The sequence below is a fragment of the Exiguobacterium sp. s39 genome (assembly GCF_018618925.1).
GTDB classification, from domain to species: domain Bacteria; phylum Bacillota; class Bacilli; order Exiguobacteriales; family Exiguobacteriaceae; genus Exiguobacterium_A; species Exiguobacterium_A abrahamii.
Window position 1 is genome coordinate 1,318,775 of the sequence record NZ_JACSNA010000001.1, and the last position, 57,671, is coordinate 1,376,445.

At 49.5% G+C, this 57,671-nt stretch carries 55 protein-coding genes, 1 pseudogene, 1 riboswitch and 1 other annotated feature (2 of these 58 running past the window's edge); of the genes and pseudogenes, 6 read left to right on the top strand and 50 right to left on the bottom strand.

What is annotated here, in order from left to right:
- From ffh to smc, 4 genes are all read right to left on the bottom strand, one after another.
- Positions 1-1,277, bottom strand: the 5' portion of a protein-coding gene (ffh, locus tag KNQ11_RS07050) for a signal recognition particle protein (RefSeq protein ID WP_023468742.1). 73 nt of this gene lie to the left of the window's left edge; only the first 1,277 of its 1,350 coding nucleotides appear in the window; the start codon lies at positions 1,275-1,277; its stop codon lies off the left edge, out of view.
- A gap of 12 nt (positions 1,278-1,289) precedes the next feature.
- A complete protein-coding gene (locus KNQ11_RS07055; protein WP_023468743.1) occupies positions 1,290-1,610 on the bottom strand; it encodes a putative DNA-binding protein in 321 nt (106 codons plus the stop codon).
- Between the two features lie 99 nt (positions 1,611-1,709).
- Positions 1,710-2,714 (bottom strand): signal recognition particle-docking protein FtsY, encoded by a 1,005-nt coding sequence (ftsY, locus tag KNQ11_RS07060; protein ID WP_023468744.1) that lies wholly within the window; start codon positions 2,712-2,714, stop codon positions 1,710-1,712.
- Complete coding sequence (gene smc / locus KNQ11_RS07065) at positions 2,711-6,274, bottom strand: chromosome segregation protein SMC (protein WP_214770755.1); 3,564 nt, start codon at positions 6,272-6,274, stop codon at positions 2,711-2,713. The genes ftsY and smc overlap by 4 nt, the downstream gene beginning before the upstream one ends.
- Before the next feature lie 126 nt (positions 6,275-6,400).
- On the opposite strand from smc, the gene KNQ11_RS07070 reads away from it, so the two are divergent.
- Entirely contained in the window at positions 6,401-6,601 is a 201-nt protein-coding gene (locus KNQ11_RS07070; protein WP_023468746.1) for a DUF1128 family protein, read from the top strand.
- Positions 6,602-6,671: 70 nt separating this feature from the next.
- On the opposite strand, the gene rnc is transcribed toward KNQ11_RS07070, so the two are convergent.
- The 11 genes from rnc to KNQ11_RS07125 all read right to left on the bottom strand — a co-directional run bounded on the left by rnc (position 6,672) and on the right by KNQ11_RS07125 (position 16,860).
- Positions 6,672-7,442, bottom strand: a complete 771-nt coding sequence (gene rnc / locus KNQ11_RS07075) for a ribonuclease III (protein WP_023468747.1) — start codon at positions 7,440-7,442, stop codon at positions 6,672-6,674.
- A gap of 56 nt (positions 7,443-7,498) precedes the next feature.
- Positions 7,499-7,738, bottom strand: coding sequence for an acyl carrier protein (acpP, locus tag KNQ11_RS07080; protein ID WP_029342095.1), 240 nt, complete (start codon positions 7,736-7,738; stop codon positions 7,499-7,501).
- 70 nt (positions 7,739-7,808) lie between these two features.
- A complete protein-coding gene (gene fabG, locus KNQ11_RS07085; RefSeq protein ID WP_035396763.1) occupies positions 7,809-8,540 on the bottom strand; it encodes a 3-oxoacyl-[acyl-carrier-protein] reductase in 732 nt (243 codons plus the stop codon).
- Positions 8,537-9,457, bottom strand: coding sequence for an ACP S-malonyltransferase (fabD, locus tag KNQ11_RS07090; RefSeq protein WP_035396761.1), 921 nt, complete (start codon positions 9,455-9,457; stop codon positions 8,537-8,539). Before fabD ends, fabG begins: the two co-directional genes overlap by 4 nt.
- Positions 9,458-9,473: 16 nt before the next feature.
- Positions 9,474-10,469, bottom strand: coding sequence for a phosphate acyltransferase PlsX (gene plsX, locus KNQ11_RS07095; RefSeq protein WP_050677493.1), 996 nt, complete (start codon positions 10,467-10,469; stop codon positions 9,474-9,476).
- Entirely contained in the window at positions 10,466-11,035 is a 570-nt protein-coding gene (gene fapR / locus KNQ11_RS07100; protein ID WP_023468752.1) for a transcription factor FapR, read from the bottom strand. Before fapR ends, plsX begins: the two co-directional genes overlap by 4 nt.
- Before the next feature lie 85 nt (positions 11,036-11,120).
- The gene (recG, locus tag KNQ11_RS07105) at positions 11,121-13,151 is read right to left on the bottom strand and encodes an ATP-dependent DNA helicase RecG (protein ID WP_050677494.1); all 2,031 of its coding nucleotides are present in this window, start codon (positions 13,149-13,151) and stop codon (positions 11,121-11,123) included.
- Positions 13,135-14,031, bottom strand: a complete 897-nt coding sequence (sdaAA, locus tag KNQ11_RS07110; RefSeq protein WP_214770770.1) for an L-serine ammonia-lyase, iron-sulfur-dependent, subunit alpha — start codon at positions 14,029-14,031, stop codon at positions 13,135-13,137. The genes recG and sdaAA overlap by 17 nt, the downstream gene beginning before the upstream one ends.
- 4 nt (positions 14,032-14,035) lie before the next feature.
- A complete protein-coding gene (sdaAB, locus tag KNQ11_RS07115; protein WP_214770784.1) occupies positions 14,036-14,698 on the bottom strand; it encodes an L-serine ammonia-lyase, iron-sulfur-dependent subunit beta in 663 nt (220 codons plus the stop codon).
- Between the two features lie 100 nt (positions 14,699-14,798).
- Positions 14,799-16,472, bottom strand: a complete 1,674-nt coding sequence (locus KNQ11_RS07120; protein ID WP_370567758.1) for a DAK2 domain-containing protein — start codon at positions 16,470-16,472, stop codon at positions 14,799-14,801.
- 25 nt (positions 16,473-16,497) lie between these two features.
- Positions 16,498-16,860, bottom strand: a complete 363-nt coding sequence (locus tag KNQ11_RS07125) for an Asp23/Gls24 family envelope stress response protein (RefSeq protein ID WP_023468757.1) — start codon at positions 16,858-16,860, stop codon at positions 16,498-16,500.
- Positions 16,861-17,143: 283 nt separating this feature from the next.
- On the opposite strand from KNQ11_RS07125, the gene rpmB reads away from it, so the two are divergent.
- Together rpmB and KNQ11_RS07135 are read left to right on the top strand one after the other, a co-directional pair.
- Positions 17,144-17,332: a 50S ribosomal protein L28 gene (gene rpmB / locus KNQ11_RS07130; RefSeq protein ID WP_023468758.1), complete on the top strand. Its 189-nt coding sequence runs from the start codon at positions 17,144-17,146 to the stop codon at positions 17,330-17,332.
- 140 nt (positions 17,333-17,472) lie between these two features.
- Positions 17,473-18,876 carry an amino acid permease gene (locus tag KNQ11_RS07135; RefSeq protein WP_064299638.1) on the top strand — a complete coding sequence of 468 codons (1,404 nt, stop codon included), beginning with the start codon at positions 17,473-17,475 and terminating at the stop codon, positions 18,874-18,876.
- A gap of 54 nt (positions 18,877-18,930) precedes the next feature.
- Here KNQ11_RS07135 and KNQ11_RS07140 read toward each other — a convergent pair whose 3' ends face one another.
- The 12 genes from KNQ11_RS07140 to gmk form a co-directional block, all read right to left on the bottom strand.
- Entirely contained in the window at positions 18,931-19,533 is a 603-nt protein-coding gene (locus KNQ11_RS07140; RefSeq protein WP_029342104.1) for a thiamine diphosphokinase, read from the bottom strand.
- 1 nt (position 19,534) lies between these two features.
- Positions 19,535-20,095: an energy-coupled thiamine transporter ThiT gene (gene thiT / locus KNQ11_RS07145; RefSeq protein WP_023468761.1), complete on the bottom strand. Its 561-nt coding sequence runs from the start codon at positions 20,093-20,095 to the stop codon at positions 19,535-19,537.
- Positions 20,096-20,155: 60 nt separating this feature from the next.
- Positions 20,156-20,265: riboswitch (TPP riboswitch) on the bottom strand.
- Between the two features lie 22 nt (positions 20,266-20,287).
- Positions 20,288-20,944 carry a ribulose-phosphate 3-epimerase gene (gene rpe, locus KNQ11_RS07150; protein ID WP_029342106.1) on the bottom strand — a complete coding sequence of 219 codons (657 nt, stop codon included), beginning with the start codon at positions 20,942-20,944 and terminating at the stop codon, positions 20,288-20,290.
- 2 nt (positions 20,945-20,946) lie between these two features.
- Entirely contained in the window at positions 20,947-21,852 is a 906-nt protein-coding gene (gene rsgA / locus KNQ11_RS07155; protein ID WP_214770798.1) for a ribosome small subunit-dependent GTPase A, read from the bottom strand.
- Between the two features lie 25 nt (positions 21,853-21,877).
- Positions 21,878-23,812: a Stk1 family PASTA domain-containing Ser/Thr kinase gene (pknB, locus tag KNQ11_RS07160; protein ID WP_214770801.1), complete on the bottom strand. Its 1,935-nt coding sequence runs from the start codon at positions 23,810-23,812 to the stop codon at positions 21,878-21,880.
- A 2-nt stretch (positions 23,813-23,814) separates the two neighbouring features.
- A complete protein-coding gene (locus tag KNQ11_RS07165) occupies positions 23,815-24,549 on the bottom strand; it encodes a Stp1/IreP family PP2C-type Ser/Thr phosphatase (RefSeq protein ID WP_029342109.1) in 735 nt (244 codons plus the stop codon).
- A gap of 18 nt (positions 24,550-24,567) precedes the next feature.
- A complete protein-coding gene (gene rsmB / locus KNQ11_RS07170; RefSeq protein WP_214770804.1) occupies positions 24,568-25,899 on the bottom strand; it encodes a 16S rRNA (cytosine(967)-C(5))-methyltransferase RsmB in 1,332 nt (443 codons plus the stop codon).
- A complete protein-coding gene (gene fmt, locus KNQ11_RS07175) occupies positions 25,896-27,278 on the bottom strand; it encodes a methionyl-tRNA formyltransferase (protein WP_214770807.1) in 1,383 nt (460 codons plus the stop codon). Before fmt ends, rsmB begins: the two co-directional genes overlap by 4 nt.
- Positions 27,279-27,287: 9 nt before the next feature.
- Positions 27,288-29,612, bottom strand: a complete 2,325-nt coding sequence (priA, locus tag KNQ11_RS07180; RefSeq protein WP_214770810.1) for a primosomal protein N' — start codon at positions 29,610-29,612, stop codon at positions 27,288-27,290.
- Complete coding sequence (gene coaBC / locus KNQ11_RS07185) at positions 29,609-30,799, bottom strand: bifunctional phosphopantothenoylcysteine decarboxylase/phosphopantothenate--cysteine ligase CoaBC (RefSeq protein WP_214770827.1); 1,191 nt, start codon at positions 30,797-30,799, stop codon at positions 29,609-29,611. The genes priA and coaBC overlap by 4 nt, the downstream gene beginning before the upstream one ends.
- Positions 30,800-30,855: 56 nt before the next feature.
- Complete coding sequence (gene rpoZ / locus KNQ11_RS07190) at positions 30,856-31,059, bottom strand: DNA-directed RNA polymerase subunit omega (protein WP_023468770.1); 204 nt, start codon at positions 31,057-31,059, stop codon at positions 30,856-30,858.
- Position 31,060: 1 nt separating this feature from the next.
- Positions 31,061-31,678 (bottom strand): guanylate kinase, encoded by a 618-nt coding sequence (gmk, locus tag KNQ11_RS07195; protein WP_174316772.1) that lies wholly within the window; start codon positions 31,676-31,678, stop codon positions 31,061-31,063.
- 168 nt (positions 31,679-31,846) lie between these two features.
- Between gmk and KNQ11_RS07200 the strand changes: the two genes are divergently transcribed.
- The gene (locus KNQ11_RS07200) at positions 31,847-33,538 is read left to right on the top strand and encodes an Rqc2 family fibronectin-binding protein (RefSeq protein WP_050677513.1); all 1,692 of its coding nucleotides are present in this window, start codon (positions 31,847-31,849) and stop codon (positions 33,536-33,538) included.
- A gap of 63 nt (positions 33,539-33,601) precedes the next feature.
- On the opposite strand, the gene KNQ11_RS07205 is transcribed toward KNQ11_RS07200, so the two are convergent.
- The 4 genes and pseudogenes from KNQ11_RS07205 to KNQ11_RS16980 all read right to left on the bottom strand — a co-directional run bounded on the left by KNQ11_RS07205 (position 33,602) and on the right by KNQ11_RS16980 (position 36,640).
- Positions 33,602-34,513 carry an FUSC family protein gene (locus KNQ11_RS07205; RefSeq protein WP_050677514.1) on the bottom strand — a complete coding sequence of 304 codons (912 nt, stop codon included), beginning with the start codon at positions 34,511-34,513 and terminating at the stop codon, positions 33,602-33,604.
- Positions 34,510-35,388 carry a DUF4097 family beta strand repeat-containing protein gene (locus tag KNQ11_RS07210; protein WP_353049816.1) on the bottom strand — a complete coding sequence of 293 codons (879 nt, stop codon included), beginning with the start codon at positions 35,386-35,388 and terminating at the stop codon, positions 34,510-34,512. Before KNQ11_RS07210 ends, KNQ11_RS07205 begins: the two co-directional genes overlap by 4 nt.
- A gap of 229 nt (positions 35,389-35,617) precedes the next feature.
- Entirely contained in the window at positions 35,618-36,307 is a 690-nt protein-coding gene (locus tag KNQ11_RS07215; RefSeq protein WP_023468776.1) for a metal-dependent hydrolase, read from the bottom strand.
- 19 nt (positions 36,308-36,326) lie between these two features.
- Positions 36,327-36,640: pseudogene (locus KNQ11_RS16980) on the bottom strand (winged helix-turn-helix transcriptional regulator).
- A 104-nt stretch (positions 36,641-36,744) separates the two neighbouring features.
- Here KNQ11_RS16980 and KNQ11_RS07225 point away from each other — a divergent pair.
- Both KNQ11_RS07225 and KNQ11_RS07230 read left to right on the top strand, forming a co-directional pair.
- Positions 36,745-37,236 (top strand): lactoylglutathione lyase family protein, encoded by a 492-nt coding sequence (locus KNQ11_RS07225; RefSeq protein WP_023468778.1) that lies wholly within the window; start codon positions 36,745-36,747, stop codon positions 37,234-37,236.
- Between the two features lie 2 nt (positions 37,237-37,238).
- On the top strand, positions 37,239-38,210 hold the full coding sequence (locus KNQ11_RS07230) for a zinc-binding dehydrogenase (RefSeq protein WP_214770830.1): 972 nt from the start codon (positions 37,239-37,241) through the stop codon (positions 38,208-38,210).
- A gap of 108 nt (positions 38,211-38,318) precedes the next feature.
- On the opposite strand, the gene KNQ11_RS07235 is transcribed toward KNQ11_RS07230, so the two are convergent.
- The 19 genes from KNQ11_RS07235 to KNQ11_RS07325 all read right to left on the bottom strand — a co-directional run.
- On the bottom strand, positions 38,319-39,128 hold the full coding sequence (locus KNQ11_RS07235) for a GNAT family N-acetyltransferase (protein WP_214770832.1): 810 nt from the start codon (positions 39,126-39,128) through the stop codon (positions 38,319-38,321).
- 80 nt (positions 39,129-39,208) lie between these two features.
- Positions 39,209-39,844, bottom strand: a complete 636-nt coding sequence (pyrE, locus tag KNQ11_RS07240) for an orotate phosphoribosyltransferase (RefSeq protein WP_214770835.1) — start codon at positions 39,842-39,844, stop codon at positions 39,209-39,211.
- The gene (gene pyrF / locus KNQ11_RS07245; protein WP_214770838.1) at positions 39,838-40,539 is read right to left on the bottom strand and encodes an orotidine-5'-phosphate decarboxylase; all 702 of its coding nucleotides are present in this window, start codon (positions 40,537-40,539) and stop codon (positions 39,838-39,840) included. Before pyrF ends, pyrE begins: the two co-directional genes overlap by 7 nt.
- Positions 40,514-41,446 (bottom strand): dihydroorotate dehydrogenase, encoded by a 933-nt coding sequence (locus KNQ11_RS07250; RefSeq protein WP_214770853.1) that lies wholly within the window; start codon positions 41,444-41,446, stop codon positions 40,514-40,516. The genes pyrF and KNQ11_RS07250 overlap by 26 nt, the downstream gene beginning before the upstream one ends.
- On the bottom strand, positions 41,443-42,174 hold the full coding sequence (locus KNQ11_RS07255) for an iron-sulfur cluster-binding protein (protein WP_214770856.1): 732 nt from the start codon (positions 42,172-42,174) through the stop codon (positions 41,443-41,445). The genes KNQ11_RS07250 and KNQ11_RS07255 overlap by 4 nt, the downstream gene beginning before the upstream one ends.
- Positions 42,171-45,380, bottom strand: a complete 3,210-nt coding sequence (gene carB / locus KNQ11_RS07260) for a carbamoyl-phosphate synthase large subunit (protein ID WP_214770872.1) — start codon at positions 45,378-45,380, stop codon at positions 42,171-42,173. The genes KNQ11_RS07255 and carB overlap by 4 nt, the downstream gene beginning before the upstream one ends.
- A complete protein-coding gene (locus tag KNQ11_RS07265; protein WP_023468786.1) occupies positions 45,373-46,461 on the bottom strand; it encodes a carbamoyl phosphate synthase small subunit in 1,089 nt (362 codons plus the stop codon). Before KNQ11_RS07265 ends, carB begins: the two co-directional genes overlap by 8 nt.
- Complete coding sequence (locus tag KNQ11_RS07270) at positions 46,454-47,725, bottom strand: dihydroorotase (protein ID WP_214723649.1); 1,272 nt, start codon at positions 47,723-47,725, stop codon at positions 46,454-46,456. The genes KNQ11_RS07265 and KNQ11_RS07270 overlap by 8 nt, the downstream gene beginning before the upstream one ends.
- A complete protein-coding gene (locus KNQ11_RS07275; protein ID WP_050677525.1) occupies positions 47,709-48,644 on the bottom strand; it encodes an aspartate carbamoyltransferase catalytic subunit in 936 nt (311 codons plus the stop codon). The genes KNQ11_RS07270 and KNQ11_RS07275 overlap by 17 nt, the downstream gene beginning before the upstream one ends.
- A 123-nt stretch (positions 48,645-48,767) precedes the next feature.
- A complete protein-coding gene (locus KNQ11_RS07280) occupies positions 48,768-50,081 on the bottom strand; it encodes a uracil-xanthine permease family protein (RefSeq protein ID WP_214770875.1) in 1,314 nt (437 codons plus the stop codon).
- Between the two features lie 51 nt (positions 50,082-50,132).
- The gene (pyrR, locus tag KNQ11_RS07285) at positions 50,133-50,663 is read right to left on the bottom strand and encodes a bifunctional pyr operon transcriptional regulator/uracil phosphoribosyltransferase PyrR (RefSeq protein WP_035396895.1); all 531 of its coding nucleotides are present in this window, start codon (positions 50,661-50,663) and stop codon (positions 50,133-50,135) included.
- A 248-nt stretch (positions 50,664-50,911) separates the two neighbouring features.
- Complete coding sequence (locus KNQ11_RS07290; RefSeq protein ID WP_035396726.1) at positions 50,912-51,835, bottom strand: RluA family pseudouridine synthase; 924 nt, start codon at positions 51,833-51,835, stop codon at positions 50,912-50,914.
- Positions 51,832-52,308 carry a signal peptidase II gene (gene lspA, locus KNQ11_RS07295; RefSeq protein ID WP_023468792.1) on the bottom strand — a complete coding sequence of 159 codons (477 nt, stop codon included), beginning with the start codon at positions 52,306-52,308 and terminating at the stop codon, positions 51,832-51,834. Before lspA ends, KNQ11_RS07290 begins: the two co-directional genes overlap by 4 nt.
- Before the next feature lie 72 nt (positions 52,309-52,380).
- On the bottom strand, positions 52,381-55,116 hold the full coding sequence (gene ileS, locus KNQ11_RS07300) for an isoleucine--tRNA ligase (protein WP_214770889.1): 2,736 nt from the start codon (positions 55,114-55,116) through the stop codon (positions 52,381-52,383).
- A gap of 57 nt (positions 55,117-55,173) precedes the next feature.
- Positions 55,174-55,414: a binding site (T-box leader), on the bottom strand.
- Complete coding sequence (locus tag KNQ11_RS07305; RefSeq protein WP_023468794.1) at positions 55,415-55,936, bottom strand: DivIVA domain-containing protein; 522 nt, start codon at positions 55,934-55,936, stop codon at positions 55,415-55,417.
- A 25-nt stretch (positions 55,937-55,961) separates the two neighbouring features.
- The gene (locus KNQ11_RS07310; protein WP_029342133.1) at positions 55,962-56,732 is read right to left on the bottom strand and encodes a YlmH family RNA-binding protein; all 771 of its coding nucleotides are present in this window, start codon (positions 56,730-56,732) and stop codon (positions 55,962-55,964) included.
- Positions 56,729-57,004: a YggT family protein gene (locus KNQ11_RS07315; RefSeq protein WP_023468796.1), complete on the bottom strand. Its 276-nt coding sequence runs from the start codon at positions 57,002-57,004 to the stop codon at positions 56,729-56,731. Before KNQ11_RS07315 ends, KNQ11_RS07310 begins: the two co-directional genes overlap by 4 nt.
- A 2-nt stretch (positions 57,005-57,006) precedes the next feature.
- Positions 57,007-57,333: a cell division protein SepF gene (locus KNQ11_RS07320; RefSeq protein ID WP_231496839.1), complete on the bottom strand. Its 327-nt coding sequence runs from the start codon at positions 57,331-57,333 to the stop codon at positions 57,007-57,009.
- Positions 57,334-57,526: 193 nt separating this feature from the next.
- Positions 57,527-57,671, bottom strand: partial view of a YggS family pyridoxal phosphate-dependent enzyme gene (locus tag KNQ11_RS07325; protein WP_050677528.1) — the 3' end only. Its footprint extends 527 nt past the window's final position; the window shows 145 of its 672 coding nt (coding positions 528-672); its start codon lies off the right edge, out of view; it ends in the stop codon at positions 57,527-57,529.

The following is a 57,671-nucleotide window of genomic DNA, read 5'->3' on the forward strand; positions in this document are numbered from 1 at the left end:
CGCATGTCTTCGAACTGTTTAATGAGGCGGTTGACTTCTTGGATACTGCGTCCGCTACCACGGGCAATCCGCTTCCGACGGCTCGCATTCAAGATTTCAGGTTCAGTCCGCTCTCGTTTCGTCATCGATTGGATGATCGCTTCGACATACACGAGTTGCTTCTCATCGATTTGGGCGTTTTTCAACCCCTTCATCTTCCCTTTACCTGCCCCAGGGATCATTCCCAACAGTTCGTCGAGTGGACCCATCTGTTTCACTTGCTGCAACTGCTCGATGAAATCATCGAATGTAAACGATGCATCGCGCATTTTGCTTTCTAACTCTTTGGCACGCGTAGCGTCCATTTGTGACTCTGCTTTTTCAATCAGTGTCAGCATGTCTCCCATGCCTAGAATCCGAGACGCCATCCGCTCGGGATAGAATGGTTCGATGGCATCGAGCTTCTCTCCAAGACCGACGAACTTAATCGGTGCTCCGGTGACTGCCTTGATGGAGAGTGCTGCACCACCTCGCGTATCTCCGTCGAGCTTCGTCAGAACGACTCCCGTTACGCCAAGCTTCTCGTTGAAGCTCTCTGCGACGTTGACGGCATCCTGACCCGTCATCGAATCGACGACAAGGAAGATTTCATGCGGTTTGGCGATCTCCTTAACATCAACGAGTTCCTGCATCAGTTCCTCATCGACGTGTAAGCGACCTGCCGTATCGATCAACACGATATCGTGATGATGCTCTTTTGCATAATCGAGTGCACCGGTAACGATTTCTTGTGGACTAACCTGATCTCCCATCGAGAAGACCGGTAACTCCAATTGTTTTCCGAGTGTCTCTAATTGTTTGATTGCTGCCGGACGATAAATATCCGCCGCAACAAGCAAAGGACTACGATTATGTTTTTTACGTAAATGATTGGCAAGTTTACCCGTTGTCGTTGTTTTACCTGCCCCTTGCAGACCCGTCATCATGATGACGGTCGGAGGACGGTTCGCAAGCGTCAATGGTGACACTTCTGCACCCATCAGATTCGTCAATTCATCGTGGACGATTTTGACGACTTGTTGTCCTGGCGTCAAAGACGTCATGACATCCTGTCCGACGGCGCGTTCCTTTACATCATTTACGAATTGTTTGACGACCTTGAAGTTGACGTCGGCTTCGAGTAGCGCTAAGCGAACTTCGCGCATCATCTCTTTGACGTCTGCTTCAGAAATCTTACCTTTACCTCGCATTTTAGCGAGACTGGCTTGAAGCCGTTCCGATAATCCTTCGAATGCCATTAAGAATGCCTCCTACTCTAATTGCTCCAATGTCTCAATGATCACTAGGGCTTCACCCGGAAGGTCGCATTGCTTCAGCTGATCGAGTAACTGCTTTCGCCGTTCGTGTTTCTTGAACAGCGATAGTCGTTCTTCATACTGCTCGAGCATGGCTTCCGTGCGTTTTATGTTGTCGTAGACTGCTTGTCGGCTGACTTCAAACTCATCGGCGATCTCACCTAAGGAAAAGTCATCTAAGTAATAGAGTGACATGTAATTCCGTTGTTTTGGCGTCAAAAGCTCCTGATAAAAGTCAATCAGATAATTCATCCGGTTCGTTTTATCAAGTGTCATTCGAGCACCTCCGCAATGTTAAGTGAAATTCCTTTACAGATAGTATAGTACAGCCCTCACAGTGTGTTGTCAAGTTTTTTTCTTTACATGAAACGTCGCTTATTCCGCGCTTTCTTCCGTGTCGACGTTTTCTTTTTCTTCAAAGACATCGCCGAACAGTCCATATACGAATTGTTCTGCGTCAAATGGTTGTAAATCATCGATTTTTTCACCGAGACCCACGAACTTCACCGGTAGATTCAGCTCGTTCTTGATCGCAAGAACAATCCCACCTTTTGCTGTGCCGTCAAGTTTCGTTAAAACGATTCCGCTAACGTTCGTCGCTTGTTTGAAGGCTTTTGCCTGCACCATCGCGTTTTGCCCTGTTGTTGCGTCAAGTGCTAGTAACACTTCATGGGGTGCGCCTGGAATCTCACGTTCAATGACGCGTTTGACCTTTTCGAGCTCGTTCATCAAATTGACCTTGTTTTGTAGGCGTCCTGCCGTATCACAAATCAGGACGTCGACCTTACGTGCTTTCGCTGCTTGGACGGCGTCATAAACGACAGCAGCCGGATCGGAGCCTTCGCCTTGACGAATGACCGGTACACCGGAGCGTTCGCCCCAGACTTGCAGTTGATCGATCGCACCAGCCCGGAACGTATCTCCCGCTGCTAACATGACGCTCTTACCTTCTTGTTTTAATCGGTTCGCAAGTTTCCCGATCGTTGTCGTCTTACCGACCCCGTTGACACCAACGAAGAGGATGACATTCAGCTCATGATCAAGATCAAGGGCTGTCTCTTCTTCTTCGACTAACATGTTCGCGACGACTTCAACGAGGACATCCCGGACTTGTTTTGGATCCTTGACGTTACGTCGTTTGACTTCTGTCTTTAATTCTTCGACCAAATCCATCGTCGTCGTCACACCGACGTCTGCTTGGATCAACACTTCTTCTAACTCTTCGAAAAAGTCTTCATCGACTTCACGGAAGCGGTAGACGAGATCATTGACGGCACTCGCTAATCCGTCGCGTGTCTTCGTCAAGCCTTCCGTAAATTTAGTCGTGACTTCTTGTGTCGAAGTCGTCAAGCGGTCTTTCAGTTTTTTAAAGAAACTCATCGTTTAATCTCCTTTGGTTCTTCACTTAATGTACGTCGTGCCTCTTCTAGTTTAACGGATAACACTTCAGATATCCCGTTTTGCTGCATCGTGACGCCGTAAAGGACATCTGCCGCCTCCATCGTTCCTTTCCGATGGGTGATGATGACGAACTGTGTCTCGCGTGCTAGCTGATGAACGAACTCGCCGAATCGCGCGACGTTCGCTTCGTCAAGCGCCGCCTCGACCTCATCGAGGACACAGAACGGGACAGGACGTGTCTTTAGAATCGCAAATAATAAGGCGATGGCTGTCAAAGCACGCTCTCCACCGGACAAGAGCGACAAATTCTGCAGCTTCTTACCAGGCGGTTTGGCAACGATATCAATTCCACTCGTCAACAGATCACTCGGGTCAACGAGGACTAGATCGGCTTCACCGCCCCCGAATAACTCGCGGAATGTTTCCCGGAAGTGTTCTCGGACAGCATCATACGTTTGACGGAACAACCGAATGACTTCTCGGTCCATCTCTTCGATGACGCCATAGAGATCGGTTTTAGCAGCGACGAGATCATCCCGTTGCGCGGATAGGAACGTAAACCGTTCATCGACCTCTGCGAATTCCTCAATCGCACCGATGTTGACGATGCCGATTTCTTCGAGTTGGCGTTTGAGCAGATGAATTTCCTCTTTTGCCTCTTCATACGATAGATCAAGTGGTGCAATCAGTTCGAGCAGTAATCCCATCTCTTCCAGCATTTCTTGTCTTGTCTCAAGACGCGTGCTCGTTTTCCCTTGCGAGAGTCGTAGCTGCTCGAGTGCCTGTTTCGTCGTTTGTTGATCGTCCTTCGTCTTCGCTTCGCGGATCCGGATCAAGCGCAGGGATTCTGCTTGTACTTGAATCCGTTGCCCGATCGCGACGAGTTCGGTCTCGACCCGTTGTTGTTCCTGTTCCTGTTCGCGCTGTTCCGCGTGCAAGGCATCGATTTTCGCTTCGTCGAATCCTTCGAGGACATGACGCAAGTCACGGCGTTTATGACCACGTTCAAGCTTCGCGTGACTGACCTGTTCCGTCAGGCGTTCGATCTCTTGCGAAAGCTGCGTTTGTTTCATTTGAATCGTCCGCTCTTCGAGAACTGCTTCTGCTTGTTCCTTCTTCAGTTCGTCCATCGTGACGGCACCACGGGCTTGCGCATCCTTAAGACGATCTAAGGCTTGTCTGAGCTCTGTTTGACGCTCCGTCCATTTTGCGATCTCGACTTCCGACGTCTCGATGATCTGACGTGCTTCCTGTTCTTGTTCGAGTACACGTGCCATCTGTCGATCTTCAACCGACAATTCAGACGTCATGACAGCGAGATGACGGTTCGCATCTGCTAACGTATCGCGCGATTGTTCGAGTTGCCCTTGTAATGTTTGAATCGTTTCTGTCCGTGTCCGAGCCGTAGCATCAAGAGTCTGGATCGCCGCTCTCAGATCTTCCAAGCGGCGCATCTGCTCCCGAATGACCGCTTGTCCGCGCGTCAGTCCCTCTTTTAACTCGTCAAGTTCGCGCGATTGACTGAACAGTGGTGTACCTTTTTTCCGACTTCCGCCGGTCATCGTACCGCCGACGTTGACGACATCTCCTTCGAGCGTGACGAGACGATAGCGATGTCCTGTCGAACGGGCGATTTGGTTCGCCTGTTCAAGTGACTCGACGACGAGTGTCGTACCGAGCAAGTTCATCTTTAATTTCGTCAACGTCTCGTCTGTCGTCACGAGATCACTTGCGATCCCGACGAACCCAGACATTCCACCGACTTGTTCTCGTACTGAACGATTGACTTCGCGTGCTTGGAGTGAGGCGAGCGGCATGAACGTCGCTCGACCGGCATTTAACCGCCGAAGCTCCTGGATCAGACGACGTCCTGTCGCATCGGTATCAACGACGATGTTTTGCATTGCCCCACCAAGCGCTGTCTCGATTGCCGCTTCAAACCGCGCCGGAACCGAAATCAACTCCGCGACCGCTCCGTAAATACCTGGGTGCTGATCTCGTTGTTTTAAAATCGTCTTCACGGCACCGAAATAACCGCTATAGTCGGCTTTGACGGATTCAAGGAATTCAATCCGGTCTTCCGTCTTATGCCGACGTCGCTCTAAATCCGCAACGGACTGTTCGACTTGTCGTAACGCATGTTGTTGTTCATTTCGTGCTGCAAGTGCCGTCGTCTCTTCTTCCGTTGCTTGGTCCAACTTCGTCCGGATCGAAGCGACATCCGCCTCTAGTCGAGCGACGTCTTCCTCGAGTTGACGACGCGTCGATTGTTTCGTACCGCTGTCCGCCGTAAATGAACGTTGTTGTTCTTCTGCCTGCATGAGATCTTGCTTCGCCCGATTATAGGCATTATTCGTCGCAGCTAATCGACTCGCCACTTCAAAGGCTTCCGAACGTAATACTTCGGCTTCCTTATCGAAATCACGATCGGTTTGTGTCAGCGCTTGATCGGCTCGTACCCGTTCAGCTGTTATCCGCTTTGCTTCCTGATCGACTTCTGCTTGGCGTTCCTGTAAAGCGGTCAGTTCGAGTTCCAGTTCCTTGACGCGTTCTTCGACGACGGCAACCTCTTGTTCGAGTCGCTCTTTCGTCTCGGTCCCGTGTTTTTCACGCTCTTTCGCTAGGTTAAGGGCACCTTGGATCTCAACAAGTCGCGTCGAGACATGTCGAAGTTGCTCCTGCAACGCGTTTTCTTGTTGTCGTTCTTCTTCGAGCGTCGATTCTTGATTTTCTCGGGACAAGACGGTCTCTTCGTAAGTCGTCTTTTGAGACGCAAGGCGTTCTTCACATTGTGCGATGTCACGCGCTAGTGTTTCGAGCTCCGTCTGATACGTCGTGATTTCATGCGCCAAGATACCACGCTCGAGGACATCATGCCGTTCTCGAGCGACGAGATACTCTTTCGCGAGCGCCGCTTGTTCACGTAACGGCTCGATTCGTCCGCCAAGTTCATATAAAATATCATCGACACGCGATAGATTCGCTTCCGTATCACTTAATTTCCGCTCGGCTTGCTTCTTGCGATGACGATACTTCAAGACACCCGCTGCTTCCTCGATGACAGCACGGCGTTCTTCCGGTTTACCGGAGATGACTTGTTCAACTCGCCCTTGTCCGATGATTGCAAAAGCATCACGCGACAAGCCTGTGTCCATGAACAGATCAAGGACATCCTTCAGGCGACATGGTTTTTTATTTAAAAAATAATCGCTGTCTCCGTTGCGGCTGACACGCCGCGTGACACTGATTTCCTGATACGGCAACGCAACCGTTCCCGACTCGTTGTCTAAGACGAGCGTCACCTCGGCAAATTGTTTCCGGTGTTCAGACAGACTGCCGGCAAAAATGACGTCTTCCATCTTCGCCCCGCGCAGTGACTTCGCAGATTGTTCTCCGAGCACCCAACGGACAGCGTCCGATATATTTGATTTCCCACTTCCGTTCGGTCCGACGACTGCCGTGACACCCGGAAGGAATTCTAATTCAGTTCGACTGGCAAATGATTTGAAGCCATTGATTTCAATTCGTTTTAAGTACATCTTGATCACCCGTATGTTTAAATTTCTTTTGAATTTCTTTCAGTTTACCATAGCCGAAACGCTAGCAACATGATAGGTTTTAAGGTAGTATCACGCGAAACAAGAAGAAGAGGAGCGAATAACACGATGACGATTGAACAAATGATTGAAGCAATCTTAGATAAATTGAACATCATCAACAAAGGGGTCATTAAAGCAGAACAGTTCGACGGCTCAAAAAACGAGGACTTAAAAGAGATTTATGAGTTCGTCATGATGCGCGACTCGTTATCACTGGCAGAGGTCGATGCGATCGTCGACGAACTGAAATCCCTCAAAACTGTCTAATCAAGCGAACTTCACACGATAAAGGCCGATCATCTCTCACGCATTCGAGAGATGGTCGGCCTTTTGTTGCTTAAAACTGTTTCTTTAATTCAAGTAAGGCTTGTTTTGCCGCTTGTTGTTCTGCCTCTTTTTTCGAACGCCCCGTTCCAATCCCTTCGAGCTCATCCGCGACTTGGACACGCGAGATGAATTCCCGACTATGCGCCGGACCGCGCTCCTCGATGATTTCATACTCGATGACACCTAAGCCGACACGTTGAATCGCTTCCTGTAATTGACTCTTGAAATCTGTCTGTTCTTCAAAAAAGCCTGTCGCCACTTTCGGAAAAACCGCTTCGGCGAGGAATCGTTCGGCTGCTTCGATGCCTTGGTCAAGATACAAGGCGCCAATGAAGGATTCGAAGACATCCGCAAGTAAGGCTGGACGATTCCGACCACCGGTCAGTTCTTCCCCCTTACCTAACAGAATCATATCGGAAAACTGATAGTGATTCGCAAATTGGACGAGTGACGGTTCACAGACGATTGCCGCTCGCAATTTCGTTAATTCCCCCTCGGAACGTTCCGGGTAGTGTTCGAATAGATAGCGTGACACCGTCAACTCTAAGACCGCGTCCCCTAAAAATTCTAGGCGTTCGTTATCCCCTTCAGACTCGCGTTGTTCATTGACGAACGAAGAATGCGTGAAGGCTTGTTTTAATAGCTCGACATTAGAAAACGTGATATTCAGGCGCTCTTGTAACGCTTCGAATTTCTGCTCGATTTGAGCGAGCGTCCGAGCATCCTTGCGTCGTTTTACATAGGGTCCTTTTCGGACACGACGTCCTTTTTGATTCGTCATAGTTCCTCCTAAACAGCTAAAGCCCACCGCAAATTGCGGTGGGTCAGCTTCAATGATCAGACTTGTGTTTCGATGTAGTTGACGACATCGCCGACAGTCTTCAAGTTTTCTGCTTGCTCATCTTCGATCGTGATTTCGAACTTGTCTTCTAAGTCCATGACGAGTTCCATGACTTCGAGAGAGTCAGCACCGAGGTCGTCTTTGAACGATTTATCAAGTGTGATTTCACTTTGTTCTTTTCCTAATTTTTCTGCGATTGCTTCTTGTACGTCTACTAAGATTTGTTCTTTTGTCATTTTAAAATCCCTCCATGAGTTGAGTATATAAGATGATTGCCGATTTGGCAAAGTACTACCGTTAGTTATGTTACATCGTCATGCCGCCATCGACGGCAAGAGTTTGTCCTGTGATGTATCGTGCTTCATCTGAAGCGATGAAACTGACGAGTGAAGCGATATCGTCGGTTTGACCGAAGCGTTTCAACGGAATTTGCCCAAGTGACAGGTTCCGCTGTTCTTCCGTCAATTCGTCCGTCATGTCCGTTTCGATGAAGCCTGGACAGATGGCATTGACTGTGACGCCTTTACTAGCGAGTTCACGTGCGACAGATTTCGTCAGCCCGATCAGACCCGCTTTCGCTGCGACATAGTTCGCTTGCCCTGGATTTCCGGAAATACCGACGACTGATGCGATGTTGATGATACGACCGCTTGTTTTTAACAACGGACGTGTCGCGGCTTGCGTGACGAGAAACGCCCCTTTCAGGTTCGTATCGATGACAGCATCGAAATCTGCTTCCTTCATGCGCATCAGCAAACCATCACGCGTGATGCCGGCATTATTGACGACACAATCCAGTTGACCGAATGTGTCGATCGTCTGTTTGATCATCTGTTTGACAGCATCTGCTTCAGCGACATTCGCTTGAATCGCGAGTGCCTCTCCGCCAGCTTCCTTGATTTCACGGACGACAGCTTCCGCCTTGTCCGTGCTTCCTGCATAGTTGACGACGACACGGAAACCATCTGTTGCCAATCGCTTCGCGATGGCAGCTCCGATGCCGCGTGACGCGCCAGTAACGAGTGCTACTTTACTCAACGAATTCCCTCCGCTTCCAATTGCTCAAGTGTCGTGATGCTGATGATCTTTGCATCTTTTTTGATTCGTTTCACGAGACCGCTCAACGGAGATGATGGACCGAACTCGATGAATGTATCCGCACCTTCTTCGATCAGACGCTCGACGCATGATTCGAATCGAACCGGTGAGTAGAGCTGCTGAACGAGCAAACGAATCAATTCGTCTGGTTGATCGTGGAACGCACTGTCGACGTTCGAGATGAATTTCGTCTTCGCCGCTTCAAACGGTGACGAAACGAGAATGTCTTCGAATCGTGGTGCGAATGGTGTCATGAGTGACGAATGGAACGCACCTGAGACATCAAGCGGTAAGACACGTTTTGCTCCGAGCTCTTTTAACTTCGCTGTAGCGGATTCGACCGCTGCGATTTGTCCAGAGATGACGAATTGCCCGGGACAGTTGTAGTTGGCGATCTGGACGATCTCTCCCGTTGCCGCAATCGATTCGACCGCGTGATGGGCTGCCTCGACATCATTCATGCCGATGACCGCCGCCATCGTTCCACCCGTGACTTGATTCATGAGTTTTCCGCGTTCTCGGACGAGATAGACGGCTTCAGACGGTGTGATGACAGAAGCTGCGACGAGCGCACTATATTCTCCAACACTGTGTCCGAGTACGAAATCAGGTGTATGTCCTTGTGCTGCGTACTGCTGTGCGAGTAATGCACTGTGTGCGACGATGGCTGGTTGAGCGATGTCCGTCGCTTTCAATTCATCCTTCGTCCCTGTCGTCATCAGCGTCGTCAGATCCAGACCAATTCGCGTTCCGAGGTCAGCGAGTGCTTGGCGTGTCTCGTCTTGCGTGATGAGCGTCTGTCCCATTCCAGGGGTTTGTGACCCTTGTCCCGGAAACATCCAAACTGTTTTCCCCATCTCGTCTCACTCCTTCTTAACGTGCTTCTGTTGCCTTCGCTTGAACGATTTTGGCAACGACTTCTTGTTCGACCATCTTTTCAGCTTGAACGAGCGCTCGGCTGAAGGCGTAGGCATTACTTGAACCATGCGCCTTAATGACCGGAGCCGCTATGCCGAATAGTCCGGCACCGCCATATTCTTCATAAGCGAGCAACTGCTTCATTTTTTTCAACTTCGGTTTTAGTACGAGAGCGGCGAGCTTTGATGTCCAAGAGCTCATGAATTGTTCTTTCATGACACCCATGATCATACTGGCAGCCCCTTCTGTACTCTTAAGTAACGTATTGCCGGCAAAACCTTCCGTGACGATGACATCGACGTCACCGCTCATCGCTTCTCTCGCCTCGACGTTCCCAACGAAATGAATCGGTGCTGTCTCAAGTAGCGGATACGTTTCCTTCGTCAGTGCATTCCCTTTACCGGCTTCTGATCCGATATTCAGGAGTCCGACTTTTGGACGTGTGATGCCGCGAACTTGTTCTGCGTAGACAGACCCCATGATGGCATAATCGAGCAAATGCTCTGCCTTCGCATCCGGGTTGGCGCCAACATCTAAGATGACGACACCTTTCCCATTACGTGTCGGGAAAGTCGGGGCCAGTGCAGGACGGTCAACTCCTTCGATTCGACCGATAACGAACAATCCGGCAGTCATGAGCGCTCCCGTGTTGCCTGCTGAAATCAAGGCATCTGCCTCTCCTGATTTCACCAGGTTTGCAGCCACAACGAGTGAGCTATCTTTCTTGCGGCGAATCGCACGTACCGGTTCATCTTCTCCGGTGATGACGGATGCCGCGTGGACGATCGTCACGCGCGGATCCTCGATTGTGTATGAGCGTAATTTCAACTCATCTCCGACTAGTCGGATATCGATGTTTTCGTTTGGACGTTCTGCCAGATAGGCAACGACCCCTTCTACGATGGCACGGGGTGCGTGGTCGCCCCCCATAGCGTCAACTGCTAAAATCATTTCGATTCCTCCTTACTACTTCGATACACCGTGAACTCACCGATAAAGACACATTCTTCACCGACATAACTCTCCACCGTGATGTCAGAACGACCATCTTGACGATGGGAACTGACGAATGCCTTCGCAACGACGCGTTCTCCGACGTGAACGGAGCGTGTGAACTGAACGTTCGCACGTGTCGTCAACGCGAGTTCATCGTCGATGAGCGCAATCGCAAGCGAGTTTGCCTGCGCGAACAAAATATGTCCGCGGGCGATCGCATTCCGACTAAACGCATGTTCCGGCAAAATCTCAAGGATCGAGATCGCAGATGTATCGAGTTTCAGGTCAATCATATCACCAATGACTTCATTTTCAGTCAACGTACGCACATCATCCAGCCGTTCGGTCGCGACGTGTTTAATTCGCTCCCGTAATTCCGGAATCTTTAATTCCATCCGGTCGAGACGAATCGTCTGGATACTGACACGGAATCGTGTCGCCAGCGCTTCATCCGTGATGAACGGATTTTGCTCGATCGTCTGTAATAATTCTTGTTGTCTCTCTTTTTTAGGTACCCGCATGTATGTTCCTCCCACAAGAAGGATGACCACTATTATTACCTGGTACTAACAGTAGTATATATCCCTTGTTGTTCACTTTCAAGTATTATTCGATTCTTTCTCCTTCAAGTAGCCCTTGTCGTTCGATATAGTCACGCAAGACATCGTATTCCGGCGCTTGCCAAAAGGCGTCCGATCGCAGTAAGCGGACTGCATCTTGTCGCGCAGTTTCCATGACTTGTATATCGAGCGCAGGATCAGTCAAGACGAAGCGCGGTAATCCACTTTGTTCGGTACCGAAGAAATTTCCGGCTCCGCGCAGTTTTAAATCCTTTTCCGCTAGCTTGAAGCCATCGTTCGTCTCCGTCATCGTCTTGATCCGTTCTTTTCCCGTATCGGAAGAGGGATCGGCGATTAGAATACAGTAAGACTGGGCATCGCCTCGACCGACGCGCCCTCTTAATTGGTGTAACTGCGCAAGACCAAAGCGTTCTGCATCATGAATGACGATGATCGACGCGTTCGGAACGTTCACGCCGACCTCGACGACCGTCGTTGAAACAAGGATTTGAACAGTATTCTCCTTAAACGCCTGCATGACCTCGTCTTTTTCAGAAGAAGTCAAGCGCCCATGCATCAAACCGACATGATAGGGCTTGAACCGCTCGGTCAATGTCGCATGTAATTCGATCGCATTTTGAACTTCGAGTGATTCGGATTCCTCGATCAATGGCGTGATGACGTAGGCTTGTCGACCTTGCGACAATTCTTTCTCGACGAACCCGAAAACGCGTTCCATCTGTTGCGGTTTCGCCCAGTAGGTCTCGATTTCCTTTCGTCCCGCCGGCATCTCATCGATGATCGAAACATCCATATCTCCAAAGACCGATATCGCAAGCGTACGCGGAATCGGTGTCGCTGTCATATATAATACATCTGCCTGTTCAGCTTTCGCGCGCAACCGCTTCCGTTGTTCGACACCGAAGCGATGTTGTTCATCGGTGATGACGAGGTGTAATGCCTTGAACTGGACGGTGTCTTGAATCAGCGCATGTGTTCCGACCAAGACGTCGATCTCTCCTGTTGCGAGGGCTTCGAGCAAGTGCGCGCGCGCTTTTCCTTTAACTGAACTCGTCAGTAGACCGACCCGAATCCCAAGTGGTTCAAGCAATGGGGCGAGCGACGCTGCATGCTGTTCCGCTAAAATTTCGGTCGGCACCATTAAGGCGCCTTGTCTTCCGGCACGAACCGTCGCGAACAAGGCGATGGCTGCGATGACGGTCTTCCCGCTTCCGACATCTCCTTGCAACAACCGATTCATTCGTTCGCCACGACCGATGTCGTCTAGGATTTCTTTTGTCACACGTTGCTGGGCACCTGTCAGCGGAAACGGCAGGCTCTTGATGAAATTCGCGATATCCGTTTCATGAAGGGGAAGAGCAATCCCTTGACCTTTCCGTCGCCCAAGACGTAACGCCTGTAATTTCAGTTGGAAATAGAGGCACTCTTCGTAGACATAACTCCGACGAGCAGCCGTTAACTCTTGTCGATTCGTTGGGAAATGAAGCGACTTTAACATCGTCATCCGGTCTTGTAACCGGTATGTCTTCCGGATACTATCCGGGATCCGTTCAGCTAATGCCTCAGTCTCCTTGAACGCCAAGTCGACGACGCGTCGGAACGTCTTCATCCGCATGTCACCCCGTAGCGAGTAGACCGGTGTCAATTCGCCTTCGATTGCTCCAAATTGCAATTCCGTCGCAGAGATCGTCATCCGGTGTAAGTCCCACTTGCCACTGACCGTCACTTCTGCCCCAAGTTGCAATTGGTCTTTGTAGAATGCCCGGTTGAACATCGTTACGGTCACACTATACCGTTCTTCGACGAGCAAACGGAACGTCAAACGGTTCTTTCCTTTTCCGTAATAGCGCACAAGTGGTTCAGATTGGACTTGACCCGTGAACTTGACTTTATCCTCATGGATTGCTTCCGTTAGACTTCCCGTCACGAAGTCGTCATAACGAAACGGGACGTGCTCGAGCACGTCCGCAACGGTGAGAATATTCATCTCTTCTAGTTTTTTCGCTAAATCCCGTCCGACACCTTTTAATGTCTTGACGTCACGTGATGGATTCATTCGATAACTCTCCGAAGATTTTCGCTTCGAGCCAGCGACCCGTCGGCGTATTCGCGAGTCCACCTTTTGCTGTCTCGCGAAGCGCAGACGGCATCATCTGACCAATCTCATGCATGGCTGAGATGACTTCATCACACGGAATCCGTGACGTGATTCCAGCGAGTGCCATGTCGGCAGCGACAACAGCATTCGCCCCACCCATCGCATTGCGTTTCACGCATGGCACTTCGACGAGTCCTGCAACAGGATCACAGACGAGTCCGAGCATGTTCTTCAGCGCGATCGCAAAAGCATGCGCTGACTGATCCGGTGTTCCGCCCGCCATCTCAACGATGGCAGCAGCTGCCATCGCTGTTGCTGAACCAACTTCTGCTTGACATCCACCAGCCGCTCCGGAAATCGACGCATTGTTCGCGACGACGAAGCCGAACGCACCGGATGTGAACAAGAAGCGTAACATCTGCTCACGCGTTGGGTTTAACCGATCTTTGACGGCAAATAGTGTACCAGGCACGACGCCGGCACTCCCTGCCGTTGGTGTCGCACAAATTTTTCCCATCGCAGCATTGACTTCATTCGTCCCAATCGCTTTACTGACGGCATCAAGTAGCAGATCTCCTGACAAACCTTTACCTGAAGCACGGTATCGTTGAAGTAAGACAGCGTCCCCGCCGGTTAGTCCTGTCACCGACTGGACACCATCACCATCAAGTGAACGAGCGACTGCTTCTTCCATCACTTGTAGGTTTCGTTCCATCATCGCATAGACTTCATCTCGCTCTAAATGACGAACCATCATCTCTTGCTCGATCATGACTTCCGAAATCGGAATATTTCGTTCCGTCGCGATGGCGACGAGTTCTTTTACGGATTTAAACATGTCTTCACTCTCCCATCATGACGGCACGCTCGACTTGAGGTAACCGATCGATTTCTTCCAACACTTCTGCCGTTATCCGGTCATCAATCTCAATTGCCATGAGTGCTTGTTTTCCTTTTTCATGCCGTGACACTTCCATATGCCCGATGTTGATTTCGTAATCAGCCAAAATGCTCGTCACGGCTGCAATCGCACCAAAGCGGTCATGGTGCAAGACGACGAGTGCCGGTCCCCCACCGGACAAACGAAGCGATACACCATTTAATTCCGTGATTTCAATCGTTCCCCCACCAATTGAAATACCGACCAATTCAAACTCTTCTACTCCATTCGTCAAATGGACACGAGCCGTATTCGGATGATCCGTCAACGCTTCACTCGTCTCGAAATGAATCTCAATCCCTTTCGACTTCGCGATATCGATCGATTGTGGAATCCGGTCGTCAAACGTATCGTATCCGAGAACACCGCCGATGATGGCGACATCCGTTCCATGTCCACGATACGTATCCGCGAATGAACCGTAAAAGGTGATGTGGATGACAGTAGGCGTTTCCCCGAATAATTTACCCGCCATCAATCCAATCCGTGCAGCCCCTGCTGTATGCGAGCTCGATGGACCAACCATGACTGGTCCGATGATGTCAAAGACGCTACGATATTTCATTTCTTTTCCCCTCTCTATGAAACAAACGAAATCCCACCTCTATTATCGCAGATGGTGGGATTCGTGAAAAGGCTAGTCGCCCTTTTTCAGTATGATGGTTTTATTCGACGCTTAAAATGTACGAATAAAGTGGTTGTTTGCCGTCGTGGACTTCCACTTCAGCATCCGGATTGACCGATTCGATGTACGCAACGAGGTCGTCGACTTCTTCTGTCGAGACGCCTTCACCGTAAAGAACCGTGATGATTTCGTCGTCCTCAGTGACGAGTGTATCGACGAGTTTCTTGACGGCACCAAGACTTGAAGAATCCGTAGCGACGATTTGTTTTTCAGCAATCGCCATATGGTCGTCCTTCTTGATTTCAACACCATCGATGTTCGTATCACGTACGGCATATGTGACTTGTCCCGACTTAACGGCTGCAATCGCATCTGCCATGTGCGCTTCGTTCTCTTCGACAGTCGCTTCTGGATTATAGACGATTGTTGCTGCTAAACCTTGTGGAACTGTTTTTGATTTCACGACCGTCACACCACAATTCGCAACAGATGCTGCTTGTTCAGCGGCCATGATGATGTTTGAGTTGTTTGGATAGACATAAACGTGTTCAGCGTGTGCATCCTCGATCGCCTTAACGATATCTTCCGTCGACGGGTTCATCGTTTGTCCGCCTTCGATGACGACACTGACACCGAGTGATTTAAAGAGTTCGCTGATTCCTTCACCCATTGCGACTGTCACGAGGGCTGCTTTCGCTTTTGCCTTCGGTGCAGCGACTGGAGTGACTTGGTTCGCACCTTCTTCTTCAAGGATCGTCGAGTGTTGTTGACGCATGTTTTCAATCTTAACAGCGACGAGTTCACCGAAACGTTGTCCTTTTGTGATGACTTCTCCTGGTGTTTCAACGTGGACGTGAACTTTAAGGAGTTCTTCATCCGCTACGACGAGCAATGAATCACCGAATTCCGCTAATTCGTTACGGAAGTCTTCTTCGCTGAATGGTGCATTCGCAAGCTTGTCATCTTGGAAACGAACCATGATTTCCGTACAGTAACCGTAATGGATTTCTTCTGTCGACATGAAGCTTTGAGCCGTTTTATGATGCTCTGCTTCGACGAGTGCTTCCATGACAGGCGCATGCGGTTTGTCGAGTTCTTTTCCTTCGAGTGTTGCGAGGAATCCTTCATAGATACAAACGAGACCTTGACCACCAGAGTCAACGACGCCGACTTCTTTTAATACCGGAAGAAGTTCTGGTGTTCCGTCGAGCGATACTTTCGAAGCTTCGACGAGTTGACGCATCAACTCTAAGAAATCCGTCGTTGTCTCAGATTGTGCGATAGCAGCGACCGCTGTTTCACGGGCAACCGTCAAGATTGTTCCTTCAACCGGTTTCATGACTGCTTTGTATGCTGTATCGACACCTTTTTGTAACGCATCTGCGAATTCCTTCGTATCAATCGTTGTTTTGCCTTCGATTGATTTCGAGAATCCACGGAACAATTGACTTAAGATGACGCCAGAGTTTCCGCGCGCCCCCATCAATAATCCACGTGCGAAGACGTTCGCGACTTCCGATACAGAATCCGAAGTTGATTTACCTGCTTCTTTTGCTCCTGAAGTCATCGTCAAATTCATGTTCGTTCCCGTATCACCATCTGGCACAGGGAAGACGTTCAATGAATCGACGAAATCTGCATTTTGATAGAGATTCGCCGCGCCATTTTGAATCATCTTGACTAACTGCGCTCCTGTTAAACGATCTACACTCACTAAAGTTTCCTCCTCTATTCCCGCCTTAGACATTCGTCAAGCGGACTCCTTGGACAAAGATGTTCACAGATGTCACGTCAAGACCTAGTGCCTGACTGAGCGTGTATTTCACGCGACTCTGTACGTTGTTCGCCACCTCTGAGATTTTCGTTCCATAGCTTACGATGATATGCATATCGATATGGACCTGCTCTGAAGCCTGTCGAACGATGACACCGCGTGCAAAGTTCTCACGTTTTAAGAGTTCAGCAAGACCATCCTTGATTTGAGACTGGGATGCCATACCAACGACACCAAAACATTCCATTGCTGCGCCGCCCGCAAGTTGCGCGACGACATCATTATCTACATCAATCTTTCCATAGGTCGTTTTCATCTCGATCGCCACCTGAGTAGCCCCCTTTGAATATTGTATTCTTCTCATAATTCTACTATAAGGACCTACTATTGAAAAGTCGCCGTACTGACTATACAATGAATAAGTGAAAAATAGTAGCGGTCAAATGAACTTTTACCATCATCCTCATCCATTATTTTAAATTTCGAGGTTGTCTGTCAAGTTTTTTTCTTGTCAGCTACTTTTTTTATGTTGCAACCGCCCTGACACCATGCTAAGATAGCAAAGTGTCTATTAGGACGAACGCAAAACAACATAAAAGGAGGCGGAACGCATGGCACGTAAATGCTACGTTACTGGGAAATCGCCAAAGTCGGGTAACAACCGTTCACACGCATTGAACAAAACAAAACGTACTTGGGGAGTCAACGTACAAAAAGTACGTATCCTCGTCGACGGTAAGCCGAAAAAGGTTTGGGTTTCAGCTCGAGCTCTTAAATCAGGTAAAGTCGAACGCGTATAAGGCGCAACCACCGGATGGGAATCTTCCCTTCCGGTTTTTTTATGCCCTCATTTATTTTTCTCATAAACTAATTGTCGCTTTTATTGAAAACGCTTACAATAGGAACGTACTTTATTTTGTCAGAATTGGGGGAAGTCATCATGCAACTCAAACGAGAGATGACGAGTCGACACCTGTTCATGATTTCACTCGGCGGAATCATCGGAACAGGCTTATTTTTAGGGTCAGGATTAACGATTTCACAAGCAGGACCTCTCGGGGCGGTCCTCAGTTACATCGTGGGTGGGACCATCATGTATCTGACGATGTTATGTCTAGGAGAATTAGCGGTCTATCTGCCGGTCTCGGGGTCATTTCAGACCTATACGACCCGCTTCATCGGACCAGGGGTCGGCTTTGCCGTCGGTTGGATTTATTGGCTCGGCTGGGCCGTGACGGTCGCACTCGAAATTACAGCTGCCGGCAGTTTGATGGACCGCTGGTTTCCGAACGTACCCGTTGTCGTCTGGTGTACCGTCTTTACGGTCTTGCTGTTCGGTCTGAATGCCGTCTCCGCCAAAGCATTCGGTGAAGCTGAATTCTGGTTCTCGAGTTTGAAGGTCCTCGCGATCCTGTTCTTCATCATTCTAGGTGGCGCTGCTTGGTTCGGCTGGTTACCGATGGAAGCAGATCGCCCAACATCGTTATTCGCGAACTTTACGGCAAGCGGTTGGTTTCCAAACGGGATTCTCGGTGTCTTGACGACGATGATTGCCGTCAACTTCGCCTTCCAAGGAACGGAATTGATCGGTGTTGCGGCTGGGGAGTCCGACACGCCCGAAAAATCGATTCCAAAAGCCATCCGCAATACAGTCTGGCGGACGTTCATCTTCTTCGTCTTATCGATTACGATCGTTGGTGCATTAATTCCGTATGAAACAGCTGGCGGAGTCAGCAGTCCGTTCATCATGGTCTTTGATGCGATCGGTATTCCGTACGCTGCTGATTTGATGAACATCGTCGTCTTGACGGCACTATTGTCCGTCGGAAACTCCGGATTATATGCGGCGACTCGGATGTTATGGGCGATGGCGCAAGAAGGGATGATTTCAAAGAAATTATCTTACGTCAATGCACGTGGTGTGCCGATGCGCGCGTTACTCTTTACGATGATGTTTGCGATGTTATCGCTCCTAACCGCGTTTTTCGCAGAGGATACCGTCTTCATTTGGCTCTTGTCCTTAGCCGGACTTGGCGCTCAAGTCGGCTGGATTTCGATTTCTGCTTCGCAGCTCGCATTTCGTCGTCAGTTCGTCCGAAACGGACACGATGTATCCGAACTGAAATTCAAGACACCACTCTATCCGGTGTTACCACTGATTTCGCTGACGTTAAACGTCGTCGTCCTCGTCAGTCTTGCGTTTCAAGCGGATCAACGAATCGCTCTATACATCGGTGTTCCTTTCTTCCTCGTCATGTGGGGAAGTTATCATCTCTTCGTCAAAGGAAAACATCTATCCGCCCAAAGCGACATCCGTGTCGCCCCTTCTCAACTCGAAGAATAATTTCATACAAAAAGAGGCCATGGATTTGTCCACGGCCTCTTTCCTATGATTGTGCTATTCCTTAAGCGTCCGCATCATCAATAGTTCTCCTTGATGGAGCTCTACCTTCGCTTCTGACGCACACCATTCATTACTGACGGTCAAGGAACCTCCGACCGGTACTGGATGTGCATCAAGTGGATATTTGACTCCGGATAAGCTTAAAGTAGATGGTACGAGTGGAATGAACGAAAGATAATGATAGCTCCCTGCTTCGACTGCATACGTTCCCTCAGCCAAGTATCGTACCTCTTCTCGTTTCGTCACGAGTCGTGCCTCTGGGTATCGCTTCAATAGATATACATTTTGGACGGTCATGTCGAGCCGCCCACCTGTCGCCCCGATAATGAAGGTATCCTCAAACTGTTTCTTCTCTGAGACTGTACGAAGTGCCAGTTCGAGATCCGTTTCATCTTTCTCGGCCGGATGAACGATTGCCCCTTCTGGTACATAACCAAGCGAATCAAAATCACCAATCGTCAGGTCGCATGTCAGCCCAAACGATTCAATCGTCTGAACACCACCATCGACACCGACGATAAAATCACCTGGCTGACAAAACGTCCGTAAATCCGGCGCTTCTTCTCGCGGACCGGCACAGACGAGAATCGCCCGCATCTCAGACGCCTCGTGCCGAATAACGGAGTAAGCGTGGCGCAGTCGTAAATAAAAGACCCGCAACGACACCACAAAGAACGTAAGACGGTACCATGTATGTCGCGTTATAAATCAATGAATACGGTACGACTGGACCTTCGGCATACTCGGCAAAAAAGACGATTCCACTGATGACATGACAGATATAACGGAGTCCTGCGCCTAATAACGTCGCCAGGAGAACGAACGCCATCAAGCTTTTCTTTTGTCCATTGCGCGCGGCTAGTCTGACTTGACGCGCGAACAGACCACTTAATCCGACGACACCATACGCAATCGTATAGTCAAGCATCGGTTGAACGATCGTCAAGACTTGTGGAGCGAACATCAATTGAATCGTACCGACAAGCGCTCCCGTGACGACCCCTCCGACGACACCGTGGCGAAATGCCATGACGAAGATCGGTAACATCGCTAAGCTGATTGAGCCTCCTTGTGGCATTTTGAATGGAATCAGTAAATCAAAGACGACTCCGAGACTGGCGAAGATGGCAATTTCCATCATCATTTGTAACCGTTTCATGCTATTTTCCTCCTTCATTGTACGAGAGGACGCAAAAAGGCAGTACGACGAACGCCGTACTGCCTGCGTGCGCCACATCCCTACGTCCGTTTGAACGGAACAGGTTCGAAGGGTTAAAGTCTAAAAGACTCCTCTCAGCCGCTTTTCAAGCGACACCCCTTGCGGTCATCATATTTCGTTTTCTCGTTCTTATTATACGGCAGCCCCTTGACGAATGCTAGTGATCGCTTCCGCATAATCTGGTGCATTGTAGATTGCTGATCCTGCGACGAGAACGTTCGCACCGTTATCGATGCAAAGCTTTGCCGTTTCCGGATTGACGCCACCGTCAATCTCGATTTCAAATGTCAGACCACGATCTGCTTTCATTTGCGCAAGTGCTGCGAGTTTCGGCATGACACGCTCGATGAAGGCTTGTCCACCGAAGCCCGGATTGACCGTCATCAATAAAACCATATCGACATCCTCAAGGACGTGTTCAATCGTTGATAATGGCGTATGGGGATTCAAGACGACTCCTGCCTTTGCGCCCGCTGCTTTGATTTGTTGCAAGACACGATGGACATGATTCGTCGCTTCGACGTGGAACGTCACGATGTCCGCCCCTGCTTTGACGAAATCCTCGACGAAACGTTCTGGCTGGTCGATCATCAAATGGACATCGAGAATCATATCCGTCTTTTGACGTAAGCTGCTAAGCACAGGTAATCCAAATGAGATGTTCGGTACGAACTGACCGTCCATGACATCAAAATGGATATAGTCCGCGCCTGCTGCTTCGACTGCTTTAACATCGCGTTCGAGATTCGCAAAATCTGCTGATAAGATAGATGGTGCAATTTTAATCATCTTCAATACCTCCGGGCTCGATTCTTGATTTCGTCTATAAACATACCATAGTTCTCATAACGAGAGGGCATGATTTCTTGGGCTTCGACGGCTTCCTTGACGGCACAACCGGGTTCATTCAAATGCAAGCAACCTCGGTATTTGCAATCATCTTGTACAGCCACGAATTCAGGGAAACTCCACCGTACATCCTCGATTTCCATATCATACGGAAAATCGAGGTTCGAGAAACCTGGCGTATCGGCAATCAATCCTTCGGCAAGCGGCATCAATGTGACGTGGCGCGTCGTATGACGTCCGCGTCCGAGTGATTTCGAGATCGCACTTGTTTCTAAATCAAGAGAGGGTTCCAGTGCATTGAGCAATGAACTTTTCCCGACACCGGATTGTCCGGCGAGAACGCTCGTTTTTCCAGCAAGTAACGGACGGACTTGCTCAATACCTGCCAACGTCTCACTTGATGTCTCGATGACCGTATACCCAATCTTCCGGTAAGCGGCAATCGCCTCTCGGACAGCCGGTCCTTTAACATCGTCCAGCAAATCCATCTTCGTCAATAGGATGACGGGTTGAATTTCCTTCGCTTCGATCAAAACGAGAAATCGGTCGAGCAAGTGCGCTGAAAAATCAGGTTCTGCCGCCGAGACGACGAGCAATGCCTGGTCGATATTCGCGACTGGAGGGCGTACTAAAAAGTTGTTCCGCTCCTTCACTTCGAGAATATATCCTGTCTCACTTTCGATATGAAGAACGACCTCGTCTCCGACGACTGGACTGATGCCGCGTTTTCGGAAATTCCCTCTTGCCCGTGAACGGACCTCTCCTTCTGGTGTCATGACATCATAAAAGCCACCCTGCAGACGTATGATCGTTCCTTCTCGATTCTCTTCGATGCGTTGTTCCGTCATCCTATGCACTCCTTTTTCATCACATTCATTGTGCGTCTTTTGCTTGATTGTACGTGATGGTTTTTGAACGATACACCGTATCGTCTTTATAGATCGTAATTTTTCCTTCTTCTCCTGGATCAATCGTCACCGGCACGTCGAATGTCTCATCTTGATCAATCGATTCCTCGATGACGGTCCGCTTCCCTTTCGCGTCTTCCGTCTCAATCCGGATGACTTGTTTCGGTGGTTCCTCGTCCTCGTTCTCGCTGACCGCATCATAGACGACCTTTTCAGGGAACGTTGCCGTCACCGTTTTTTCTTCCTCACCTTTTGAGATGAACACCGTCACGGAGTCGTTCGGTTCGACTTGTGCTCCTGCTTGCGGGAATTGACGAATGACTTGATCGAGCTTGACGTCACTTGAAAATTCTTGTTCAAACGTGCCGTCGAGACCCATTTCATCGAGATACGCTTTTGCTTCATCACTCGATAAGTTCGTCAAATCTTTCAATTCAAAGGACGAAGTTCCTTCTGAGACAGTGATTGTAATCGTCTGTTCTTTTGCAATCACTTCCGTCCCAGCAGAGATCGATTGCCGGATCACATTACCTCGCTCGACTTCATCCGACTTTTCACGTTCGACCTCGACTTTAGCGAATCCAGCCTCTTTTAATGTGGCAATCGCCTCTTTTTCAGCGTCATCTGTCACATCCGGTACTTCGACCGGCGCACTACCTGTAGAGACGACCAAGGTGACTGTCGAGCCTTTCTTGACTTGTGCGTTTTCACGCGGTGTCTGACTGATGACATCGCCTTCCTCGACTGTATCGCTATTTCGTTCTGTCGTCTCAACAACGAATCCTAGTTTCTCAAGCTTCGTTTCCGCTTCGTCTCCATCCGTCTTGACGACAGATGGTACGGTGACCGTTGGATCTGGCCACATCGCAAACGTCGTAGCTGCACCACCTAGCAATATGAGCAATAAGAGGACGATCCACCAACGTTTTTTCTTTTTCTTTTCCGGTGTTTTCGGTTGAACGGTCGTGACGGCGGGTGATTCTGGTTCCGCTTTTGATTCTTCTGGCACTTGTACAGGCGATAAGACCATCGTCTTTTCCAGCTCATCCTCTTCTGCACCTCGGATACCTTCGCTTGCTCGTTCGTCAGACAACGCCGTCACCATATCTGCCTTAAAGGCTGCGACGGACTGTTGACGGTCATGCGGTGCTTTTGCGAGCGCCTGCATGATACAGTTCTCAAGCGCTTGTGGCACTTTCGGATTCAAGACGGATGGGCGACGCGGTGTATCTTGCAGATGCTTTAAAGCGATCGCAACCGGTGAATCACCTTCGAACGGGACTTGTCCTGTCACAAGTTCGTATAAGACAGCACCAAGTGAATAGATATCCGACTTCTCATCCGCAAATTTACCTTTTGCTTGTTCCGGTGAAAAGTAATGGACGGACCCAAGGACGGACATCGTATGCGTCAGCGTCGCATTCGACATCGCCACAGCGATTCCGAAATCCGTTACTTTGACGGTACCATCCTCTCGAATCAACATGTTTTGCGGTTTGATATCGCGATGGATAATTCGGTGTGCATGGGCGTGATCGATCGCATCACAAATTTGAGCGATGATATCGACGGCCTGCGGCACAGGTAATGCTTGATTTTCACAAAATGTCTTTAATGTCATACCATCGATATACTCCATGACGATGTAATAGATGGCATCTTCTTCGCCTACATCATAGACGGCAACGATGTTTGGATGATTCAAGCTGGTAGCAGCATGAGCTTCACGTTCGAATCGACGAATGAACTGTTCGTCATGCGAAAATTCGGTCCGTAAAATCTTAATGGCAACATGACGCTTTAAAATCTCATCATAGGCTTGATAGACATTCGCCATCCCGCCACTTCCAACTAGCCGTTCTATGCGGTAGCGGTCATTTAATCGATCTCCGTATCGCATATTCAGACCCTCTTTCTTTCTTTGAACCGGATGGCGGCAATCGTAATATTATCCGCGCCTCCTCGAGCATTCGCTTCTTTCACCAATCGTCCGACGATCTCATCAAGCGGCTCATCCTGTAAGATGATCTGTTCGATGACATCATCTGGCACTTCATCGGTCAACCCGTCACTACAGACGAGGACGAGGTCATAGTCTGGAGCATCTCTGACTTGAATGTCGACTTCGACCGTTTCGTTCGAGCCGACCGACCGTGTGATGACATTCTTACGAGGATGATTTTCGACTTCCTCATCCGAAAGTTCCCCCATTTGTCGTAACATGTTGACGTAAGAATGATCATCCGTCAATTGTTTTAACGCCGTACCTTCAAGGGCATAGACCCTACTATCTCCAACATGACCGATGACGAGCAAATCTTCGACCCAGCATACGCAGGCAATGGTCGTTCCGACGATTGCAAGTTGCTCTTCTTTTGAAAACTGAAGAATCCGGGCATTTGCCTCGGCTACACGTTGTTCTATCCATTCAGACAATTCCATCGGACGATTTGGCATGAGTGAAAAGGATGCTTCAAATACCTCGCGAACGATCGCACTTGCGATATCGCCAGCAGCATGACCTCCCATACCGTCCGCAACGACGGCAAGACCACGTTCAGCGTTCCCGACGAGTAATACCGTATCCTCATTTTTAGTCCTGACTTTCCCAGTAGTCGAAAGGTGAGCTAGCTCCATGACAGTCCTCCGTTCGTGTCAATCTTCTCGTTTTTTAAACGCGGCAATATAGAAGCCGTCCGTTCCGACTGTCGTCGGTAACAACTTGAGTTCTGCTCGATCCCCGATCAGATGTCGCACGGATTCCGGCATCCGTGCCGCGAAGGATGTATCAAATTCAAATCCTTGATCGAGAATGAACGCTGTCTGATCCTCGTTCTCGATCGGATCAATCGTACAAGTCGAATAGACAAAGGTTCCACCCTTTTTAACGAGTGGTAAGACAGATGTCAGAATATCTCGTTGAATTTTCGGGAGTTGCTCGAGTTGTTCCGGGCGTTTCGTCCATTTGATATCTGGTTTTCTTCGAATGACACCGAGTCCTGAACAAGGTGCGTCGACAAGAATCCGATCAAACGATTCTACTTCAAAGCGGTCTCCTGCTTTACGAGCATCTAACGCTTCTGCTTGAACAGTCGTAAGACCTAATCGTGTCGCTTGCTGTTCAACCAATTTAATCTTATGTGGATGAAGATCAAGTGCCTGTAGTGTTCCCGTCGTCAAACCTTCAGCAATATGCATCGCTTTCCCACCAGGTGCGGCACAGCTGTCAAGTACATGATCAGATGTTTCTGCACCGAGTGCACGGGCGACGAGCATTGAGCTCTCATCCTGCAGAGAAAGATACCCACGGTCAATCAGATCCGTTTTTTGAACGCTTCCTCGTTCGATTTCGAGACCGTCTGGCGCGACCGTAGATGGTTTTGCCGTCACACCTTGGTCGAGTAGAAGCTCGATCGCTTCCTCTCGCGTCGTCTTCGTCCGATTGATGCGAACCGTGACCGGTGCAGGTGTGTTATTCAATTGACAGATTTGAAGTGTTTCTTCTGGACCAAACAGTTCAATCCAGCGTTCGACGAGCCACTGCGGGTGACTCGTTTCGATGCTGATTCGTTTTGCAACTGGCTCGATCTCAGCGAAATGAGGCATTCCCGCCCGTAATACATTCCGGAGCACTCCGTTGACGACTTTCGAGACGTGGACTTTTCCACGTTTTTTGGCAATCTCGACAGCTTCATGGATGACGGCATGATCCGGTACACGATCAAGATAAAACAATTGATACACACTCATCCGTAACAACGGACGCATGAACGGATCAAGTTTTTTCTGTTTCGCTAGATACGGCTCCAAAATATAATCCAGTGTCAATTCACGACTGAGCGTCCCGTAGACGAGTTCCGTGAACAAGCCGACATCTGTTGCTGAGATAGCACGCTTTTCAAGCATCTGGTGGACGGTGATTGTCGAGAAGGCACCACCTTGACCAATTTTCATCAGTGTCGTTACTGCTGCGTCACGTACATTCATGCGTTCTCACCTACTTGTTGTCCGAGTTCAAGCGATTGACCGATCCCGCGCATGAACGTAGCACCGTCCATCCGTTTTTTTCCGGACGGCTGTAAGTCGATCAGCTTCAACGCTGTCTCCGAACCTGTCGCGATGACGGGACCATCCGCTTCTAAAGCGATGATTTCGCCTGGTCGTCCCGTTCCTTTGACTTTCGTCGCGAAAAAGACTTTCAATCGGTCATCACCAAGCATCGTATACGTACTTGGGAAAGGATTCATTCCTCGGATTTGATCATAGAGTGTCTCACCCGGTAACGTAAAATCAAGTCGTTCCCGCTCGCGTGAGATATTCGGCGCAAACGTCGCTTCTGCCTCATCTTGCGCTTCCGGTGTCAATTCACCTGCGAACAGACGCGGTAAGGTCTCAAGCAATAGTCGCGCTCCTGCGTCCGCTAACTTTTCAAACATCGTTCCGACTGTATCGTTCTCTTCGATCGGAACAATGATTTTTGACAACATATCACCCGCGTCAAGTCGATCGACCATATACATGATCGTCACGCCTGTCTCTTTTTCTCCATCGATGATTGCTTGATGAATCGGTGCACCGCCACGATATTTCGGTAGGAGTGACGCATGGACGTTGATCGCCCCAAAGCGTGGTGCTTCCAAAATAGCTGTCGGTACAATCTGACCGTAAGCTGCCGTGATAATGAGATCTGGTTTTAAATCAAGGACGTCCTGATAGTCTTCACGAATCCGTTTCGGTTGCAACACAGGAATATCGTGTTCCATCGCGACGAGTTTCACAGGTGTCGGTTTGACTTCCCGTTTTCGTCCGACCGGCTTATCTGGTTGCGATACGACACCGACGACGTCATACCCAGCATCGATCACTTCACGCAGTGTCCCTGCCGCAAACTCAGGTGTCCCCATGAAGACGACGCGCGGTTTTTCTTGCTCGACAAGTTTATCTGTGAACAGGACACCGTCTAAATGATCCATCTCGTGCTGGATGGCACGTGCAAAAAAGGCGTTTGCCTTGATTTTGACCGTCCGCCCGAGACGATCTTGCGACTTGACGACGATGCGGTCGAACCGTTCGACCGGTCCGAAAATGCCTGGCATGCTGAGGCATCCTTCGTCATCGATTTGTGAACCATCGGCTTCGATGATTTCCGGATTGATCAGCTCGATCGGTCCTGTCTCATCATCCGTATGGACGACAGCTACACGGATCGGTTGATTGATTTGCGGTGCCGCTAAGCCGACACCATCATATTCGTACATCGTATCGAACATCCGGTCGATCATCTTACCGAGTTTTTTATCGAACTTCGTGACAGGTTCACATACCTGTCGTAATACATCATTTGGTACTTCTACTACTTTATACATACAGACACCTCACATGAATACAAATGGATTCAAGTCGATCGCGACTTGTGTTTTTGATTTTTGACGACGGGCTAAGATATCACGGAGATGTGTCCGGACATCTTCCTGCCCTTTATGTTTAATTAAGACCTGTTGTCGGTACATATTCTTCAGTCGAGCAAGTGGCGCATCGAACGGTCCATTGACGACTAAATCCTCCGATTCGAAAGCCCGCAGCTCGGAAGCAATCTGTTGCGCTTCTGCTTGTGCTTCGAGTGGATGTGTCGCTGAGACCGTGATCAAGCCAAGGAACCAGAATGGAGGGTGTCCCCCGAGTTTGCGCAACTGCATCTCCCGCTTATAGAACGTTTCGTAATCATGCTGTTTCGCCGTCTGAATGACGTAGTGCTCAGGATTATAGGTCTGGATGATCGACTGTCCGGCGAGTTGCCCCCGCCCGGCACGCCCCGACACTTGCGTGATCAACTGGAACGTTCGCTCACTTGCCCGAAAATCCGGAATACCGAGCGTCGCATCAGCAGCGAGCACCCCTACGAGCGTGACATTTGGAAAGTCGAGACCTTTTGCAATCATCTGTGTTCCGAGAAGAATGTTCCCTTCCTTACGCTCGAAGGCATCGAGTAACTTCTCGTGTGCGCCTTTACGAGACGTCGTATCTTGATCCATCCGAATAATCCGTGCTTCCGGAATCAAATGCGCCAACTCTTCCTCGATCTTTTGCGTCCCCGTTCCGAACTGACGAATCTTCGTCGATTCACAGGACGGACAAGTTTTCGGCATCGCCGCCTCGAATCCACAATAGTGGCACTTCAAGCGATCTTCATGTTGATGATACGTTAAATTGACGGCACAATGCGGACATTGAAGCGTCTCCCCGCAATCCCGACATAAGACGAATGTCGTGTACCCACGACGGTTCAAAAGTAATACCGTCTGTTCCCCACGCTCGATTCGTTCTTTGATGCCTTCGACGAGCGCGAGGCTGAACGGAGTACGATTGCCCCGTTCAAGTTCTTTACGCATATCAACGATGTCGACCGGAGGCAGTTCCCCACCGAATCGTTCGCGAAGCGGTAAGTAACGATAGACCCCTTTTTGTGCCCGCGCATACGTCTCAAGTAATGGAGTTGCACTTCCGAGCACGACGGGACAACGATGATAGGCCGCTCGCCATTTTGCAACATCACGCGTATGATAGCGCGGATTCTCTTCTTGTTTATAGGTTGTTTCATGTTCTTCATCGAGAATGATGATTCCGATATTCGTCAGCGGCGCAAACACGGCGGACCGTGCACCGACGACGACATCGACCTCGCCTTGAGCGATTTTGCGCCACTCATCATACTTTTCTCCGAGCGATAGACCGCTATGCAGGACAGCGACCCGTTCTCCGAAACGACGTTTGAACCGTTTGACCATCATCGGTGTCAGACTGATTTCAGGGACGAGCAAAATCGCTTGTCTACCGCGTTCGAGTTGTGCATGAATCGATTCAAGATAGACTTCCGTCTTACCGCTTCCTGTTACGCCATGTAACAAAAACGTTCCGGTCTCAGCTTCAGCCGTAATCGAAGAGACTGCTTCCTGTTGCTTTTCCGTCAAAGAGGACGGCACAAAGATGTCTTGGACGAGATGTTCGTAAGGATTTCGCCGTACATCAATCGTCTCGACTTCAATGATGCTTTTTTTCTCGAGGGCGTTCAACGTCGCGCTCGTTGCGCCCGTCGCCTGCTTGATTTCACTCCAAAGCGCATTCGGAAATTCTTGGATATACGAGTAAAGTGCCGCTTGTTGGCTCGCTTGTTTCGTAAAAGTTGCCTGTTCCTCTAGGAGACGAATACGTTTATCCGTCTTAGACGTCTTTTTCTCGCGAATGACCGGTTGAAGCGTCACGTCAGCTTGTTTCGCCGCTGTTAAGATGATTTGTTGGACTTCCGTTGGTAATTGACTCATTTTCTTACCATGATATGCCCGAAGTGGGCCCGACTCGACTATGACCAGTTTATCATAACTCACCTTTAAGGCAGCCGGCAGCATCGCAAGCAGTGCCGTCGCCTGAAAACACAAGGTCGTTTCTGATAGATAAGCCGACAGCTCGAGTAATTCCTGCGTATAGGTCGGCGTCTCATCTAAGACACGAACGATCGATTTGACGTTCGTCAAATCAGAGGTTGCTTTCGTTCCGACGACGATCCCAAGCAACGCACGTGGACCGAACGGAACCTCTACGCGCATTCCGGGAACAATCAGCTCCTGCCAGAGTTCCGGCACGGCATAATCAAAAGGACGATCGACGGTGGCCGCTGCGACATCGACGATGACTTCAGCTATCATGCCAATGCCTCCGCAAATTGGCGCATGAGCAATTTGGCGAGCGTCGATTTCAATTGTTGATCGTATCGCGTGACGGAATCATTCTTCCCAAAAACGACGACCTCATTTTCATCGCTGACAAATCCGATGTCAGAACGAGAGACATCATTCGCGACGATGAAATCCGCCTTCTTTCGGACGAGTTTCTGTTTCGCGAACGTCTCGACGTCCGTCGTCTCCGCTGCAAATCCAACTAATACCTGATGTTCTTTCTGCTCACCGAGCGTCTTCAGAATATCCGTCGTCTCCTCGAGTTCAATCCGCAATGGTCCGTGAATTTTCTTCTGCTTCTGATCATACTGGACAGACGGTCGATAGTCAGCTACGGCAGCGGACATGATGACGATGTCTTGCGTCTCATAGTCACGTAACATGGCTTCGAGCATCTCTTCTCCCGACTCGACGGCAATCGTTTCGACGCCAGCCGGTAGTCCGATCCGAAGGGGCCCGTGTACGAGCGTGACATCTGCTCCTGCGTCTCTTGCTGCTTCCGCAAGTGCAATGCCTGTCTTTCCTGAAGAGTCATTCGTCAAGTAACGGACCGGATCAATCCGTTCAACGGTCGGACCTGCACTGATCAAGACTTTTCGCCCGGCTAGATACTTATCTTCAAAGAAGGTTGAGAGTGTTGCGACTAAGTCTTCCGGTTCGGGTAAACGACCTTTCCCGACCCAACCACATGCGAGATTTCCGACTCCCGGTGCAATCACCTGGACACCGTCCTGCTTGAGTTGTTCGATATTTCGAACTGTCGCCGGATGTTCGAGCATGTTGACATTCATCGCCGGTGCGACGATGACGGGACACGTTGCTGCAAGGATCGTCGTCGTAATGAAGTCATCTGCGATCCCGTGCGCGAGTTTTGCAATCAAGTTCGCGGTCGCTGGTGCGACGACGATTAAGTCCGCTTCGTCCGCTAAATCGATATGGGCGATTTTTGACGGATCATGCTCGATGAAGACATTGTCATAGACCGCTTTTCGCGTCAGTGCTTCAAACGTCGTTTTACCGACGAATTGTTGCGCATTACGCGTCATCGCGACTTGAACGTGTGCGCCTGCTTGAACGAGTTTGGAAGCGAGTGCTGCTGATTTATAGGAAGCGATTCCACCGCCGACACACAGTAGAATGTTTCGGTTGGTTAACATGTAGGTGTCCTCCTTATTGAAAAAAACAGCCACGATGACAAGTGGCTGCTTCAAAATTAGTCTTGCGGTTGGTTCGTGACGGATACTTCTTCGAAATAAAGCTCTTCTAAAGCTTTCCCGACCGGTTTATGCGATTTTGGGTTCGTGACTCTCACGCGTTTCCCGTCTTGGATTTGACGCGCACGCTTAGCGGCAACTGTAACGATCGTATATTTCGATGGCACTTTCTTTTGAAGCTTATCAACTGATGGATATAACATATCACTTAACCTCCATGGCTTTTTTATATAGGGACGCGACACGTTCCCGACTGCAATGTTCTGCTGTGACGATTGCTTGAATTCGATCACAGGCTTTATGAATTTCGTCGTTCGTCACGACATAGTCATACGCATCCATCATCTCAATCTCTTCTTTAGCGACGAGAAGACGTTGCTTGATGACTTCCTCAGATTCCGTTCCACGCCCTACGAGGCGGTTCCGTAATTCTTGGAGGCTTGGAGGTGCAAGGAATAAGAAGACAGCTTCCGGAAAATGTTCTTTGACCTGCATGGCCCCTTGAACTTCGATTTCGAGAATGACGTCTTTTCCTTCATCTAGGATCTGGTTCACCCATTCGACAGGTGTTCCATAATAATTCCCTACGAATTCAGCATATTCCAAGAGTTGATTGTTCGCAATCATCTCTTCGAATTCTTCACGCGATTTAAAGAAATAGTGAACACCATCTACTTCTCCTTCGCGCGGTTGGCGCGTCGTACAGGATACCGAGTAATGCAGATCATTATCCTGATCTTCGCGCAAGGCACGACAGACCGTTCCCTTTCCGACACCACTTGGACCAGATAATACGAGTAATAAGCCACGCTCTTTGAAAATCACTTCAAAACCCCTCCATCTCACAAACTTCACATTGTTTCATATTAGCAGTAGAGACGGGAAGTTCGCAAGTCATCTTTTTTAGCTCGACTGCTTTATCATACCATAACGATGCCATTTCTGTTACCTTTAGAAAGTGAGAACGAAATCAAGAAAGAAGGTAATCGTATGGCTTTTGACGGATTGATGACGACACGTGTCGTCGAAGAACTCCAACCGCTCGTCGGAGGACGGATCAATAAGGTATACCAACCGTACACATTGGATTTAGTATTCCAGGTCCGGGCCGAGCGAAAAAACGTATTATTGCTCGCCTCTGCGAATGCCATGTATGCACGGATGCACATTACGTCGGAAGCGGTCAGCAACCCGAGTGAACCCCCACTCTTCTGTATGATGCTCCGCAAACATGTCGAAGGTGGGTTCATCGAATCAATTGAACAACTCGAACGTGACCGAATCATCGTCTTACGCGTCCGGTCTCGGAACGAACTCGGTGATGAGGAAGCGAAAAAAATCTATGTCGAGTTGATGGGACGTCACTCGAACATCATTTTGACCGATGGACAAGATAAGATCCTCGATGCGATCAAACACTTGCCACTCAGTCAAAATACCTTCCGGACGATCATGCCAGGGATGACATACCAGCTTCCGCCGGCACAGGATAAAGTGGATCCGCTCACGGGAGATATCGAAAAGACACTCCACCGGATTGACTGGAACGCCGGTAAACTCGATCGACAGTTACTTGGTCTATTCAGTGGTCTGTCTCCACAAATTGCAAAGGAAGTCGTCACACGGGCAGGTCTTGCCAACCGGACGAATCTTGCATCTGCCTTTCAAGATGTCCTGAAGGAACTCGATGGTCCTTATGTCTTACAACGGATGGAAGGTGGTAAGGAACGCTTCGCACCGGTCCGGCTAACGGAAGGATCCATCATCGACGAGAAGACGTTCGAGACGAGTGGTCAAGTCCTCGACGCCTTCTTCCATCAAAAAGCAAACCGCGATCGCGTCAAACAACAAGCAGCCGATCTCGAACGGTTCATCAAGAGCGAGTACGATAAGAATATCTTAAAGCGCTCAAAACTCGAAAAAGATTTAGAAGCGACGTTACGGATGGATGAATGGAAACATAAAGGGGAACTGCTGACGACCTATCTTTATCAGCTCGAACGCGGGATGAAGGAAGCGACCGTCGTCGATTACTATGATCCAGATGGTGCTGAGATCACGATCACGCTTGATCCTCGTTTCTCGCCGAATGAGAACGCGCAACGTTATTACAAACGGTATAACAAATTAAAAACCGCCAAAGTCGAAGTCGCGCGTCAGCTCGAGAAGAACCAAGCTGAGATTGCGTACTTCGAAGGCTTACTTGCGCAACTCGATGTCGCATCCCCGGAAGACATCCGGGAAATGCGCGAGGAACTCGTCGAAGAAGGTTATCTGCGCGAACGACAAAAGAAGAAAAAGAAACCGCAGCTCCCACAACTCGAAGAATACCGTTCTTCGACTGGTCTTCCATTCTTCGTCGGAAAGAACAATAAACAAAATGATTACGCGACGTTCAAGTTCGGACGCAGGTCCGATACGTGGTTACACACGAAGGATATCCCGGGATCACACGTCATCATTCAAAGTGATGCACCGGACGAGACGACGTTGAAGGAAGCAGCGATCGTCGCGGCTTATTTCTCGAAAGCACGTGAGTCGAGCCAAGTTCCGGTCGACTTCACGGAACTACGTTATGTCAAAAAACCGAGTGGTGCAAAGCCCGGATTCGTCATCTACACGGATCAAACGACTCTTTACGTCACACCTGATCCAGATGTCGTCCAATCCTTACGTCAATGATGCTACACAAAAAAGCGCTGTTTTTCCTAAATGTCACTTAGGAGAAACAGCGCTTTTTCATCTTCACTTCATTTTTTCTAACTGTTCCCGGTAATCGAGTAAATGCCCATGGATGATATCCTTCGCCTCGCTTAATTCTTGATCGAATGAGAACATCGCCTGTTTTCGTTCGTGAGAGAAGATGACATCGTAATGATGGCTGAGTAAGAAATCAATTTCCTGACCGAGCGTCTTTTCCTGTTCTTCTGTCATCGGGATATCCCGATGACTGGCAATGCTTTCAAGCAAGACGAGCAACTTGTCTTCAAGATCGACAAGCTCCTTCAGTCGAATGAACGCTTCACTTTGACCGCTCGCCACTAATGGATATTTTTGATCCTCTTGAAGCATCAACATCATTTCCTCATGTTTGAGGATTTGTTTACGGACGGCAAGCAAGCGTCCATCATCTTGCACAAGGCTTCGCCAATCTTCCATCAACTGTTGCGTCGTTTTTTTGACGAGTAAGAGTAAACGATCCTCATAGTGTGGCGGGAAGACGATGTAATTGACGAGGACGGCAGATAATACCCCAACGACAGTCAACAACGACCGTGATAAGGCATAGTGGACGTAGTCAGCGGTCGGGCTCTCGAACATCAAGACGATCGCAAAAGCAGCGAATGTCGACATATCCGTTCGTCCAATCATCGAATTGAGAACGAGCGAGACGACGACGGCGAGTCCGATCGTCAGTGGATTGGCGCCAAGCGTCGCAACGATCGCGAGTCCACACATCAGTCCGAGTACCGTTCCGAAAATCCGATTGAAGACGATTTTAAATGAACGATGGATCGTCGGTTGCATCGCAACGATGGCTGCGACAGCCCCCATTCCTGAATAAATATCAAATACATACCAAGAGATGCTGAGTGCAAGAGCTACCGCGATGCCGGTCTTGATCGTCCGAAGTCCAATCCGAAACTTTAATTTCACTCGAGCGTCACCTGCCCGACTTCACTATTGACTGTCACTTCCGGTTTTTCTTGTTTCGACAGTTCATAAATCGTCTCATCCTTATTCTTTTGTTTCGTATATCGGTCAGAGGCTTTAATATCGCCTCCCGTATCAATCGTGATCGTACCGGCTGCTTTATTTGGTTTTAGCTTCGTCGCGCCGTCAATCGTTGTGACGTCAAGACTCAACTTCGCCATATAGTCTGCCAGCGAGACACTCTCGCCTGTCACCTGCGCATGGACGGCATCCATTTCCTTGACGGAAATCGCACGTGTAGCATTCAGTGTAATCTCATCACCTTTTACTTTATCGAGACTCATCGCTTCTCCGTCCATCTCGATCGTTTTTGCGTAGATGCCCATTCCTTTAAGTGTTCCAGCATCGACATCGACACGGTTCATATAACTTGGTAGTCCCACTTGAATCGTATAGTCTGCTGTTTTTTCGCTCGGACGATTGCCAAGTCGTGACAGCCAACCATCTCGTCCTGTCACCGTCACCGTATTCGTCGATGTACTGATTTTCAGTCGTTTTCCACTCGACGCACTATCGACGAGCTTGATTTGGACGTTTCCATCTGTGCTTCGAACGAATTGTACCGTTGCGTGCGGCGCCTCGATGGCGAGAGATTTATAGCGATTCGTCGTTTTGAATGTTTCGCCTCGTGATAACAATTCCGTTGAGACGAGCAATGTGATCGAATAGATGACGACAAGTCCGAGAATGACACCACCGTATAAATAAAGCGGTCGCTTCACTGGTCCTTTTTCTCCAATCCGGTTCAATCGTGCATCCATCTTTTGTTTTTGTTTATTTTTTAAGCGTGTGAACGACGATTGTTTTCGTTTCCGCACACTCCTACTGTTATGCTCTTCCATGTCAGCCCCTCCATCTCATGTCTACCATTATTCCGAATATCTGAATCGGCTGTCAACAGCCCCCTTCTTATCATAGAAGAAGTTCATCGTTTCGCCATCGGGCGGAAGAAGGAAGCGTCATCGGATGAACCACTGACATTCCAGAACAATAATCGACAAAAAGGAGAGGAACATTGACGTTTCCTCTCCTTTGCTTAAGAACGGATTATAATTCGAGTGACTCGCCGATCGCGAGTGGATGACCAGTTTGACCTTGCGCTTCAATCTTTTCACAGAATGCGTTCGCATCTTGTTTGATTAAATCAAATGTATCGTAGTGGATTGGTACGACGGCTTTCGCTTGCAACATATCTGCAGCGATCAACGCATCATCCGGACCCATCGTGAAGTTATCACCAATCGGTAAGAAGGCTAAATCGATTTCGTGATGGGCGCCATAAAGGGCTAAATCCCCGAACAGTGCCGTATCACCTGCATGATAGATTTCTTTGCCTTCGATCGTCAGCAAGAATCCAGCCGGCATCCCCATATACGTAATCGTCTGTTTTTCCTCATCGATGATACTTGATGAATGGAATGCCTGTGTCATCTTCACTTTACCAAATGGGAATTCAAACTGTCCGCCGAGATTCATCGGATGAACGTTGAGCCCTTTGAAACTCAGATACGTCGCCAGTTCATGAGTAGCAATGATTGTAGCTCCCGTGGCTTTTGCGATACGTTCCGCATCAAGCATATGATCGGCATGGGCATGGGTTAACAAAATAAAATCTGCCTTGACGTCATCTGGATTTGTCGTCGCTTTTTCGTTACCGCTAAAGAATGGATCGATGACGAGATGATGCCCGTTCGTCTCGATTGTTACTGTCGATTGTCCGTGATAAGTCAATTTCATGAGTGTCACTGCCTCTCGTTTAGGATTCGGATAATTGATTCCCTTCCCCCCACGCGCATAAACCTTTCATGGCCGGTTGCAGTGTAAATGCCGCCTCTGTCAATTTGTATTCGACGTGTAAGACGGCTTCATCATACTCAATCCGCTCGATCATTCCGAGTCGTTCAAGTTCTTTTAACTGATCGGTCAAGACTTTCCAGAAATCCCGGGAATGGCACGTTGTAACTCTAAAAAACGTTTCGGACCGTTCTCTAACGTGCAATATAATTGTGGACGCCATTTTCCGCCGATGATAGCGAGCGCCCGATTGACCGGAAATTGTTCTGTCGACATGTTGTTCTCTCCTCCAGAGTAGTTACTTCAAAGTGCGTACTATGCAATCGAGTGTAGCGTAAGTTAGAGTATGCGTAAATCATTTTGCAAAAGGAGTGTTAAGCATGACGTATCCACGTAATTTTTCACACATCGGTCTTTCCGTGCCGAATCTCGACGAAGCCGTCCGTTTTTATCAAGAGGTGATGGGCTGGTATATCATCATGGAACCATCTGATGTCCTCGAAGATGATTCTGCCATCGGTGTCATGTGTACGGATGTCTTCGGTGCAGGGTGGAACAAGTTCCGGATTGCTCACATGGCGACAGGTGACCGCATCGGAATCGAGTTGTTCGAGTTCCCGAACAATGAACAACCCGAAAACAACTTCGAATTCTGGAAAACAGGCATCTTCCATTATGCGATTCAAGATCCAGACGTCGAAGGACTCGTCGAAAAAATCGTTGCCCATGGTGGCAAACAACGGATGCCAATCCGCGAATACTATCCGGGAGACAAGCCGTATCGAATGGTCTACTGTGAGGATCCATTCGGTAACCTCGTCGAAATCTACTCTCACTCGTATGAACTCACGTATTCGGAAGGAGCGTATTAAACATGAAAGCATGGTTAAACCACTCAGGTACAGCCATTGATCAATGGACATTCGAAGAGGTCGAAACACCGACGCCAGGAGAAGGTCAAGCCTTGATTCGCGTCAAGACCGTCGCGCTGAATCCCGTCGACTATAAGGCGACTAACAATCCAGCTTGGACGTTTCCGCATATTCCAGGCGTCGATCTAGCTGGTGTCGTCGAACAAATCGGCCCCGGCGCAGAAGTAAAAATCGGCGATCGTGTAGCGATTCATACGAACCTGCAACGCGATGGCGCTTTTGCTGAATATGCACTCGTCGATACACGTGCCCTCGCCCTGATTCCGGAAGACGTCTCATTCGCTGAAGCCGCTGCGATTCTTTGCGCAGGAATGACTGCCTATGAAGCCATCGTTCAGAAGATGAACACGACAGGGAAAGAAACGATCCTTATCCATGCTGGTGCAGGTGGTGTTGGTGGCATCGGCATTCAACTCGCAAAACGCCTGGGTCTCAAGGTCGCGACGACTGCTTCGACGGAAAATCATGAGTGGGTCAAGCGACTCGGTGCCGATCTTGCCATCGACTACAAAAAAGAAAATGTAACGGATGTCATCCGCGATTGGACGAACGGTCGCGGCGCTGACTTGATTTTTAATACGGTCGGTCGAGATGAAGCAACAGCGGATCTCGGACGTCTTGCCTTCTCGGGGCAACTTGCCTTCATCGCCGGTGGTCCCGATCAGTCGGTCGTCAAGCCGTTCACGCTCTCCCCTTCGATCCATGAAGTGGCACTCGCGGCTGCTTATGCAAGCGAAGATGACCGTGCCATCCGAAACCTCGGTCATATGGCAAGCGAGTTATTAAAACTCGTCGCAGCAAAAGAACTCGATCCACTCGTCACAGAAGAGATTCCAGCAGCGGACATCGTCAAAGGATTGCAACGTCTATCTGATCGCCATGTCCGTGGTAAAATCATCGCTAAATTCAATTGATTTCTCAGTTTGACATGAAACAGCCGATCGTCCTTAGATAACAGGATGATCGGCTGTTGTTGTACATATCAATGTTTAGACATGTCCAAGAAACAAGTGGCTCGATATTCATCGATAGCGCTCTTGTTTCTTGATATGTAAGGATCGCCCGACTAACTCGAAACCGACATGCTGATAGATCTTATTCGCTGTCTGGTTCGACCAATCGGTGTAGAGCGTCACGACCGGATAAGACTTTAGTAGATGTTCAGATAGTTTGGCGACGAGATAAGAGGCATACCCATTTCCACGCAGTTCTTTCGGCGTATAGACGTAAGAAATCGTAATCCCAGTTTGCGTCGGACGCGTCGCTGCCGCCATCGCGACAAGCATATCTCCACGAAACAGTCCGAACAAGCTTCCTTGCTGGATGTGGCGCGTCATCGACTGATGGAGTTGCGTAAGCTGTCGCTCAGAAGGTCGCGTTTCAACTTCATGTAAAAATCCGGACGCAAACGCTAAGGCTTGTTGTCTTTCATCGTCCGAAATCGGTCGGAAGACGACGTTTTCCGGAACAAGCGGCATCTCGACCTCTGTCAGTGCATACATCCCTTGTTCCATATGTACCTCATATATGGAATGTGGGAGTAAAAGCGGCGCTAAGATGGCCTGTTCTCCGACGCATCCTGGACTATCCAGAATTCGCGCGAGCTTTCGGATCCCTTCTTGCGAGAACACATCACCTGCGACGATGGCTTGCTCCGGTATCGTTTGCAATATGACGAGACGATGATCGCCTTCTTGTGCCGTTGCCATCAAGAGCGGTTCATCCCCACGTTCTAATATGCCAAGAATCAACTGATGGGTATCCGGACGTTCAAGCAAAAACGGGAGGACGACCTTTTTGAACTGTTCATAATCACGATAATGCGTCACCATAGTCGACGACCTCCTTTATTTTTCTAGTGTACCAAAACATTCACCAGAAATCGTAGGTCGTCCGACGGAATCTATCGATTTTAGACGTTCGCTATAAAACGTTCGCTCCAAGCGACTGGATCTTTCGACCAATCCGCCAACTGTTTTTGCTCTTCTATAGTAATATCGCCTTGTTGTTGTGCGGTTTCGAGTAACGCTTCGAACGTCAGTAATGCATCCGCTTCGATCTTTGCGTCGCGGAGATTGTTTGACAAGCGCTCCATCCCGTACGAGAAGATTGCTTGAATGCGAATGACATTTGCTCCCTTCGCTTGCAGAGCTTGCGCCGCTTCGATTGCTGACATCCCCGTCGATAATAAGTCTTCGATGACGACGACACGTTGTCCAGGTTGAATGACACCTTCGATTTGATTCCCTTTACCGTGTTTCTTGTTGCCACTACGTACGTAGACCATCGGTAATCCTAGTCGTTCCGCGACGAATGCTGCGTGTGGAATACCTGCCGTCGCAGTTCCAGCAATCACATCGACTGCAAGTCCCTTCACTTTCTCAGCGAGTGCACCTGCAATCAAGGAACGAACTTCTGGGTACGAGAGCGTCAAACGATTATCACAATAAATCGGTGAACGAAGTCCGCTTGCCCATGTGTATGGATCGTTTGGCGATAAGGTGACGGCTTCAATACGGAGTAACGCACTAGCGATTGGATTTACCATGAGAATTGCCCCTTCCATTGTTCAAGTATCATCTGATAGACCTGTTTTGGATGTTCTGCACGCGTAATCGGACGACCGATCACTAAATCCGTCGCTCCATTTTGACGAGCGTCAAGAACGGTCGCGACCCGCTTTTGATCATCCGCTTGACTGTTCGTCGGACGAATGCCGGGTGTGACGAACCGAAAATCTGTCCGACAAGCTGAAACTAGTTCCGGAAGATCGAGTGCTGAACAGACGATACCATCTAGTCCTGCTGCTTCTGCGAGTTGCGCATATTCACGAACGACTGCCGGCATCGCTCCTTCAATCTTTAAATCGCGTAACATCGCTTCATCCGTCGATGTCAACTGAGTCACGCCAATCAGTTGTGTCTCGGCGTTCGTCTCACGCAGTCCTTCTCGCGCCGCGATCATCATCTCTTTTCCACCAGCAACATGGACGTTCGTCAGTTCGACGTCTAGCTGTCCGATGACCCGCATCGTCCGGCGTGCCGTTTCTGGAATGTCGTGGACTTTGACATCGAGGAACACCGCGTGTCCACGCTCGACGAGTTTACGAACGAACGTTCCGCCTGTTGCATAAAATAATTCCATCCCGATTTTCACGGCTGGTCGTGTCTCTTCGAACCGTTCGAGAAACGAAAAGACTTCTGCTTCGGTCGGAAAATCAAGCGCGATGTAAAGTTGATTCATATGCTTTCCCCCTGATGTCTAAAATATGATCGATGCCAAGTTCGTTCATCCGTTCTGGTAACTGCTGAATCAATTCTTGACAGATGTATGGATTAACGAAGTTTGCGGTACCGACGGCAACAGCCGAAGCCCCGGCGTAAATCATTTCGAGGACATCATCGACCTCCATCACGCCACCCATGCCGATGATCGGGATCGAGACGACTTGCGCGACATCATGAATCATCCGAATCGCGACGGGTTTGATCGACGGACCTGATAATCCACCGATACGGTTCGCAAGGATCGGCTGTCCCGTCCGGACATCGATTCGCATTCCAACGAGTGTATTGATCATCGTCAGACCATCTGCACCAGCTGCTTCGACGGCACGCGCCATCTCGACGATCGAAGTGACGTTCGGTGATAGTTTGACGTAGACCGGTTTAGTCGAGACCCGTTTCACACGTCGTGTCAACTCAGCGGCAAGCAACTGATCCGTTCCGAATTGAATCCCCCCCGATTTGACGTTCGGACAGGAAATGTTTAATTCCAGTGCATGAATGCCTGGATGCCGACTCATTTTCTCCGCGACGAGCTCATATTCTTCCGGTGTCGAACCTGCGACATTGGCGATGATCGCCGTATCGAACGTCTCGAGGAATGGCAATTTATTCGTTAAGATGCCATCGACACCCGGATTTTGGAGACCGATTGCATTCAACATCCCCATCCCACTCTCTGCGACACGTGGCGTCGGGTTTCCGTAGCGTTCTTCACCCGTCGCTGCTTTAATCATGATCGCCCCAAGCTCTGATAAATCATACAACTTCGCATATTCCTCACCGAATCCAAAACATCCGGATGCTGGCATGATCGGATTTTTTAAAGAGAGTCCCGGCAACTCGACACGCAATCGTTCTCTCATAATACGACCTCCTCTGCCCGAAAGACTGGACCATCGGAACATGTCTTAACGTACCCGCCCGTCGGTGTTTTACAGACACAGGCAAAGCATGCTCCGATACCGCACCCCATTCGGTTTTCGATCGACAGATACTTATGTTCGATCGGTTGTTGCTGTAACGTTCGCAACATCGGTTCCGGTCCGCAGGCGAGTAGGACGTCGTAGCTTTCTGGACGTAAGGCTGCCGTGACGAATCCTGCTATACCATGCGTCCCATCGACGGTCGTGACCGTCGTCTTACCGAGTGCTTGGAATTCCGATTCGTAAAAAACGCTTGTTGCCGTATCGAATCCTAGAATCGCTTCACATGTCACACCCCGGGCGACAAGTTGGCGCATCGTCTCATACAGCGGTGGGACACCGATCCCCCCACCAACGAGGACGACGCGTTGAGTTGGATGGATAGCGGCAATCGGAAACCCGTTTCCAAGCGGTCCGAGGGCATCAATCGTATCATCCGGACGCAAAGAAGCCAGTTCTGCTGTTCCTTGTCCGATTTCTTTAAAGAGAAACGTGATCAGATCATGATCGACCCGGGCAATCGAGATCGGTCGGCGTAAGAGTGGACCGACGCGAAGATGCATGAATCGCCCTGGCGCGATGTCCTGAGGTTGCTCGAGGCGACAGACGAGTTCTGTCGCACCTTGAGCTACCGTTCGTCGAGAGACGACCGTCAAGAGTTGCTTCATTGGATCACCACTTTCTTTTCGTGTGTGAAGGCTTGGATCGCACTGGCTTCAAACGAGCGACTTTCGATGACACGAAGAATTGCTTCCGCCGTATCGAGTGATGTCAGACAGACGACTTGATTCTCGGCTGCTGCCCGACGAATGATGAAGCCATCTTTCGTGACTTGCGAGTCCCGACTCATCGTATTGATGACGTATTCAATCTCCCCTTTTTCAATCACGTCGAGCATAGATTCGGAAGACGAGTCGATTTTGCCGACCGTCTGGACCGGTAATCCTTGCTCCGTCAAGTAGGCTGCCGTTCCTTCCGTTGCAAGTAACGTGAATCCAAGTGAGGCAAAGCGTCGTGCGAGATCCGTCATTTCTGCTTTATCTGGATCTGCGACTGTCAAGAGGACACGACCGTGCTCTGGAATCGCCATCCCTGATGCGAGCAACCCTTTATAGAGTGCTTTTTCGAGCGTCCGGTCCGTTCCAATGACTTCACCAGTTGATTTCATTTCCGGTCCGAGTGTCGGATCAACTTCTTTAAGCTTCGCAAATGAGAAGACTGGTACTTTGACCGAGACGAGTGGTTCTTCCGGTAGAACACCACTTGTTAACCCATAAGAAGCAAGTGTCTCACCGAGAATGATGTCCGTTGCGAGCCGTGCGACCGGAAGTCCCGTCACTTTCGAGATGAATGGCACCGTCCGGCTAGCACGCGGATTGACTTCAAGGACATAGAGAGCGCCGTCCGCGTAGACGAACTGGATGTTGAGTAATCCTTTGATGCCGAATGCTTTTGCAATCCGTGTCGTGTAGTCGACGATCCGGTCCTTGATGTCTTGGGAGACCCGTTGTGGCGGATAGACACCAATCGAGTCACCCGAGTGAACACCGGCACGTTCGATATGCTCCATGATGCCTGGAATGACGACATCCGTTCCGTCGCAGATCGCGTCGACTTCGAGTTCGATTCCTGTCAGGTAGCGGTCTACGAGGACTGGTCGTTCCGGTGAGGCGATGACAGCGTGTTTCATGTAATGTTCTAGTTCTTCTTGAGCATAAACGATTTCCATCGCCCGACCGCCGAGGACATACGATGGACGAACGAGGACCGGGTAACCGAGTGACGCTGCTGCCGTGACCGCTTCTTCAACCGTCACGGCCGTTTTACCCGGTGGCTGTGGAATGTCGAGCGCCGTCAACGCTGCTTCGAACTGTTTCCGGTCCTCAGCCCGGTCGAGATCCTCAAGCGATGTCCCGAGGATTTTTACACCTTCTGCTGCTAATGACTCGGCTAAGTTGATCGCCGTCTGTCCACCGAACTGGACGATGACACCGAGCGGACGTTCATTTCGGATGACTTCAAGGACATCCTCCGTCGTCAATGGTTCAAAGTAGAGCCGATCGGAAATCGAGAAGTCGGTCGACACGGTTTCCGGATTGTTGTTGACGATGATTGCTTCGTATCCGGCTTGTCGAATCGCTTGAATCGAATGGACTGTCGCATAATCGAACTCGACTCCTTGACCAATCCGGATCGGACCTGATCCTAAGACGAGAATCGAAGAACGGTTCGTCGCGATGGCTTCATTTTCACGTTCGTATGTTCCGTAGTAGTATGGCGTATCGGACGCGAACTCTGCCGCACACGTATCGACCATCTTATAAACCGGATGAATCGCTTGTGCTTCACGCATCCGGCGAATTTCCGTTTCCGTTTGTCCTGTGATTCGGGCGAGCATCGGGTCACTGAATCCATACCGCTTCACATGCAGGAGTAGTTCAGGTGTCAAACCAGTTGCGACTGATTGCTCGAGTTGCCAAATATGGTGCAACTTTTCAAGGAACAGGCGATCAATCGCCGTCCAGTCATGAATCTGTTCGACGCTGTAACCGCGGACGAAGCCCGCGTACAAGGCGAAGAGTCGATCGTCGGTCGCTTGGCAAATCGCTTGTTGTGAGGCATCATCTGCCAGTTCGATGAAGCGTGGCATATACAAATCAGCTGTACCAATCTCGAGTGAACGAACGGCTTTCAGTAATGCCTCTTCCATCGTCCGTCCCATCGCCATGACCTCACCAGTTGCTTTCATCTGTGTTCCGAGTGTCCGGTCTGCCGTTTCGAATTTATCGAACGGCCAACGCGGAATCTTGGCGACGACATAATCGAGTGCCGGTTCGAAGGAAGCAAAACTTGTCTCGGTGATCGGGTTCTTTAATTCAGATAAGGCGTACCCGACGGCAATCTTCGCAGCCAGTTTTGCGATTGGGTAACCCGTCGCTTTTGACGCAAGTGCGGACGAACGAGAGACACGTGGATTGACCTCGATGACATAGTAGTCGAAGCTCGTCGGATCCAGCGCGAACTGGATGTTACATCCACCCTCGATCCCGAGTGCGCGAATGATATCGAGCGAGACGTTTCGTAGCAATTGATAATCGCGATCCGATAGCGTTTGTGTCGGTGCGAAGACGATCGAGTCTCCGGTATGAACACCGACGGGATCGAAGTTTTCCATCGCACAGACGATGATCGCTTGGTTCGTCGCATCGCGCATGACTTCGAACTCGACTTCCTTCATCCCGGCAATTGATTTTTCTAGAAGTACTTGTGTTGCCGGACTTGCCTTGAGTCCTCCTTCGACGATTCGCGTGAACTCTTCTGGTGTGTTGGCGATTCCGCCGCCCGTTCCTCCAAGCGTATACGCTGGACGGATGATGATCGGTAGACCAATCTGTTGCCGGAATTGTTGTGCCTCTTCGAGCGTATGCACGATTTCACTGTCCGGCACACCATGCCCGCGTTTAAACATCAGTTGACGGAACAAATCACGATCTTCTGCCTCTTCGATTGCTGACAATTTCGTACCGAGTAACTCGACACCATACTCAGCAAGGACACCGAGACGATCCAGTTCGACAGCTAAGTTCAGACCCGTTTGACCCCCGAGTGTTGCAAGCAAGGCATCCGGACGTTCCTTGCGGATGATCCGTGAGACGAACTCTGCTTGGAGGGGCTCGATGTAGACACGATCAGCGACCGTTGGATCCGTCATGATCGTTGCTGGGTTCGAGTTGACGAGGATGACTTCATATCCTTCTTCCTTCAAGGCTTGACACGCTTGTGTTCCGGCGTAGTCGAATTCAGCTGCTTGTCCGATCACGATAGGACCGGACCCGATAACGAGAATTTTCTGGATATCTTGACGTTTAGGCATGAGAGACCTCCTGTTGTTTCGTGATTTCTTCTAAAAACTGTTGGAATAGACCGTTCGCATCCATCGGACCAGGTGATGCTTCCGGATGGTACTGGACCGAGAAGACTGCTGCTGTCGTATGACGGATTCCTTCGACCGTTCCGTCGTTGATCGCAAGATGCGTCACTTCAAGCACGGTATCGCGTAATGACTGTTCGTCGACGGCATACCCGTGGTTTTGCGACGTGATATCGACGCGACCTGTCCGGATATCTTGGACTGGATGGTTCGCCCCTCGGTGACCGAATGGGAGTTTGAACGTATCCGCGCCATGCGCTAGTGCGATCAACTGATGACCGAGACAGATGCCGAAGATGACGACTTTTCCCGTCAATTCTTGAATCATCGGAATCGCCGTTGGGACATCCTTTGGATTCCCAGGTCCGTTCGATAGCATTACACCGTCCGGACGATAGCGTAAGACTTCCGTTGCACTGACGTCGTAAGGCACGACGACGACTTCACAGCCGCGTTTGACGAGTTCGCGGACGATTCCGAGTTTTGCACCGAAGTCGACGAGGACAATGCGCGGTCCAGCTCCCGGAATGATATACGCTCGTTCCGTCGAGGCCCGCTTGACTTGATCCGTCTCGATTGGCGCGTTTTGAAGATGAACCAGTTCTGCTGCTAAATCGAACTCACCGTCAACGAGTCGCCCACGCATGACGCCTTTCGAACGGATATGTCGTGTCAGTTGACGCGTATCGATTCCACTTAATCCTGGAATATCAAGATCTTGAAGTGCCGCATCGAGTGACATCTCACTCCGGAAATTCGACGGCGTCTGACAATGTTCACGGACAATCAATGCTTTAGCGAGCGGACGCGTCGTCTCATAATCTTCTCGGTTAATCCCGTAGTTTCCGATCAACGGGTTCGTCAACACGATCATCTGATCGCAGTAAGATGGATCCGATAACATTTCTTGATACCCTGTCATTCCGGTCTGGAAGACGACCTCTCCTGTTGTTGTCGTATCTGAGCCAAACGCCGTTCCTTCAAACGTCATCCCATCTTCTAGTATCAGTGTCCGTTTACGCATGTGCTGTGTCCTCCTTGAATACGATTTCTCCCTTGACGAGCGTCATGACCGGGAATCCTTTTAACCGTTCTCCTGCGAACGGTGTGTTCTTGCCTTTTGAGCGGAATCGTTCCGGTGATACAGTACGCTCCGTTTCTAGATCAAGCAAAACCAGATCTGCTTCCGCCCCCACTTCGAGTTTCCCGTAAGGAAGTTCAAAGATGGCTGCTGCCTTATCCGTCAAATTCCGGATCAGTGTCTCAAGTCGCATCTCTCCTTCAGAGACGAGTTTCGTATAGAGCAATGGGAAGGCCGTCTCGAACCCTGTGATGCCAAACGGGGCGCGTTCGATACCGAGTGCCTTCTCTTCTGCCGCATGAGGAGCGTGATCGGTCGCGATGCAATCAATCGTTCCGTCCGCTAGCCCCTCGAGCAGTGCTTGGCGATCTGCTTCACTTCGCAGGGGGGGATTCATCTTAAAGTTCGGATCCTGATTCGGTATGTCTTCATCGATCAATACAAGATGGTGCGGTGTGACTTCTGCCGTCACCCGGATCCCTGCTCGTTTCGCGTCACGGATGACACGGACCGATTCCTTCGTCGAGACATGACAGACGTGATAATGACAGCCGGTCTCTTCTGCAATCAGGACATCACGTGCGATGTGGATGCTCTCAGCAAGCGACGGAATACCTTGTAGTCCTTCTCGTCGACTGTAGTTCCCCTCGTGCACACATCCTGCTTTTAGCGAATCATCTTCACAGTGGGCAACGATCGTTTTCCCGAGGCGTGCCGCTTGTTGCATCGCTGTCCGCATGACTGCTGCCGTCTGGACTCCGACACCGTCATCCGTGAACGCGACGGCATCTGTTAATTGGTCGAACGCGACGAGTTCTTGTCCGAGTTGATTTTTTGAAATCGCCGCGTAAGGCAAAACCCGGACGGACGCCGTCTCTTCAATCTTCTGGAACAAGGCATCGAGTGTTTGGCGATCGTCTGGTACGGGACGCGTGTTCGGCATCGGACAAATCGTCGTGAATCCACCCGCTGCTGCTGCTGCCGTGCCGGTCGCAATCGTCTCCTTATGTTCGCCGCCCGGTTCACGGAGGTGGACATGGATATCGACGAATCCTGGTGCGACGAATAATCCAGACGCATCAATGACCGTTTCGTTCGCTTGTGGTGTTGCTGCTAAATCCGTGATTTTCCCGGCATCGATTCGAATATCCCCCGTCCGGACTTGTCCCGCCTCGTACCATCTCGCATTCTCAATTCGTGTTGTCATCTGCATCGTCTCCTTTGATTGATTTCGTTGAAAAGCACCATTCCAGAATCGCCATGCGTGCAAAGACACCGTTTTTCATCTGTTCAAAGATCCGCGATCGCGGATGTTCGACCAGTTCGTCGGCAATCTCGACTCCCCGATTGACCGGTGCCGGATGAAGCACGATCGCGGAATTCTTCAGACGGTTCATCCGCTCATGCGTCAATCCATACGTGGCGTGGTACACTGTTGGATCAAATCGCGTCGACCCGTCATGCCGTTCGTGCTGGACACGCAGTAACATCAAGATGTCGCACTGCTCGACTGCTTCATCCATCGGAAGATACGGTATGCCCATCGCAGGGTCGTACCACTCAACAGGTCCTGATCCATAGACGATGGCACCGAGTCGTTTTAAAATGTCAGCGTTCGATCGGGCGACGCGACTATGTTGTAAGTCCCCACAGATGACGACGACTTTTCCTTCGACCGTTCCGTACGTCTCGACCATCGTCATCAAATCGAGTAAGGACTGGGACGGATGTTGACCGCTTCCATCTCCCGCATTGATGATCGGAATATCGAGTGTCTGCATCAATTCTTCGTAATATCCGGTCGCTCCGTGGCGAATGACTAGACCGTCGGCGCCGATTGCTTCGAGTGTCTTACATGTATCGCGTAACGTTTCTCCTTTTTGCACGGAGGAAGTCGCCGTTTCGAACGGCAGTAAATGCATGTTCAGACGATGTTCTGCCATCTCAAAGGAAGAACGTGTCCGGGTCGAGTTTTCAAAGAACAGATTGACGAGTGTCTTATCGGAAAAATCTGGTGCTGGCTCGCCTCGTTTAAAAGCGAGACTGCGTTCAATCAAAGAATTGATTTCTGTCATGGATAAGCTTTCTAAATTGACGAAATGCCGGTTTTTTAGGATCGTCTTCATGTCATTCACTCCTCTTCAGGTCATGAAAAAGGCGCACCTTCTAAGTGAAGGTGCGCCGAAAGAAGGCAGAGTGATTCCCTGCTTCTTTTCATGGCCCTCACTTTATCGTTCTCTCGGAACGTCTTAAAAGTTGTTAGCTACCGATTGAGTTGTAGAGGTTTCCGTTGTTTCTTCGACCTGCTCTGTCGTTTTTGGAAGAACTAGATTCAGGATGATCCCAAGAATCGTCGCTAGTGCCATTCCTTCGAGAGAGAAGTTGCCGATTTTAAGCGCCGCGCCTCCGATGCCTGTGACGAGAATGACAGCTGTGATCGTCAAGTTCCGTTTATCGGCAAGGTCGATCTTACTTTCCGTCAGCGTCCGAAGACCATTCGACGCGATGACTCCGAATAAGAGAATACTGATTCCACCCATGACCGGTGTCGGAATCGTCTTGATGAATCCTTCGACATATCCGAGGAATCCGAAGCTGATCGCAAGAACCGCCGCACCACCGAGGACGTAGACACTGTAGACACGAGTGATCGACATGACACCGTTGTTCTCACCATACGTCGTAACCGGTGGTCCGCCAAGCATCGAAGCGACTGTCTTCGCGATCCCGTCACCCAGTACGGTCCGGTGCATCCCTGGATCGAGGAGCGTCTCGCGCCCGATGATCCGTGATGTCACTTTTTGTTCGCCAATGTGCTCCGTCAGTGTGACGAGCGTCACGGGAACGATCAGAAGCAACGCGGCTGTATTCCACGATGGTGTGTAATTCAAGAACGGAATCGTGAAGTCCGGCACGTGGAAGAACGTTGCTTGTTGGAGTGGTGTGAAATCAATGATTCCGACCGATGCCGCAACGAGATAACCAACCGTGATCCCGAACAGGATCGGAATCGTACTCCACATTCCTTTTAAGTACGTCATCGCAAGGAGTGTGACGCCGAGTGTGACCATCGCAACGAGGAAGTACAGTCCGTTGTACTTACCGCCCGCTCCGTTCATCGCCATGTTGACAGCGGTCGGGGCGAGCGATAGACCGATGACCATAATGACCGGTCCGATGACGACCGGTGGGAGTAACCGAAGCAACCAAGCAGCTCCTGTGTAGCGGATGAGGAGTGAGACAAGTCCATAGACGAGTCCAGCGACCATTCCGCCGATTAACGCATCCTCGACACCCCACCGTTCACTGACGGCAATGATCGGGGCAATGTAGGCAAAACTCGAACCAAGATATGTGGGTACTTTGAAGCGGGTAACGGCGAGGAAAATCAGTGTGCCGACTCCGCTTGCGACGAGCGCGACCGATGTGTTGAGTCCCGTTAAGAGCGGGACGAGCACGGTCGCACCAAACATCGCGAAGACGTGTTGTAGGCTGAGCATCAGCCAGTTTAGAGGGTGAGTAGGTACTTCTTGTACATCAAGTACTGCGGCATGTTTTGCCATATGGATGACTCCCTTTCTGGTCTCTCTGGACCACCTTAAAGGTTTTGAATTTTAGCGTTTAATGAATACTTGATCGGCTTCATCGACTTCGGCGAGCGCAACGACGACTTGTTCCTCACGGGATGTCGGGACGTTCTTACCGATGAAATCTGGTCGAATCGGTAACTCCCGATGTCCGCGGTCGACGAGTACAGCGAGTTGAATCATACTCGGTCTTCCGTGATCGACGAGCGCGTCCATCGCGGCGCGAACGGTGCGACCTGTGTAGAGCACGTCGTCAACGAGGACGACGATTTTCCCGGTGATATCTTCCGGTAGATCAGAACCTTTGATTTCTGGTTCTAAACTTCGTTTCGACAAGTCATCCCGGTACATTGAGATGTCGACGACACCGAGTAAGACCGGTTTTCCTTCGATTTGTTCGATGCGCTTCGCAAGTCGACGAGCGAGTGTCTCGCCTCGCGTCTTGATTCCGACAATCATCAAATCATGAATTCCTTTGTTACGTTCGATGATTTCATGGGCGATCCGTGTCAGTGCACGTCCGATCGCGGCTTCATCTAAGATGACGGCTGGTTTCATGGTTTCTCCTTTCATACAAAAGACCTTCTGCGGAAATCCGCAGAAGGTCATCGAAGACAGAATCATGGCATACGTCATGTATGCATGCCTACACACAATCGTGGTAGGTTCTCCCTTTCGCAGCCTCTCCGGACTCGATTAAAGGTGATACTAGTTAGGTAGGATCGTCACTCGGACGACCGAAGTGTCAGTAGAGGATGTCTCGCATCGCTCTCTAGGTGATACTCTACCGTTTTATTAGAAAAACGTCAAGACTCTAATTCAAGTTTTTTCAATTGACCGATTTCAAATGTCATCTCTTCTGGGAGCGGTGCTTCAAACCGCATCCACTCACCTGTGCGTGGGTGTTCGAAACCGAGAACCGCAGCATGCAAGGCTTGACCGTTCATTTTCATCGTCTTGCGTGGACCATATTTCGGGTCACCAGCAAGAGGGAAACCGATATAACGCATATGGACACGGATTTGGTGCGTCCGTCCTGTTTCAAGTTTACATTCAACGACCGTAAAGCCCTCGTACCGATCAAGAACACGGAAATGGGTCACGGCAGACTTTGAATTCTTATCCGTTACCGTCATCCGTTGACGGTCGTTCTTATCGCGTCCGATTGGCGCTTCAATCGTTCCGAGTTCGTGCGGGATTTCACCGTGTACGAGCGCAATATAAAGACGCTCCGTCGTCTTCTCTTTCAATTGATGCGCAAGTGATTCATGCGCTAAGTCGTTCTTAGCGACCATCAACAGACCTGACGTATCCTTATCGATTCGGTGAACGATTCCTGGTCGTTTGACGCCATTGATGCCTGAGAGATCTTGACAGTGGTGTAATAAGGCGTTGACGAGCGTTCCTGAGACATGCCCTGCCGCCGGGTGGACGACCATCCCTTTTGGTTTGTTGACGACGATGACGTCCGAATCTTCATAGACGACATCAAGTGGGATGTCTTCCGGCAAGATTTCGAGTTCCACTGCTTCCGGGATATGGACCTCAATCGATTCCGTTCCCGATAATTTATAGTTCGGTTTGACGACACGACCGTCGACTTCGACGCGCCCCGCTTTCAACCATTCCTGTACTTGCGAACGCGACCAATCGTTTTGTTCTGCGAGCCATTTATCAATGCGCCCTGTCGCTCCATCCGCTTGCACGGACCATGTTTCTACTTCATTCATTTATCCATCGTTCCTTTCTTAGTCAACCGTTCTTCGAACATGACGCTAATTAGCATCGTGATGACACCAAACGTCAAACAGACGTCTGCGACATTAAAGATCGGAAAATTATAGCCGAACGGGAAGAAGTGGAAGAAATCAACGACTTCTCCTCGTGCCATTCGATCAATGAAATTTCCGATCGCACCACTGAGCAATAACGCGATGCTCCAAGCAAATACCTTATTTTTCGTGCCTTCCTTGTAGAGGAAGTAAATCAATCCAATGACGACGACGACCGTAACGATGAAGAAAAAGCCGAATTTACCTTCGAGCATGCCCCACGCAGCGCCTCGATTCCGATACGAGTTGAGATAAAAGAAATCCGGAATGACCGTGATGGCTTGACCGATCGTCATATTTTGAACGACAATCCATTTCGTCAACTGGTCGATTCCAACGAGTAAAGCAGCAATCCCTAAGTAAAGCCACATCCTATTGTCCTCCGCATCCAAAAATAATGAGGGGCGTCCTGCGAAGTCGCAGTCGCCCCTCCCTTTGTATCATTATAAAGAATTGACGACTTCAGTACAACGTGGGCAAAGCGTCGGATGAGCCGGATCTTGTCCGAGTTCCGTCGAATATGTCCAACAACGTTCACATTTTTCACCGTCAGCTTTTTGAACCGTGATGCCGGTCGTCTCATACATCTTATCCGCCGTTTCAACGAATTCGAGTTGTGAGACTTGGAGTAACTGCTCAAGATGATCGATTGTTCCGAGCAAGGCTTTCGTCTCTTCCTTCGGTGCAAGCAAGAGTTTCGCTTCGAGTGTCTTACCGACGAGTTTCTCAACGCGCGCTTCCTCGAGTGCTTTTAAGACATCATCGCGGAATGTCAGGAACGCGTTCCATTTCTCGATGAGGGCAAGTCCTTCTTCTGAGACTTCGACCGTTTTCGGAAGGTCTGTCAGGAAGATACTCTTCGTTTCAACAGCTGGTACGAATTCCCATGCTTCGTCTGCTGTGTGTGGCAAGACAGGTGCCATCAATTGCAACAAGGCAACGACTGTATCATACATGACCGTCTGAACCGCACGACGCGATGTCGCGTCTGCTTTTTCGATATACAGGATATCTTTCGTGTAATCGAGGTAGAACGACGACAAATCAAGGACACAGAAGTTATGGAGCAATTGATAGACCGACATGAAGTCGTACGCATCATAAGCCGCTTTTACTTTTCCAACAAGTTGGTCCAGTTTCGTACGCATGAAACGATCTGACTCTGGTAAGTCTTCAAATGCGACGCGGTGCATCGCAGGATCGAATTGATCCAAGTTTCCGAGGAGGAAACGAACCGTGTTCCGGATTTTACGATATGATTCTGAGACTTGTTTGAAGTTATCCATCGATGCTCGGACATCAGCTTGATAATCGACTGATGCCACCCACAAGCGAAGGATCTCTGCTCCAAATTGTTGCATGACTTGAATCGGTGCAATCGTGTTACCGATCGATTTCGACATCTTGCGACCTTGACCATCCAGAACGAATCCGTGACTGACGACCGCTTTGTATGGTGCTTTTCCTGTCGTTGCGACGGCTGTCGATAGCGATGAGTTGAACCAACCACGATATTGGTCAGATCCTTCAAGATAGAGATCCGCTGGACGTGTCAATTCAGGACGTGTCGCAAGGACACCGGCATGTGATGAACCAGAATCGAACCAGACATCCATGATGTCCGTTTCTTTTTTGAAGATACCGTTCGGGCTTGCTGGATGTGTGAATCCTTCAGGAAGCAAGTCGACTGCTTCGCGCTCATACCAGACATTTGATCCGTGAGCTGCAAATAGATTCGCGATATGATCAATCGTTTCTGGTGTGACGATTTCCGTTCCATCTTCAGCGTAGAAGATTGGAAGTGGAACGCCCCAAGCACGTTGACGTGAGATGACCCAGTCGCCGCGGTCTTTGAACATGTTGTGGAGACGTGTTTCCCCCCACTCTGGTACCCACTGGACGCCTTTGATCTCATCAAGGATTTCCGCACGGAAGTCTTTGATTGAAGCGAACCACTGTGGTGTTGCCCGGAAAATGACCGGTTTTTTCGTCCGCCAGTCATGTGGATACGAGTGTTTGATGAACGATAGTTTCAAGAGTGCACCGGCTTCTTCGAGGGCAAGACCGATTTCTTTATTCGCATCTTCATAGAACATGCCTTCGAATCCAGGTGCTTCTGCTGTCATGATCCCTTTATCGTCGACTGGGCAAAGGACGTCAAGACCGTAAGCTTGACCGATGTGGAAGTCATCTTCCCCGTGACCTGGAGCCGTATGAACGACACCTGTCGCTTCCGCTGTAACGTGATCGCCAAGCATGACGAGTGATTCACGGTCGTACAGTGGATGTTTTGCTTTCATGTATTCGAAATCCGCACCATTAAAGACACGTCCGACTGTTGCATCTTCCCATCCGAGTGCTTCGATGACTTCAGGAACAAGTGTTTCCGCTACGATATAGCCTTTTCCTTGATACTCGATCCGCGCATACGTTAATTCCGCACTGACAGAGATTCCGAGGTTCGCTGGAATCGTCCATGGTGTCGTCGTCCAGATGACGAAATGATCCGTCGGCTCTAAGATGTTTTTTCCGTCCATGACTTGGAACGCGACATAGATGGCAGCTGACCGTTTATCTTGATATTCGATTTCTGCTTCAGCTAATGCCGATTCAGAAGACGGTGACCAATAGACCGGTTTCTTCCCTTTGTAGATATAGCCTTTGTTCGCCATATCGCCGAATAAACGAATTTGAGCTGCTTCAAATTCTGGTTGAAGAGTGATGTATGGGTTGTCATAGTCACCGAGAACGCCGAGACGTTTGAATTGTTCGCGTTGGTGATCGACTTGTTCCAGCGCATATTTCGCACATAATTCACGGAATTCTGCGACCGTCATCGATTTACGATCAACACCGGCTTTTTGAAGTGCTGTTTCAATCGGTAATCCGTGTGTGTCCCAACCAGGCACGTATGGAGACTGGAAGCCATTCATCGATTTATAACGAACGATGATGTCTTTTAAGACTTTGTTTAATCCGTGACCCATATGGATGTCACCATTCGCATACGGAGGACCATCGTGGAGGATGAACGTTGGCTTTCCAGCGTTTTTTTCCTGGACCGCAGCGTAGAGATTCATCTCTTCCCATCGTGCTTGCATATCTGGTTCACGTTTTGGCAAGTTGCCTCGCATTAAAAACTCCGTTTTCATCATCAATAAGGTTTCTTTGTAATCCATCTGACTATCTCTCACCTTTCGCTTTAAAAGTACAAAAAAAGCCAAGCTCATCCCTGAGATAGGGACGAGCTTGGCTGAACTCGCGGTACCACCCTACTAATCCCGCTCGCCATTTTGACGACGCAGGACCGCTTAAGAACTCGATAACGGGAGTGAGCCGGCATGACTTACTGTTCAGCGAACGTTCAGTCATGCACTCCAAGGGGATACCCCATCTTTTTCGTTGCTCGGGCTTCCACCATTCCCCGATTCGCTGTCAACCGTCCAAGATGCGACGTGTCCTTGTCATTGATTTTATTTATACGACATCGTCGTCATTATACGCAACTGCTGGAACATCGTCAAGCGCTCCACGAGAAGAGAAATCAAACGCATCCCAGTCATGGCTCGTCAATAATTCCATCTGCGCATCGATCAATACTTTGAATCGATTACGATAGAGTTCGATTTTTTTGCGCATTTGCTCTACTTCGAAGTCCGTCCGTTGTGCCCGGCGTTGCGCTGCATCTTGCAACTGCTCTGCTTCACGTTCTGCTTGCTTTAGGATCAAGCTCGCTTCTTTTGAAGCATTGGCTTTGACTTCTTCAGCTGCTTCCTGTGCGACGATGATCGATTTATTCAATGTTTCTTCCATCGAACTGAAGTAATCAACGCGTGCTTGCATGTTTTGGATGACTTCCTGTTGTTGACGATTCTCACGTAACAACAATTCAAAATCCTTGATGACTTGATCTAGGAATTCGTTCACTTCATCTTCGTCATAGCCGCGAAACTTTCGTGTGAACTCCTTATTATGAATATCGAGTGGCGTTAATGGCATGATGAATTCCTCCTCCGCATTTATCTTATCCTTTTAAAATACCGTATTGTAGCTTGATCCGGTCACGTTTCGTTGATCCGAGGATTGCAATCAACTTGACGCGTCCTGTTCCACGCAAGGAAAGCAAGTCGCCTTCTTCTAGCATGAAGCTCGAATCATCCACTACTTTATAATTGACCTTACTTTCACCTTGTTTAATGAGCGTCTGTGCTTTTTGACGCGAGAAGCCGAGAATTTCACTCACGACCGTATCGAACCGAAGTGAACTGACGAACCCAAGTGTCTCTTCCCACTCTTGATCCTTCACTTTCAAACGGTCTTCCGCCTCAACACGCGAAAGACGAATCTTCGTCTTCCCTGCTCGTTCGACGTTTGCTTCGATATAGGTCGCGACTTCGTCCGCGACGGCAAACTGTACTTGATCCTGAATGATGACGTCGCCGAATTTAGCTCGTTTCAATCCGACGTTCAATAATGTACCGGTGACTTGACGATGAGAAAGTTCAACGAATTTAGTAGGATAATGAATGCGATAGATGGAAATGTCAAAGTCATCCGCGTTGTATTCATAATAATCTGGTGCGAGGATTGCCCGTTTACGTTCAGCGCCTTCGAAACCGCCCTCAAAAAAGAGGGCGCATTTCGAACCGACGAGTTCTTGTGTGATTTGTTGTTCACGTGGATCTAGGAAATCCGTTAATTTGAACGTATAGGTCGCTTCCACATGATCGATCCAGTTCAAGACTGAATCGACGAATTCCCGCTCGCTTCCACGATAATGATCGTATACGCTCATACTAAAAAGATTGCTCGGATACCCGATTGAGCCAAGTTCAAGACGAGGAAGGCTACAATCGGCGAGATATCCAGCATGCCCCCGATAGGCGGGATGATACGACGGAAGGGCGCTAGGAATGGCTCGACTAACATCGCGAGCACTTGTCCGAATTTAGAATCACGGGCATTCGGGAACCACGAAAGCAGGATATAAACGATCATGACGTAACTGTAATACTGTAATAACGTACTTAATGTACGACCAATCGCGTACATCACTTGAGAATCCATACTTACCACCCCTTATGATTAATATCATCTTCTCCAAGAAGATTCGAGATGCTACCAGCTAACTCGACATTGTTCGGAACACAGAGGAGGGTATTCTGACTGATCGTCGTAATCGTTCCATCGAGAGCGAAGACGACACCAGATAAGAAATTGATCATCTGTCGTGATTGATCTTTTGACATACGCTGCATATTGACGATGACAGCACGGTTCTGACGAAGATGTTCCCCGATTTCCTGGGCTTCGTTGAAGACACGTGGTTCACTCAAGATGACTTGCGATTTCGTTTTTTTCGTCGCATGAAGCGGCACGATATTCGATTGTCTCACGCTGTCCTCCTTTTGAGTAACACTTGGGGTAGATTCCTCGTAATACTCTTCGTACTCTTGTTGTGAAGCACCTCTACCTTTATTTATTGTAGCATCATTTTCATATTCAAGTTCATCTAAATCGTCGCTGTTGCCGAGAAATAGATTTTGCATTTTTGATTTAAAACCCATATCCATTCTCCCTTCTTCTCGTTTAGGTGTGAACGAGCGTTGTCCCGATTCGGACGAACGTCGCCCCTTCTTCGATGGCGATCTCAAAATCCGATGACATTCCCATAGATAACTCCGTACATGGAGCATACGACAATTTTTTCGCCTTGACCTCTTCTTGCAATGTT

Coding starts and splice junctions, on each gene's coding strand:
- KNQ11_RS07055 (WP_023468743.1), bottom strand. CDS start 1,610: ATGACACTTGATAAAACGAACCGGATGAATTATCTGATTGACTTTTAT.
- ftsY (WP_023468744.1), bottom strand. CDS start 2,714: ATGAGTTTCTTTAAAAAACTGAAAGACCGCTTGACGACTTCGACACAA.
- smc (WP_214770755.1), bottom strand. CDS start 6,274: ATGTACTTAAAACGAATTGAAATCAATGGCTTCAAATCATTTGCCAGT.
- KNQ11_RS07070 (WP_023468746.1), top strand. CDS start 6,401: ATGACGATTGAACAAATGATTGAAGCAATCTTAGATAAATTGAACATC.
- rnc (WP_023468747.1), bottom strand. CDS start 7,442: ATGACGAATCAAAAAGGACGTCGTGTCCGAAAAGGACCCTATGTAAAA.
- acpP (WP_029342095.1), bottom strand. CDS start 7,738: ATGACAAAAGAACAAATCTTAGTAGACGTACAAGAAGCAATCGCAGAA.
- fabD (WP_035396761.1), bottom strand. CDS start 9,457: ATGGGGAAAACAGTTTGGATGTTTCCGGGACAAGGGTCACAAACCCCT.
- plsX (WP_050677493.1), bottom strand. CDS start 10,469: ATGATTTTAGCAGTTGACGCTATGGGGGGCGACCACGCACCCCGTGCC.
- fapR (WP_023468752.1), bottom strand. CDS start 11,035: ATGCGGGTACCTAAAAAAGAGAGACAACAAGAATTATTACAGACGATC.
- recG (WP_050677494.1), bottom strand. CDS start 13,151: ATGAATCCATCACGTGACGTCAAGACATTAAAAGGTGTCGGACGGGAT.
- sdaAA (WP_214770770.1), bottom strand. CDS start 14,031: ATGTTTAAATCCGTAAAAGAACTCGTCGCCATCGCGACGGAACGAAAT.
- sdaAB (WP_214770784.1), bottom strand. CDS start 14,698: ATGAAATATCGTAGCGTCTTTGACATCATCGGACCAGTCATGGTTGGT.
- rpmB (WP_023468758.1), top strand. CDS start 17,144: ATGGCACGTAAATGCTACGTTACTGGGAAATCGCCAAAGTCGGGTAAC.
- KNQ11_RS07135 (WP_064299638.1), top strand. CDS start 17,473: ATGCAACTCAAACGAGAGATGACGAGTCGACACCTGTTCATGATTTCA.
- KNQ11_RS07140 (WP_029342104.1), bottom strand. CDS start 19,533: ATGCGGGCGATTCTCGTCTGTGCCGGTCCGCGAGAAGAAGCGCCGGAT.
- thiT (WP_023468761.1), bottom strand. CDS start 20,095: ATGAAACGGTTACAAATGATGATGGAAATTGCCATCTTCGCCAGTCTC.
- rpe (WP_029342106.1), bottom strand. CDS start 20,944: ATGATTAAAATTGCACCATCTATCTTATCAGCAGATTTTGCGAATCTC.
- rsgA (WP_214770798.1), bottom strand. CDS start 21,852: ATGACGGAACAACGCATCGAAGAGAATCGAGAAGGAACGATCATACGT.
- pknB (WP_214770801.1), bottom strand. CDS start 23,812: ATGCGATACGGAGATCGATTAAATGACCGCTACCGCATAGAACGGCTA.
- KNQ11_RS07165 (WP_029342109.1), bottom strand. CDS start 24,549: ATGGAGCTAGCTCACCTTTCGACTACTGGGAAAGTCAGGACTAAAAAT.
- rsmB (WP_214770804.1), bottom strand. CDS start 25,899: ATGAATGTACGTGACGCAGCAGTAACGACACTGATGAAAATTGGTCAA.
- fmt (WP_214770807.1), bottom strand. CDS start 27,278: ATGTATAAAGTAGTAGAAGTACCAAATGATGTATTACGACAGGTATGT.
- priA (WP_214770810.1), bottom strand. CDS start 29,612: ATGATAGCTGAAGTCATCGTCGATGTCGCAGCGGCCACCGTCGATCGT.
- coaBC (WP_214770827.1), bottom strand. CDS start 30,799: ATGTTAACCAACCGAAACATTCTACTGTGTGTCGGCGGTGGAATCGCT.
- rpoZ (WP_023468770.1), bottom strand. CDS start 31,059: ATGTTATATCCATCAGTTGATAAGCTTCAAAAGAAAGTGCCATCGAAA.
- KNQ11_RS07200 (WP_050677513.1), top strand. CDS start 31,847: ATGGCTTTTGACGGATTGATGACGACACGTGTCGTCGAAGAACTCCAA.
- KNQ11_RS07215 (WP_023468776.1), bottom strand. CDS start 36,307: ATGAAATTGACTTATCACGGACAATCGACAGTAACAATCGAGACGAAC.
- KNQ11_RS07225 (WP_023468778.1), top strand. CDS start 36,745: ATGACGTATCCACGTAATTTTTCACACATCGGTCTTTCCGTGCCGAAT.
- KNQ11_RS07230 (WP_214770830.1), top strand. CDS start 37,239: ATGAAAGCATGGTTAAACCACTCAGGTACAGCCATTGATCAATGGACA.
- KNQ11_RS07235 (WP_214770832.1), bottom strand. CDS start 39,128: ATGGTGACGCATTATCGTGATTATGAACAGTTCAAAAAGGTCGTCCTC.
- pyrE (WP_214770835.1), bottom strand. CDS start 39,844: ATGGTAAATCCAATCGCTAGTGCGTTACTCCGTATTGAAGCCGTCACC.
- pyrF (WP_214770838.1), bottom strand. CDS start 40,539: ATGAATCAACTTTACATCGCGCTTGATTTTCCGACCGAAGCAGAAGTC.
- KNQ11_RS07250 (WP_214770853.1), bottom strand. CDS start 41,446: ATGAGAGAACGATTGCGTGTCGAGTTGCCGGGACTCTCTTTAAAAAAT.
- KNQ11_RS07255 (WP_214770856.1), bottom strand. CDS start 42,174: ATGAAGCAACTCTTGACGGTCGTCTCTCGACGAACGGTAGCTCAAGGT.
- carB (WP_214770872.1), bottom strand. CDS start 45,380: ATGCCTAAACGTCAAGATATCCAGAAAATTCTCGTTATCGGGTCCGGT.
- KNQ11_RS07265 (WP_023468786.1), bottom strand. CDS start 46,461: ATGCGTAAACGGACACTGATACTAGAAGATGGGATGACGTTTGAAGGA.
- KNQ11_RS07270 (WP_214723649.1), bottom strand. CDS start 47,725: ATGACAACACGAATTGAGAATGCGAGATGGTACGAGGCGGGACAAGTC.
- KNQ11_RS07275 (WP_050677525.1), bottom strand. CDS start 48,644: ATGAAGACGATCCTAAAAAACCGGCATTTCGTCAATTTAGAAAGCTTA.
- KNQ11_RS07280 (WP_214770875.1), bottom strand. CDS start 50,081: ATGGCAAAACATGCCGCAGTACTTGATGTACAAGAAGTACCTACTCAC.
- pyrR (WP_035396895.1), bottom strand. CDS start 50,663: ATGAAACCAGCCGTCATCTTAGATGAAGCCGCGATCGGACGTGCACTG.
- KNQ11_RS07290 (WP_035396726.1), bottom strand. CDS start 51,835: ATGAATGAAGTAGAAACATGGTCCGTGCAAGCGGATGGAGCGACAGGG.
- lspA (WP_023468792.1), bottom strand. CDS start 52,308: ATGTGGCTTTACTTAGGGATTGCTGCTTTACTCGTTGGAATCGACCAG.
- ileS (WP_214770889.1), bottom strand. CDS start 55,116: ATGGATTACAAAGAAACCTTATTGATGATGAAAACGGAGTTTTTAATG.
- KNQ11_RS07305 (WP_023468794.1), bottom strand. CDS start 55,936: ATGCCATTAACGCCACTCGATATTCATAATAAGGAGTTCACACGAAAG.
- KNQ11_RS07310 (WP_029342133.1), bottom strand. CDS start 56,732: ATGAGCGTATACGATCATTATCGTGGAAGCGAGCGGGAATTCGTCGAT.
- KNQ11_RS07315 (WP_023468796.1), bottom strand. CDS start 57,004: ATGGATTCTCAAGTGATGTACGCGATTGGTCGTACATTAAGTACGTTA.